General features: G+C 63.3%; 43 protein-coding genes and 1 pseudogene (2 of these 44 cut by a window edge). 22 read left to right on the forward strand and 22 right to left on the reverse strand.

Annotated elements, in window-relative coordinates; genetic code table 11:
- The 3 genes and pseudogenes from GTP23_RS06995 to GTP23_RS23070 all read left to right on the forward strand — a co-directional run.
- Window positions 1-816, forward strand: the 3' portion of a protein-coding gene (locus tag GTP23_RS06995) for a TonB-dependent receptor domain-containing protein (RefSeq protein ID WP_161034416.1). Its footprint begins 1,938 nt before the window's first position; only the last 816 of its 2,754 coding nucleotides appear in the window; its start codon lies beyond the left edge, outside the window; the stop codon is at window positions 814-816.
- Between the two features lie 113 nt (window positions 817-929).
- Window positions 930-1,138: pseudogene (locus GTP23_RS07000) on the forward strand (IS3 family transposase); the annotation flags it as partial.
- 75 nt (window positions 1,139-1,213) lie between these two features.
- A complete protein-coding gene (locus GTP23_RS23070) occupies window positions 1,214-2,371 on the forward strand; it encodes a GGDEF domain-containing protein (protein WP_161034417.1) in 1,158 nt (385 codons plus the stop codon).
- Window positions 2,372-2,463: 92 nt separating this feature from the next.
- On the opposite strand, the gene GTP23_RS07010 is transcribed toward GTP23_RS23070, so the two are convergent.
- Window positions 2,464-2,736 (reverse strand): hypothetical protein, encoded by a 273-nt coding sequence (locus GTP23_RS07010; RefSeq protein ID WP_229255946.1) that lies wholly within the window; start codon window positions 2,734-2,736, stop codon window positions 2,464-2,466.
- Window positions 2,737-2,911: 175 nt separating this feature from the next.
- A complete protein-coding gene (locus GTP23_RS07015) occupies window positions 2,912-3,799 on the reverse strand; it encodes a LysR family transcriptional regulator (RefSeq protein WP_161034418.1) in 888 nt (295 codons plus the stop codon).
- 135 nt (window positions 3,800-3,934) lie between these two features.
- Here GTP23_RS07015 and GTP23_RS07020 point away from each other — a divergent pair, with 135 nt between their 5' ends.
- From GTP23_RS07020 to GTP23_RS07030, 3 genes are all read left to right on the forward strand, one after another.
- Complete coding sequence (locus GTP23_RS07020; protein WP_161034679.1) at window positions 3,935-4,699, forward strand: alpha/beta fold hydrolase; 765 nt, start codon at window positions 3,935-3,937, stop codon at window positions 4,697-4,699.
- Window positions 4,700-4,963: 264 nt separating this feature from the next.
- On the forward strand, window positions 4,964-6,352 hold the full coding sequence (gene bcaP, locus GTP23_RS07025; RefSeq protein WP_161034419.1) for a branched-chain amino acid transporter BcaP: 1,389 nt from the start codon (window positions 4,964-4,966) through the stop codon (window positions 6,350-6,352).
- A 205-nt stretch (window positions 6,353-6,557) separates the two neighbouring features.
- Window positions 6,558-8,777 (forward strand): formylglycine-generating enzyme family protein, encoded by a 2,220-nt coding sequence (locus tag GTP23_RS07030; RefSeq protein ID WP_161034420.1) that lies wholly within the window; start codon window positions 6,558-6,560, stop codon window positions 8,775-8,777.
- 111 nt (window positions 8,778-8,888) lie between these two features.
- On the opposite strand, the gene GTP23_RS07035 is transcribed toward GTP23_RS07030, so the two are convergent.
- The gene (locus tag GTP23_RS07035; protein ID WP_161034421.1) at window positions 8,889-10,430 is read right to left on the reverse strand and encodes a methyltransferase regulatory domain-containing protein; all 1,542 of its coding nucleotides are present in this window, start codon (window positions 10,428-10,430) and stop codon (window positions 8,889-8,891) included.
- 110 nt (window positions 10,431-10,540) lie between these two features.
- Between GTP23_RS07035 and GTP23_RS07040 the strand changes: the two genes are divergently transcribed.
- Window positions 10,541-10,786, forward strand: coding sequence for a hypothetical protein (locus GTP23_RS07040; RefSeq protein ID WP_229255947.1), 246 nt, complete (start codon window positions 10,541-10,543; stop codon window positions 10,784-10,786).
- 43 nt (window positions 10,787-10,829) lie between these two features.
- On the opposite strand, the gene GTP23_RS07045 is transcribed toward GTP23_RS07040, so the two are convergent.
- Window positions 10,830-11,249 carry a hemerythrin domain-containing protein gene (locus GTP23_RS07045; protein ID WP_161034422.1) on the reverse strand — a complete coding sequence of 140 codons (420 nt, stop codon included), beginning with the start codon at window positions 11,247-11,249 and terminating at the stop codon, window positions 10,830-10,832.
- Between the two features lie 343 nt (window positions 11,250-11,592).
- Here GTP23_RS07045 and GTP23_RS07050 point away from each other — a divergent pair, with 343 nt between their 5' ends.
- The 3 genes from GTP23_RS07050 to GTP23_RS07060 all read left to right on the forward strand — a co-directional run bounded on the left by GTP23_RS07050 (window position 11,593) and on the right by GTP23_RS07060 (window position 19,040).
- A complete protein-coding gene (locus GTP23_RS07050; RefSeq protein WP_229255948.1) occupies window positions 11,593-13,197 on the forward strand; it encodes a methyl-accepting chemotaxis protein in 1,605 nt (534 codons plus the stop codon).
- A 159-nt stretch (window positions 13,198-13,356) separates the two neighbouring features.
- Complete coding sequence (locus GTP23_RS07055) at window positions 13,357-17,874, forward strand: PAS domain S-box protein (RefSeq protein WP_161034424.1); 4,518 nt, start codon at window positions 13,357-13,359, stop codon at window positions 17,872-17,874.
- Window positions 17,875-17,888: 14 nt separating this feature from the next.
- A complete protein-coding gene (locus GTP23_RS07060; protein WP_161034425.1) occupies window positions 17,889-19,040 on the forward strand; it encodes a response regulator in 1,152 nt (383 codons plus the stop codon).
- Here GTP23_RS07060 and GTP23_RS07065 read toward each other — a convergent pair.
- The gene (locus GTP23_RS07065; protein ID WP_161034426.1) at window positions 19,037-21,532 is read right to left on the reverse strand and encodes a cation-translocating P-type ATPase; all 2,496 of its coding nucleotides are present in this window, start codon (window positions 21,530-21,532) and stop codon (window positions 19,037-19,039) included. The two genes, GTP23_RS07060 and GTP23_RS07065, sit on opposite strands and share 4 nt — an antisense overlap.
- Before the next feature lie 195 nt (window positions 21,533-21,727).
- Between GTP23_RS07065 and GTP23_RS07070 the strand changes: the two genes are divergently transcribed.
- The 3 genes from GTP23_RS07070 to GTP23_RS07080 all read left to right on the forward strand — a co-directional run bounded on the left by GTP23_RS07070 (window position 21,728) and on the right by GTP23_RS07080 (window position 24,658).
- Window positions 21,728-22,384 carry a cytochrome b/b6 domain-containing protein gene (locus GTP23_RS07070; RefSeq protein WP_161034427.1) on the forward strand — a complete coding sequence of 219 codons (657 nt, stop codon included), beginning with the start codon at window positions 21,728-21,730 and terminating at the stop codon, window positions 22,382-22,384.
- Between the two features lie 225 nt (window positions 22,385-22,609).
- Window positions 22,610-24,238, forward strand: coding sequence for a methyl-accepting chemotaxis protein (locus GTP23_RS07075; protein WP_161034428.1), 1,629 nt, complete (start codon window positions 22,610-22,612; stop codon window positions 24,236-24,238).
- Between the two features lie 144 nt (window positions 24,239-24,382).
- Entirely contained in the window at window positions 24,383-24,658 is a 276-nt protein-coding gene (locus GTP23_RS07080; protein WP_202411943.1) for a DUF6447 family protein, read from the forward strand.
- A 46-nt stretch (window positions 24,659-24,704) separates the two neighbouring features.
- Here GTP23_RS07080 and GTP23_RS07085 read toward each other — a convergent pair whose 3' ends face one another.
- On the reverse strand, window positions 24,705-25,379 hold the full coding sequence (locus GTP23_RS07085) for a DUF2459 domain-containing protein (RefSeq protein WP_161034429.1): 675 nt from the start codon (window positions 25,377-25,379) through the stop codon (window positions 24,705-24,707).
- A gap of 251 nt (window positions 25,380-25,630) precedes the next feature.
- On the opposite strand from GTP23_RS07085, the gene GTP23_RS07090 reads away from it, so the two are divergent.
- Window positions 25,631-26,506 (forward strand): HD domain-containing phosphohydrolase, encoded by an 876-nt coding sequence (locus GTP23_RS07090; RefSeq protein WP_161034430.1) that lies wholly within the window; start codon window positions 25,631-25,633, stop codon window positions 26,504-26,506.
- A 1-nt stretch (window position 26,507) separates the two neighbouring features.
- On the opposite strand, the gene GTP23_RS07095 is transcribed toward GTP23_RS07090, so the two are convergent.
- Window positions 26,508-27,932, reverse strand: coding sequence for an aminotransferase-like domain-containing protein (locus GTP23_RS07095; RefSeq protein WP_202411945.1), 1,425 nt, complete (start codon window positions 27,930-27,932; stop codon window positions 26,508-26,510).
- Window positions 27,933-28,035: 103 nt separating this feature from the next.
- On the opposite strand from GTP23_RS07095, the gene ccoG reads away from it, so the two are divergent.
- Window positions 28,036-29,469 carry a cytochrome c oxidase accessory protein CcoG gene (gene ccoG / locus GTP23_RS07100; RefSeq protein ID WP_161034431.1) on the forward strand — a complete coding sequence of 478 codons (1,434 nt, stop codon included), beginning with the start codon at window positions 28,036-28,038 and terminating at the stop codon, window positions 29,467-29,469.
- Here ccoG and GTP23_RS07105 read toward each other — a convergent pair.
- Window positions 29,453-29,866 (reverse strand): MerR family transcriptional regulator, encoded by a 414-nt coding sequence (locus GTP23_RS07105; RefSeq protein ID WP_161034432.1) that lies wholly within the window; start codon window positions 29,864-29,866, stop codon window positions 29,453-29,455. The genes ccoG and GTP23_RS07105 overlap by 17 nt on opposite strands.
- A 131-nt stretch (window positions 29,867-29,997) precedes the next feature.
- Between GTP23_RS07105 and GTP23_RS07110 the strand changes: the two genes are divergently transcribed.
- Complete coding sequence (locus GTP23_RS07110) at window positions 29,998-31,230, forward strand: NADH:flavin oxidoreductase/NADH oxidase family protein (RefSeq protein WP_161034433.1); 1,233 nt, start codon at window positions 29,998-30,000, stop codon at window positions 31,228-31,230.
- On the opposite strand, the gene GTP23_RS07115 is transcribed toward GTP23_RS07110, so the two are convergent.
- Window positions 31,221-32,141, reverse strand: a complete 921-nt coding sequence (locus GTP23_RS07115) for a LysR family transcriptional regulator (RefSeq protein WP_161034434.1) — start codon at window positions 32,139-32,141, stop codon at window positions 31,221-31,223. The genes GTP23_RS07110 and GTP23_RS07115 overlap by 10 nt on opposite strands.
- A gap of 90 nt (window positions 32,142-32,231) precedes the next feature.
- Between GTP23_RS07115 and GTP23_RS07120 the strand changes: the two genes are divergently transcribed.
- Window positions 32,232-32,984: a sulfite exporter TauE/SafE family protein gene (locus GTP23_RS07120; protein WP_371866842.1), complete on the forward strand. Its 753-nt coding sequence runs from the start codon at window positions 32,232-32,234 to the stop codon at window positions 32,982-32,984.
- Window positions 32,985-33,005: 21 nt separating this feature from the next.
- On the opposite strand, the gene GTP23_RS07125 is transcribed toward GTP23_RS07120, so the two are convergent.
- Window positions 33,006-34,025, reverse strand: coding sequence for a sensor domain-containing diguanylate cyclase (locus GTP23_RS07125; protein WP_161034435.1), 1,020 nt, complete (start codon window positions 34,023-34,025; stop codon window positions 33,006-33,008).
- Window positions 34,026-34,326: 301 nt separating this feature from the next.
- On the opposite strand from GTP23_RS07125, the gene GTP23_RS23015 reads away from it, so the two are divergent.
- Window positions 34,327-36,297 (forward strand): methyl-accepting chemotaxis protein, encoded by a 1,971-nt coding sequence (locus GTP23_RS23015; protein ID WP_161034436.1) that lies wholly within the window; start codon window positions 34,327-34,329, stop codon window positions 36,295-36,297.
- On the opposite strand, the gene GTP23_RS07135 is transcribed toward GTP23_RS23015, so the two are convergent.
- The 4 genes from GTP23_RS07135 to GTP23_RS07150 form a co-directional block, all read right to left on the reverse strand.
- Complete coding sequence (locus GTP23_RS07135; protein ID WP_161034437.1) at window positions 36,288-38,198, reverse strand: putative bifunctional diguanylate cyclase/phosphodiesterase; 1,911 nt, start codon at window positions 38,196-38,198, stop codon at window positions 36,288-36,290. The genes GTP23_RS23015 and GTP23_RS07135 overlap by 10 nt on opposite strands.
- Window positions 38,195-39,811: a methyl-accepting chemotaxis protein gene (locus GTP23_RS07140; protein ID WP_161034438.1), complete on the reverse strand. Its 1,617-nt coding sequence runs from the start codon at window positions 39,809-39,811 to the stop codon at window positions 38,195-38,197. Before GTP23_RS07140 ends, GTP23_RS07135 begins: the two co-directional genes overlap by 4 nt.
- A 173-nt stretch (window positions 39,812-39,984) precedes the next feature.
- Window positions 39,985-40,611, reverse strand: coding sequence for an ANTAR domain-containing response regulator (locus GTP23_RS07145; protein WP_161034439.1), 627 nt, complete (start codon window positions 40,609-40,611; stop codon window positions 39,985-39,987).
- Complete coding sequence (locus tag GTP23_RS07150) at window positions 40,608-43,055, reverse strand: PAS domain S-box protein (protein ID WP_161034440.1); 2,448 nt, start codon at window positions 43,053-43,055, stop codon at window positions 40,608-40,610. The genes GTP23_RS07145 and GTP23_RS07150 overlap by 4 nt, the downstream gene beginning before the upstream one ends.
- A 262-nt stretch (window positions 43,056-43,317) precedes the next feature.
- Here GTP23_RS07150 and GTP23_RS07155 point away from each other — a divergent pair, with 262 nt between their 5' ends.
- Complete coding sequence (locus GTP23_RS07155) at window positions 43,318-44,100, forward strand: DeoR/GlpR family DNA-binding transcription regulator (protein WP_161034441.1); 783 nt, start codon at window positions 43,318-43,320, stop codon at window positions 44,098-44,100.
- Between the two features lie 19 nt (window positions 44,101-44,119).
- The gene (locus GTP23_RS07160; protein ID WP_161034442.1) at window positions 44,120-45,268 is read left to right on the forward strand and encodes an MFS transporter; all 1,149 of its coding nucleotides are present in this window, start codon (window positions 44,120-44,122) and stop codon (window positions 45,266-45,268) included.
- Between the two features lie 27 nt (window positions 45,269-45,295).
- Here GTP23_RS07160 and GTP23_RS07165 read toward each other — a convergent pair whose 3' ends face one another.
- Window positions 45,296-45,694 carry a VOC family protein gene (locus GTP23_RS07165; protein WP_161034443.1) on the reverse strand — a complete coding sequence of 133 codons (399 nt, stop codon included), beginning with the start codon at window positions 45,692-45,694 and terminating at the stop codon, window positions 45,296-45,298.
- Between the two features lie 7 nt (window positions 45,695-45,701).
- Window positions 45,702-46,598: a LysR family transcriptional regulator gene (locus GTP23_RS07170; RefSeq protein WP_161034444.1), complete on the reverse strand. Its 897-nt coding sequence runs from the start codon at window positions 46,596-46,598 to the stop codon at window positions 45,702-45,704.
- A gap of 85 nt (window positions 46,599-46,683) precedes the next feature.
- Between GTP23_RS07170 and GTP23_RS07175 the strand changes: the two genes are divergently transcribed.
- Window positions 46,684-47,712, forward strand: a complete 1,029-nt coding sequence (locus tag GTP23_RS07175) for a sodium-dependent bicarbonate transport family permease (protein ID WP_161034445.1) — start codon at window positions 46,684-46,686, stop codon at window positions 47,710-47,712.
- 51 nt (window positions 47,713-47,763) lie between these two features.
- Here the strand turns inward: GTP23_RS07175 and GTP23_RS07180 are convergent, their stop codons facing one another.
- From GTP23_RS07180 to GTP23_RS07205, 6 genes are all read right to left on the reverse strand, one after another.
- Window positions 47,764-49,197 carry a bifunctional enoyl-CoA hydratase/phosphate acetyltransferase gene (locus tag GTP23_RS07180; protein ID WP_161034446.1) on the reverse strand — a complete coding sequence of 478 codons (1,434 nt, stop codon included), beginning with the start codon at window positions 49,195-49,197 and terminating at the stop codon, window positions 47,764-47,766.
- Window positions 49,198-49,221: 24 nt separating this feature from the next.
- Window positions 49,222-50,049 carry a universal stress protein gene (locus GTP23_RS07185; protein WP_161034447.1) on the reverse strand — a complete coding sequence of 276 codons (828 nt, stop codon included), beginning with the start codon at window positions 50,047-50,049 and terminating at the stop codon, window positions 49,222-49,224.
- A gap of 121 nt (window positions 50,050-50,170) precedes the next feature.
- The gene (locus GTP23_RS07190; protein WP_161034448.1) at window positions 50,171-51,298 is read right to left on the reverse strand and encodes an ABC transporter permease; all 1,128 of its coding nucleotides are present in this window, start codon (window positions 51,296-51,298) and stop codon (window positions 50,171-50,173) included.
- A gap of 1 nt (window position 51,299) precedes the next feature.
- Window positions 51,300-54,167 carry a ribosome-associated ATPase/putative transporter RbbA gene (gene rbbA / locus GTP23_RS07195; protein ID WP_161034449.1) on the reverse strand — a complete coding sequence of 956 codons (2,868 nt, stop codon included), beginning with the start codon at window positions 54,165-54,167 and terminating at the stop codon, window positions 51,300-51,302.
- Window positions 54,164-55,237: an HlyD family secretion protein gene (locus GTP23_RS07200; RefSeq protein ID WP_161034450.1), complete on the reverse strand. Its 1,074-nt coding sequence runs from the start codon at window positions 55,235-55,237 to the stop codon at window positions 54,164-54,166. The genes rbbA and GTP23_RS07200 overlap by 4 nt, the downstream gene beginning before the upstream one ends.
- Window positions 55,234-56,700 (reverse strand): efflux transporter outer membrane subunit, encoded by a 1,467-nt coding sequence (locus GTP23_RS07205; protein ID WP_161034451.1) that lies wholly within the window; start codon window positions 56,698-56,700, stop codon window positions 55,234-55,236. Before GTP23_RS07205 ends, GTP23_RS07200 begins: the two co-directional genes overlap by 4 nt.
- A 284-nt stretch (window positions 56,701-56,984) precedes the next feature.
- Here GTP23_RS07205 and GTP23_RS07210 point away from each other — a divergent pair, with 284 nt between their 5' ends.
- Window positions 56,985-57,671 carry the 5' end (the start) of a PHA/PHB synthase family protein gene (locus GTP23_RS07210; RefSeq protein ID WP_202412077.1) on the forward strand. Its footprint extends 951 nt past the window's final position, so only the first 687 of its 1,638 coding nucleotides appear in the window; the start codon lies at window positions 56,985-56,987; its stop codon lies off the right edge, out of view.

Here is a 57,671-nt window from a genome sequence, read left to right on the forward strand (position 1 = left end):
AGCGGCCAGTTCAACCAGACCGTAGGCGGCAACGCCAACCTGAAACCAGAGAAGTCGGAACAGTCCTCGCTGGGCCTGGTGATCGATCCGGTGCAGGGCGTGTCTATCGCTGTGGACTACTGGAAGATCAACGTCAACAACCTGATCACCACCCTGAGCCCAGAGTTCATCGTGGAAAAGGCAGCAGCTGGCGACAGCAACTACACCGGTCTGGTTCGACGTGATGCGGGCGGCAACATCACCAACATCTACGCCACCAACCTGAACGCCGGTTCGCTGAAAACCGAAGGGATCGACATCGACGCCCGCTGGACCATCGCCAAGACGGCCAACTACGGCACCTTCGCGACCCGTCTGAACGGTACCTACACCACCAAGTTCGACGAGAAACTGCCAGACGGCACGGTGCAGGCAAGCGTTGCCCACACCATCGACGCCAACGGCAGCCCGCTGAACGCAGTGGCCAACGGCGGCGTAATCTTCCGCTGGAAGCATCAGTGGACCATGGACTGGAAATACCAGAAGTGGGGTGTGAACCTGACCCAGAACTTCCAGTCGGGCTACTGGGATGCTGCCCGTGCTGACTCCGCGACCGGCACCGACGCCGTGCACGTGGGCGCGTTCTCGACCTGGGATGCACAGGCTTCGTACAGCGGCTTCAAAAACCTGCAGATCCGTGCAGGCGTGAAAAACCTGTTCAACCGCAAACCACCGGAAGTTATCACCCTGGGCAACTACTTCCAGGGCGGCTACGATCCTAGCTACTATGACGCCCACGGCGCCACCGGCTACATCAGCGCAACTTACAAGTTCTGATCGTATCGCTGGGCTGTAACTGAAAAAGCCCTGCATGTTCTGCACGCGGGGCGAATCAGATGGCTGTTCTCCACCCTATAGGCCGTATGCTTATAGGGTGTTTTTATTTCCGTCTTGAACCGAGTATGAGTCGAGGTGGCAATTGCCGGGATAATGCCCTTGCTGAATCGTTCTTCTGCAGCTCAAAAAAGAGTGTGTCGGCAAGCGCATTTACAGAACCCGTGATTTGGTCCGTGCCGATATCTTCGATTACATCGAAGTCCTTTGCAATCGAACCCGGCGGCCTATCCATCCAGGCCACGTCAGCTATTCATTTTGTTAGGGCTGAACTACTGGTATAGTCATGTGTTTGAATGGCAACATGCCATCCTGGTAGAGGACTAGAAAATTGGGTTTTGTGGATATTCCCACTCTGATGATTGCGCAAACCTGCATGCTGAGCGCTATGGCGGTCATGCTGTGGATTGCACGAACGGACGCTGACCGGAAAAATGGACTGCGTACTTGGATGTTTGGCGTTTCCTGCCAAAGCATCGCCTATCTGTTGCTGGCCCAGGGCGGACGCGACACGACCTTGATTAGCCCCATGCTGGGCAATGGTCTAGGTGCGTTGTCAGTATCGCTGTACTTCGTGGCCATCCGGCAGTTCGTCGGCCGGTCCTACAGCAAACCGTGGTTGGCAATGATGTGCGGGAGCGTTGTCGTCGTAGGTGTTGTTGCTGGGCAAAAGTATCAACTGGCGACGATCTTTAACAGTTTTGTCTATGGCGCACTGGAGCTACTCAATGCCCTGACACTCTGGCGCGCATCGCAGACCGAGAGCAAGCCGGTTCAACGTACGGTTGCGTTTGCCTATTTTCTGATGGGTATAGTGCTGCCTTTGCGCGCCTTTGCCTTAGTTCTTTCGCAGGTGAATACCGACTATCTGAATGCGGCGCCAGTATGGCATCAGGCGATTTTCATCTTCAGTTTTGTGTACATCGTGGTGACCAAGTTGGGGTTCGTACAGATGTGCAAAATCAAGGCTGAAACCATGATAGTTCAACAGTCGCTTACGGACGGCTTGACTGGCCTGGCCAATCGCCGCGCATTTGATAATGCGCTGCAGATCGCCCTGAGCGGCTCGATGCGCGATGCCCGGCCATTTTCTGTTGTGCTCGTCGATCTCGACCATTTCAAAGCGCTAAATGATCGTTTTGGCCACCTTGCCGGGGATGCTGCGCTGGTTGCTTTTGGCCAGAGGCTGCGCGCAGGTTTACGTATGCAGGATTATGCGTTCCGCTATGGCGGCGAGGAATTTTGTGTACTGCTGCCTAACACTGATGCGGCCGAGGCGGAGGTGGTGGCTGGGCGTCTGTGCGCCAAGGTGGCGCTTGAAGAGCAGAATGGATATCCCGCGCAGACTGCCAGCTTTGGCGTTGCCATCTGGCGTAGCGGGGATACTGCGGACACTCTGATCGGACGCGCCGACGACGCGCTGTACAGGGCTAAGTCATGGGGCCGGAATCGGGTGGAACTTGCCAGGCATGCTGATTGCGACGGCGTCCGCGCTTAACACGCTGGCAATCGCTGCATGCAGACTTCGGTGCGGCCGCCGACCATCGCCGCTATGCCCCTAAAGACCCGCTTCGGCGGTTTTTTTTGCACTTACGGCAGTGTCAGATCCAGACCTAGAGTCTTGCTCAGCAGGGCAGTCAGGAGCAGCAGTGCCAGTAGCAATGCCGCAAAGGCCAGGGCCACCGCGAAGCTGATGCGCAGCAGTGTACGCTTATCCGTCGTCTGTTTCTTCTGCCCTTGGTCGTAATGCCATTTAATGGCGAAGAACATGCCTATGGCGAGCACAACACCTTTAAAGGTGAAGAAAACTATGGGTATCCATTCCATCATTTTGAGTATTTTTAGACTATAACCTGGCGCCATCGATCGAGCGCCGCTTGTAGGGAAGTGCTGCCTACGCATAGCCATACTACCCAAAAGCAATATCCATACATTGGGACATAATGTCCTAGCCTAGGATCGCTGCGGTAAGCGGACACTGGTGCGGCAGAGGAACCCCGCCCGCAGACCGCGCCGGTGCGCAAAAGGTGGGGACTCTCTAAGGGGGACCAAACTTCTCGTAGGTAAAATCCAGAAAACTGCGCAGTTTGGGCGTCATGCGCCGGTCAGGCGCATAGACGACGTGCAGCAGCCGGTCTGGCGATTGGTAGGCGGGCAGCAGTTCAACCAGTCGGCCGTCCCGCAAATCATCGCTGATCAGTTCTTTGGGCTGCAGGATGATGCCCTGGCCCGCCAGTGCGGCAGCGCGCAGCGCTTCGCCGCTATCGGTAGTGAAGCGGCCCGAGATCGGTATGGTGACGCGGCCATCCGGTCCGTCAAATAGCCATTCGCGCCGCATCGAGGTGTGGGAAAACACCAGACAATCGTGCTGCAGCAGTTCTTTTGGATGGGCGGGGTGACCATGTTTTGCCAGGTAGGCGGGGGCAGCACACAGCACCAGACGATAGGGCGCCAGCTGTCTGGCCAGCAGGCCACTGTCCGGCAGCGGCCCGGTTCGGAACACCAGATCGTAAGCTTCGTCGATCAAATCCACTGTGCGGTTGGTAAGGCGCAGGTCAACGGTCACATCCGGGTAGCGCCGTAGAAATTCGGTAAGTGCCGGAGTCAATGCGCGGCTGCCAAACGTAATCGGCGCGCTGATGCGCAAATGCCCCCTCGGGCTGGCCCGCGTCTGCGCGATCAAGGCCTCGGCAGCCTCCATTTCCGCAAGGATGTATTTGGCACGTTCGTAAAAAGCTCGTCCACTGTCGGTCAGGCTCTGGCGCCGCGTGGTGCGGTTGAGCAGCTTCACGCTCAGGCTCTGTTCCAGCGCTTTTACCTGCTTTCCCGCGAGCTGGGTGGACAGATCCATGGCCTGGGCAGCGGCCGAGATAGATCCCAGCTCCACTGTTTTGACAAACACTGCCATGGCGGCAAGACGGTCCATTAGATCAAATTTGTTTCAAGTATGGATAATGTTTGGCAATTTATCCCAACTGGTTTCATATGTAAAGTACACCCCATCGCAGCTATCTCGCTGCACTCGCTGGTGTCTCAGGCCAGTTTTAATGAAAGGAATATCATGTCATCCATTACCAAAAACCTGCTGGCAGCCGCTGCTTTGAGTGGCGTTGCAATTTCCGCCGGCGCAGCCCCGCTCGCGCTGAAACCGACCGTAGTGCTAGTCCACGGCGCCTTCGCTGACGGCTCGGCATGGCAGCAAGTCATCCCCTTGCTGGAAGCGCGCGGCGTAAAAGTTATCGCGGTACAGAATCCGCTCACGGCACTTGAAGATGATGTCGCCGCGACGCGCCGTGCGATCGAAGCTGTGGATGGCCCTGTCGTTCTGGTCGGTCATTCGTGGGGCGGTGCAGTGATTACCGAAGCGGGTGTCAGCGACAGTGTCAGAGCGCTGGTGTACGTTGCTGCATTTGCGCCATCGGAGGGCGAGTCGGTGGCGGATCTGACCAGGCATTACCCTGTGCCTTCGGGCTTCAGCCACATCGTGGCGGATAAGTACGGCTTCCTGAAGCTTACGCAGGAAGGCGTCGAAAAGCATCTGGCGCAGGATGTGGCCGTTGAAAAGACGAAGCTGATGACGGCTACCCAGGGGCCGGTGCGTGGCAAGAATTTTGAGCAGAAGCTCGCAGCCGCGGCGTGGAAGGGCAAGCCTAGCTGGTACATCATCAGCGAACAGGACTATATGTTGCAGACCAGCTTGCAACAGGCGATGGCGAAAAAGATAGGCGCGCATACGGTGAGTCTGAATGCCGGGCACACGCCGCAGATTTCGCAGCCAGAAGCTGTCGCCCAGGTCATTTTCGAGGCAGTTTCTGCCCAGCAGTAAGCGGTAGGCGTTGCGGCATTGCAGGCGTGAAATCGCCACCAGGCAGGTCTGCAATGCTGCGCAAGGCCTCTGCAATTCTGCCGGCCGTATCAGGTTCCAGATAAGCGCCTTACGCCACGGTTGGTCCCGCTTTGTAACCGCCCATTCAGCCCAAGGGCGCGCAGTTGTGTCATACTGCGGCGCTTTGACGTTTACGTAACGTCAGAATAGCCATAGGCATAACCGGTCTACGCGGCCTGTTCAAAACAATAGTGGAGGGTGGTAGTGAGTATTTTTAGAACCAAGGATTTCGATGCCATGCATGCCGCCAGCGCGGGTGGTGGTCTGAAAAAAGTGCTGGGTCCTGTCGATCTGATCCTGATGGGCATAGGCGCGATCGTCGGTACCGGTATTTTTGTGCTGACCGGTAGCGGTGCTTCCACCGCCGGTCCGGCGCTGGCCCTGTCGTTTGTCGTCGCCGCATTCGCCTGCGGCTTTGCTGCGCTGTGCTATGCCGAATTTGCTTCCATCCTGCCGGTGGCAGGCGGTATCTATACTTACAGCTACGCCATTCTGGGTGAACTGGTGGCGTGGATGATAGGCTGGGATCTGATCCTCGAATACGGGCTGGTGACTTCGGCCGTTTCGGTCGGCTGGTCCGGCTATTTCCAGTCGCTGCTGGGCGGCTTCGGGCTGCAGATCCCCGTTGCGCTGTCCGCCGCACCGGGCGCGCTGCCGGGCGTGACGACCTTCTTCAATCTGCCGGCCTTCCTGATCATGATGACGCTGACCGTCATGCTGTCGCTCGGCGTGCGCGAATCGACCCGCATCAACAACGTGATGGTGGTGGTGAAAATCGGCGTGGTACTGCTGTTCATACTGGTTGGTGCGCGCCATGTGGCGCCGGCCAACTGGCATCCCTTCATGCCGTACGGCGTAAATGGCGTGATGAGCGCTGCGGCGCTGGTGTTCTTCGCTTTCATCGGCTTCGATGCCGTGACCACGGCGGCAGAAGAAGTCAAGAATCCCAAGCGCGATCTGCCTATCGGCATCATCGGTTCGCTGGCCATCTGCACCGTGCTGTATGTGGTGGTGTCGGCCATCATGACCGGCATCGTGCCGTTCGCCCAGTTCAAGGGCATCGACCATCCGGTCTCGCTGGCGCTGCAGTTCGCCGGTGAAAACTGGTTCGCTGGTTTCGTCGATCTGGGCGCGATCCTGGGCATGAGCACCGTGATACTGGTGATGGCGTTCGGCCAGAGCCGCGTGCTGTACGCTATGTCGCGCGATGGCCTGCTGCCGAAAAAACTGTCGTCGCTGAATGGCGCCGGTACGCCTATCGTGGCCACCTGGCTGGTAGGTATCGTGTTCGGCCTGCTGGGCGCACTGGTGCCGCTGCAGGTGCTGGGCGAGCTGGCCAACATCGGTACGCTGGCTGCTTTCTGTCTGGTGTCGCTGGCCGTCATCATTCTGCGCAAAAAACGCCCCGAACTGCACCGCGCGTTCCGCTGCCCGGGCGTGCCTGTGATTCCGGCGCTGGCCATCCTGTTCTGTGGCGCGCTGATGGCCTTCCTCAGCGCGATCACCTGGATCGCTTTCCTGATCTGGCTGGTGATCGGTCTGGTGGTGTACTTCACCTACGCACGTCACCATTCGCTGCTGAACCAGAAGTAAGCCAGGCTGGCCGGGCACTGCTTGCCGCGAGGCGCAGCTGCCCATCCTGAAAACCCGCTGCGGCGGGTTTTTTCATTTCTGCACGGCGGGCAGGGCACTAAACAGGCATCCGGAAAACGGAATAAATCTGATTTCCTGTGTGTTTCGCTAGAATAGGCAGTATGTGTAATTTCTGCGTGCCCCGATATTTGCGCGCTATGCCGACATGAAAAAAGCCAGTCGCCTGTCTGTAAAAATTCTGCCGCTGCTACCGGCCTTGCTCCTGCCCCTGAGCGGGCATAGTGTGACGGCAGTCGCCGCCGATGCGGTGGCCGTCGAACTGCGCGGCAGCCAGATCCTCGGTCCGGCCCAGCAGGACCTCGGCGAGGCGGACTGGCTGGCGCGGCTGAACAACTGGAAGCGTGATACACAGGGCCAGTATCCGGCGTGGCTACAGGCCATGCAGAGCTGGCGCAATACCCAGCGCGCCAGTATGGGCTATGACGATGCCCAGTACCGCCGCCCGGAACTGCGCTGGACCCAGCGCGACTTCGTGCAGACCCAGGCCATGGTGGAAGACCGCTATCTATACGATCCCGCCACGCAGCGCTATACGGTGCCGCGCTTTCTCGACGATCTGCGCCAGCGCTATGGCGGCATCGATAGCGTGCTGCTGTGGCCCGTGTATCCCAACATCGGCATCGATGACCGCAACCAGTGGGACATGCTGCGCGATCTGCCCGGTGGCGTGAACGGTGTGCGTGCGCTGATCAGGGAGTTCCATGCGCAGGGCGTCAAAGTCTTCTTTCCCACCATGCCGTGGGATACCGGCACGCGCGATGCGGGCAGCAGCATGCATGCCGCCACCACGGCGCTGATGGCCGAGGTGGGGGCGGACGGCATCAATGGCGACACCATGGACGGCTTGCCGCTGGAGTACCGGCAGGCGGCCGATGCCAGCGGCCAGGCGCTATCGCTGGAGCCGGAACTGAATTTCAAAGATGATCGCATGCTGGCCTACAACCAGCAAAGCTGGGGTTACTGGGGCAGTTCGCTGGTGCCCATGGTCAGCAAGTGGAAATGGCTGGAACCGCGCCACATGGTGCATGTGTGCGACCGCTGGGCCACCGACCGCAGCACGCTGCTGCAGGATGCCTTCTTCAACGGCAGCGGCATCCAGAGCTGGGAAAATGTCTGGGGCTGGTGGAACCAGATCACGCCGCGCGATGGCGAGGCGCTGCGCCGCATCGCTACCATCTATCGTGCCTTCCCCGAGCACATGGTCAGCGTAGCGTGGCAGCCGCATGTGCAGACCTTGCACTATGGCGTGTATGCGAGCGCCTTCCCGCTTAGCGACAGCACGCTCTGGACCATCATCAACCGTACCGACTGGCAGATCAGCGAGCCGGTACTGCGCCTGCCACACCAGCCGGGCCAGCGCTATTTCGACCTGTGGCAGGGCAGGGAACTGCAGCCCCGCATCGTCGACGGCGACGCGGAACTGGAGGTGACGCTGGAGGCGCATGGCTACGGTGCCATTCTGCGCCTGCGTGCAGGGGCCAGCATGGCCAGCCTGCCGGCCACGCTGCAGGTGCTGGCGCAGCAGGCGCGCAAGCCGCTGGCCGCCTATGCCGCCACGTGGCAGCCCTTGCCGCAGCAGATGGTGGCGATCGCGCCCACCCGTGCCGCGCGTAGCGCTCCGGCCGGCATGGTGGAGATTCCCGCCGGTCTGTTCAGCTTCAAGGTGCATGGCATCGAGATCGAAGGCGAGAACAAGCCGGGGCTGGATGTGCAATATCCGTGGGAAGCCGTGGCACGCCGCCATCACCTGCACAGCCTGGCCATCAATCGCTTCTACATGGACGTCCACCCCGTTACCAATGCCCAGTTCCAGACCTTTATGCGCGCGAGCGGCTACCGTCCGGCCGATGCGCACAACTTCCTGCGCCACTGGGTCGATGGCGCGCCGCGCGCCGGCGACGCCCAGCGGCCCGTGGTCTGGGTTGCGCTGGAGGATGCGCGCGCCTATCTGCGCTGGGCCGGCAAGCGCCTGCCGCACGAGTGGGAATGGCAGTATGCGGCGCAAGGCAGCGATGGCCGGCTCTACCCCTGGGGCAACCGCTGGGATAGCCGCATGGTACAGGCGCCCGAACAGGGGCGCAGCCTGACGGCGCCGGCGCCGGTGGGCCAGCATGCGCAGGGCGCCAGCCCGTTCGGGGTGCAGGATCTGGTGGGCAGCGTGTGGCAATGGACTAGCGAGTTTGCCGATCAGCACACGCGCGCCGCGGTGCTGCGTGGCGGCAGCTACTACCAGCCGCAGAATTCCTACTGGTACTTCCCGCAAGCCTACCGCCTCGACCAGCATGGCAAATATCTGCTGATGGCACCGTCCAGGGACCGCGCCGGCACCATAGGCTTCCGCGGGGTGCAGGATGCAGGTGATTGAGCGCCTGTACCGTATGTTTAGTCCGCGCCCCAAGGAGAATAAAAATGGCAGCGCATGCGCTGCCATTGGTCCGCCTGTTGAGCAGACTACGAAAGTATTTCAGGTCGACGGTTACAGTATCTGCAGTCGCTGCCAGTATGGCAAGGTAGCTTTCAAGAACTGCTCTGCATGGAGTTCCAGCGCCTTCTGATTCTCCTCTGGAGACTGAAGTGCCTCACCGTTCATTTTTATGCGACGAGGAGAGGTAGACATAATGGCCCAGGCACGCTGTGCAAGTATCCCTGGTGTCGGGTCGGACGGAGCCTCCTGCATTGCCATGTAGAATAGGCGCTCGAAGTAATTGGCCGACAATCCTGCGCCGAGTAATGGCGAGCACAGGGCTGCATAATCTTCGCCATAGCGACTTTGTGCCGCAAGGTTGGCATTCAGACGGCGAGCCGGCGCTACGTCGCGTGCCTGTTCTGGATTAAAGTAGAAGACTGCTTGTCCAGAAGCGCAGAGCAGCGATGCGATCTGGCCCGCTGCCTGAATGGTCAGCCCGCTAATCGCCGGCAAAGTACACAGCTGAGCCAGTGTCAGGTCGCGTTCTGACAGCGCATCGAAAATGACGTTATATAGATCGGAGCGTGCGGTGACTTCGCCGAAGGGCATGACCATTTTCAGATTGACCTTGTCGCGGGGCGTACTGAGCGCCAGCGTTACCTGACCGAGCAATTCGGCCTGACGCAGCTGGTTCATGCGCCGAGCACCGCGCACAAATACGTCCCGGCGGAATGCAGTATTGAGCAGGTAGTCCTTGATTGTTTCCTGTAGAGCCGGATCAGTAGCTTCCAGGATGAGGTTCAGGCGTTTCTCGTTGACGAAAAGTTCAGGGTAGGCAAAGGCCAGATCCGCCGACCCGGCGTAGCTCATTTTGGCCTCCGCCAGATCACGTGCCACATCGGCATGGAATAGCGGTTGCCAGTGTTTGTGCATGTACTCATGCACAAGGTAGTGGGGCGATGCGGTTTTAAGGCTGTCCATGCGCACTTTCAAACCCGGATTCTGGGTCAGATAAGCTGCGTCTGCTGCTTCCATGCGATTGATAAATTCGGTAGCGCCTTTGATCTGTACGTCACTACGGCCCGGATGCTGATCGGCAAACTCTACCAGCATGCGCTGCAGCGGAATTGTCTGGGTCCAGCCAGGCATCGCGTTATAGCTCAAATAGACCAGCCCGCCTGGTTTCAGATAGCGACCGATGAAGCGCACGATATTTGCGCGATTTTCTGCCGTTACCCAGGTGTAGATACCGTGCAGGGTGATGTAGTCAAACTGGGGCAATTCCACCTTGCCGTTGGCTAGTTCTTCGAAACTATTTTCCAGTAGATTCAGATTGCCGATACCGGACTGCTCCGTGAACTGCCGCGCTTCGGCCACTTGCGCGGGGTTGAAGTCGGCAGCATAAAAGCTGGCGTGTGGATTGGATGCCGCCAGTAATTGCGATGTCAGACCGCGGCCGAATCCGAGCTCGCAATAAGTATAGGGCTTGTCGAGCGGCAGGGGTTCTATACCGTTCAGCAAGCAAACCAGATTCATCCAGGCGGGGCTCTGTTCGCGGTAAAAGCCCGTCGTATATTCAATGTCTGAAGCGTATCCAGCGGTCCAATCCATATTTTCTGCTCGCCTAGTTTAATAGTTGGTTATATGTAACTACTCAATCATTCTATGGGGGTTTTCCGGGTAGCGCAATCGTGCCGAGGACATTGTTGTATAGGGAGTTGATGTGGATATCCGTAGGAGTGGAGGGGCTGGTGGGCAGCGTGTGGCAATGGACTAGCGAGTTTGCCGATCAGCACACGCGCGCCGCGGTGCTGCGGGGCGGCAGCTACTACCAGCCGCAGAATTCCTACTGGTACTTCCCGCAAGCCTACCGCCTCGACCAGCACGGCAAATATCTGCTGATGGCACCGTCCAGGGACCGCGCCGGCACCATAGGCTTGCGCGGGGTACAGGACAGCGCCGACTGAGGCTGACAGCCAGCCCGGACGCGCGTTGGCACAGAGCGGGTACTCAGGCCGGTGCGCCTGCTTCGATGGCCGGATAGAACTCGTGGTCTTCACGCTGCATGCGCTCGTACAGGGTGCGCAGGACGGCGTTTGCTTCGCTACGGAATACTTCAGGCTGGGAAGCCAGCAGGCGGGGGGTATTCCATTTGGCGGCAAACGCCAGATAGGCGTTGGCGATGTGATCCATTTCACCCCGATATTGCCGGCTCATGCGTGCCAGCTGGGCATTGCCGCTCTGTTCCAGTGCCGGGTAGAGCACCCGGTCCTCGACTGCCAGATGGAGTTTGATGAAGCCGCTCATGGCGACGATCTGCTGCGCAATCGCGCTGGCCTGTTCGGCGATGCCATGCTGCACCAGCGTGCGCAAGCCGGTGATGGCGCCCAGAATGTCGAGGTGCTGGTGCTTGAATTTATCGAGATTCATTATGTTCCTTTCAATTTTCTTCATTGATGAAGTAAGTGTAATCCAGGCGGGCTAAACAGGCAAATGAAATACTCTTTATTTGAAGAAATTTTTTCTATCACGACCGAAGCTTTACCTGTCGCTTGCCTATTAACGTGAGTTGTCATCCAGCTTGCCCGGGACAGCCAGGCCAAACTGGCGCCAGCGTTCGAAATTCAATGAATTCGACAAATAAATATATTCGGCAATTTATTTGCCAAATTCGTTAAATTCAATTATACTTTCCAAGTGGAAATTTAATCCACCCGATACACTGACTAACCCAAGAGCACATGCTGCTGCAAGGAAGACTGCGATGGAATGGATGCGTAATTTGACTGTCGGGCAACGTATCACGCTGCTCATCACCACCTTCGTGGCAGGCTTTCTGCTGTTTGGCGTCACTGCCCGTTCCACTCTCAAGGAGCTGGAAGTCAATGGCCCCGTGTACAACCGCATCGTGCAGGGCAAGGATCTGCTGGCCGATGTGCTGCCGCCGCCGGAATTCATCGTCGAATCCTATCTGACGGCAACGGAGTTAAGGACGGCCGGCGACGACGAACGTGCTGCGCTGGCGCAGCAATTGCAGCGTCAGCAGAAGGACTTCATCGAACGCAAGCAGTACTGGGTAAGCCAGAAGCTCGATGCTGAGCTGGCTGATCTGGTGCTGCACCAGTCGAGCGAACCGGCCGAGGCCTTCTTCCGCGTGGCGCTGGGCGAATTCGTGCCGGCACTACAGCATGACGATGGTGCTGGCGCCGAGCGCGCCTTCCAGCAGATGAAGAAGGCCTACCAGAGCCACCGCGCCGCAGTGGAAAAAATCGTCCAGCGTGCCAATGCCCGCGCCAGCGCCGACGAGACGGATGCCCTGCAGGTTTCGGTGGCGCGCGAACGCGTGCTGTGGCTGGCTTTCTTGATCACGCTGGCAGTCAGCATCAGTATCGGCGTGGCGGTCAGCCGTGGCATCACCGGTCCGCTCGGCGCGGCGGTGAGAATCACCCGTGAAGTGGCCAATGGCGACCTGACGCGGGTGATCGAAACCCGCTCGCGCGACGAAACCGGCCAGCTGCTGCAAGCCATGGGCGAAATGTCGGATGGCTTGAAACAGACGGTGGCCAAGATCCATCTGGCAGCGGAAACCATAGAGCGGGGCGTGGAGGAAATTGCCTCGGGCAATCAGGATCTGTCGGACCGCACGGAAAATCAGGCCAGCGCACTGGAAGAAACCGCCGCTTCGCTGGAAGAGCTGACGGCCGCCGTGCGCAAGAATGCCGACAGCGCCCGTCAGGCCGATGCGTTTGCCGGCTCGGCGTCGGAGATTGCCGAGCGTGGCGGCGACGAAGTGAGCCGGGTGGTCGATATGATGAAGGCCATCACGCAGTCGTCGGCACGCATCGTCGAAATCATTTCCGTGATCGATAGCATCGCCTTCCAGACCAATATTCTGGCCCTGAATGCTGCCGTGGAAGCCGCCCGCGCCGGCGAGCAGGGGCGCGGCTTTGCGGTGGTGGCGACGGAGGTGCGCAGTCTGGCCCAGCGTTCGGCATCGGCCGCCAAGGAAATCAAGCTGCTGATCGATGACTCGGTGGATAAGATCAAGGCGGGCAGCAATGCCGTCGATGCGGCCGGCGCGACCATGAAAGCCATCGTCGACAGTGTGCATCAGGTCAGTGCCGTGATTGCCGATATCTCCGCCGCCGGCAACGAACAGTCGCAGGGCATCGAACAGGTCAGCCAGGCCATCATGGAGATGGATCAGGTTACCCAGCAAAACGCGGCGCTGGTGGAAGAAGCGGCCGCTGCGGCTGCCAGTCTGCGCGATCAGGCCGTGCTGCTGATCGAGTCGGTCGATGTGTTCAAGACCGGCACGCATGCGGTTGCACCGGCAACGCAGCTGCGCCGGGCACCGGCACAGTTACCGCTGGCCTAGGCCTGTAATCGGCCCGGGCCCGGCGGCGTGTGCCGCCTGCCGCCTGCCGCCTGCCGCCAGCGGCAGGGCCGGCCGCGGGGCAGAGCGAGGGCGAGTTTCCTTGCACAGCCCATGTTTTTTTATTCATAATGCTTGCTACCTTCCTATGCAGGAGTAGCAATGCCGGTATTTTCGGGAAATCCGTTCTCCTTTGCCTCTGCCGCCGATCTGGCTATGCCGCAGATCAGCTTCAGTTACGATTACACCGGCATCATCGCTTCCGTCTCGATTGCCATCTTTGCTTCCTTCTGCGCCTTCGAAATGGCGCGCCGGCGCGAACAGGGGCGCTACTGGGTCTCACTGGGCGCCCTGATGCTGGGGCTGGGCATCTGGGCCATGCATTTCATCGGCATGTCGTCGTTCCGCCTGAATTGCGGCGTGGCTTACGAGCCGTGGCTGACGCTGGCATCGGCGCTGCCCGGTGTGGCCGCCGCCTCGATTGCGCTGCGGGCGATTGCGTCGCGCCGGATCGGCTACCTCAGGCTGCTGCTGGCGGGCGTGGTGATGGGCAGTGGCGTGGGGCTGATGCATTACACCGGCATGGCCGCCTTCCAGTTCCAGGGCCGGCTGCTGTACGAGCCCGGCGAGTTCGTGTTCTCCCTGCTGGCGGCGGTGCTGAGCGCCACCCTGGCCCTGCTGTTAAACCGCCGCATAGCGCATAGCCGCTTGCGGCGCATCCCCTATCTGGCTTCGCTGGCTGCTGCCGTGGTGATGGGGCTGGCCATCTCCAGCATGCACTACATCGCCATGGGCGCGGCCCGCTTCCTGCCGCTGGACGGGGTGCAGATCACCTCTTCGATCAGCCAGACGTCGCTGGGACTGCTGGCCAGTTTTGCCACACTGATGCTGCTGAGTTTCGGCCTGCTGTTCGTCTTCCTGTATTCCAAAACGCTCAGTGCACGCAAACGCTATGAATCCATCCTCAGCACCACCCAGCAGGGCTTTGTGCTGATCGATGATACGGGCCGCATCGTGCAGAACAATGCGGCCATGGTCGGGCTGTTAAAACAGTCGTCAGATCAAATTATCGGCAAGCGGCTCAGCGATGTGCTCGATCAGGTGGTGCAGGATGTCCACGGTGCCTACCAGCTGCAAGCCAATCTGCGCTGTGCTGACGGCAGCCTGCTGCCCTGCATGGCCTATGTGAATACCTTTGTCGACAGCGCCGACGGGCGCCAGATCAGCTTCGCCCTGTTCAGCGACATCAGCAAACGGGTGGCGGCGGAAGCGCTGGCCCATGCACGCGAACAGCAGTTCCGTGCGCTGCTCGATTCCACCCCGGACCCGATGGTGATCAGCGCTGCCGATGGCCGCATCGTGATGGTCAACCTGCAGGCCGTAGCCTTCTTCGGCTACGCCCATGATGCTTTGATCGGCCAGCCGGTCGAGATGTTGATTCCGGCGGCGGGCCACCAGCAGTTCCGCCAGGACTATCTGCAAGGGGGACAGACGCGCCGCATCGGCGGCGAGAGCGTGCTGTATGCCCGCACCAGCGACGGGCGCGAAATTCCCGTCGAAGTGAGCCTGAGCCCTATCGAAACGGAGCAGGGCTTGCTGATCGCCAGTACGCTGCACGATGTGACGGAACGCCTGCGCATCGAGTCGGCACTGCTGGCGGCCAACCGCGAGCAGGAAGCGATACTGGGCACGGCATCGGTCGGCATCGCGCTGGTGCAGCAGCGCGTGATCCGCCAGTGCAACCACGGGCTGGACGAGCTGCTGGGCTACCCCGTGGGCGAGCTGAAAGGCCAGCCTACCCGTTGCTGGTTCCACCGGCAGGAAGACTACGATATGGTGGGCAGTACCGGCTATGCCCAGATCCTCGCCGGCCAGACGTATATGCTGGACCTGCAGTTGCAGCGCAAGGACGGCAGCCTGTTCTGGGCGCGCACCTCCACCCGTGCAATCGACCAGCAGCAGCCGGAAAAAGGCGTGGTGGTAATCGCCTGGGATATCACGGCCGAGCGCCGCGCGCAGGAACAGATCCAGCTGGCCAATGACGAACAGCGCGCCATACTCGATACGGCCACCTCCGGCATCGCCCTGATCCGCGAGCGCACGCTACATCGCGGCAATCGCCGCCTGCACGAGATGTTCGGCTGGCCGCTGTGGGAGATGCTGGGCCAGCAGACTGCCATCTGGTATGCCGACGAAGAAGCCAACCGCATCGGCGGCCTGCCGTACGAAACCATCTGGACCGGCCAGTCGCACACGCGCGAGCAGCAGCTCAAGCGCAAGGACGGCAGCCTGTTCTGGGCCCGCCTGCAGGGCAATGCGGTCGATCCGCATGATCATTCCAAGGGGACCGTATGGATCATCGACGACATCACGGCCGACCGTGAACTGAACGATGCGCTGCGCTCGGCCAAGGAAAAAGCCGAAAGTGCTACCCGTGCCAAGTCGGACTTCCTGTCGAACATGAGCCATGAGATCCGCACGCCGATGAATGCGATTATCGGCATGTCGCGGCTGGCGCTGCAGACCGAGCTCGATAGACGGCAGCGCAACTACATCGAGAAAGTGGTGCAGGCCGGGACTAATCTGCTGGGCATCATCAACGATATTCTGGACTTCTCCAAGATCGAAGCGGGCAAGCTGGCGATGGAGCGCATCGATTTCCAGCTGGAAGATGTGATCGATAATCTGGGTAATCTGCTGTCGATGAAGACCGACGAAAAAGGGCTGGAACTGATCTTCGACGCGTCCGCCTATGTGCCGACAGCGCTGGTGGGCGACCCCTTGCGGCTGGGGCAGGTGCTGATCAATCTGGGGAATAACGCCGTCAAGTTTACTGACAAGGGCGAGATCGTGCTGGGGGTGAGCTGCCTGCGCCAGAGTGCGGATGAAGTCGAGCTGCATTTCTGGGTGCGCGATACCGGCATAGGCATGACGGCCGAACAGACAGGGCGTTTGTTCCAGTCCTTCACCCAGGCCGATTCCTCCACCACGCGCAAATACGGTGGCACCGGACTGGGGCTGGCAATTTCGAAGACGCTGGTGGAGATGATGCATGGCCGCATCTGGCTCGAAAGCGCGCCGGGACAGGGCTCGGTGTTCCACTTCACGGCCCGCTTCGGCCTGCAGGCCAGTGCACAGAGCAGCCGCATGTTCACGGCCGACGAGTTGCGCGGCATCCGCGTGCTGGTGGTCGACGACAATGCGGCAGCACGCGAAATCCTGCACGATATGGCGCAGTCGTTCGGCCTGCATGTGGCCACGGCCGGCGGCGGACGGCAGGCGCTGGAAATGGTGGCAGCGGCGCAGGCTGAAGGCGCACAGTTCGATCTGCTGCTGTCGGACTGGCGCATGCCGGAAATGGATGGTGTGCAGCTGGTGGGAGAACTGCAGCGCAGTACCCGCCTGCAGGCGCCGGCCGTGATCATGGTGACGGCCTATGGACGCGAAGAAGCGCTGGCGGCCGCGCGTGAACAGCAGGTGGAACTGAGTACGGTGCTGACCAAGCCGGCCACGCCGTCTTCGCTGCTGGAAGCCATAGGCGAAGCACTCAAGCGCTTCTCGCTGCGCCGCCGGCCCGTGGCCGAGCTGGGGCAGAGCGTGCAGCAGGCCATGCTCCAGCTGCGAGGCGCGCGCGTGCTGCTGGTGGAAGACAACGACCTGAATCAGGAGCTGGCACTGGAACTGCTCAGCGATGCCGGCCTGCAGGTGGTGCTGGCCAACAACGGGCGCGAGGCGCTCGACATACTGGCTGGCGACAGCGCGTTCGATGGCATCCTGATGGATTGCCAGATGCCGGTTATGGATGGCTACGAAGCCAGTCGCATCATCTGCCAGACTCCGGCCCTGCAGCAGATTCCCGTGATCGCCATGACGGCCAATGCCATGGCGGGCGACCGTGCGCTGGTGCTGGCGGCCGGCATGCGCGACCACATCGCCAAGCCGCTCGATGTGGATGTGATGTTCGAAACCATGGCGCGCTGGATCAAGCCCAGCGGCGCGGCCGGCAGCCAGGTGGCACCGCCGCGCCGGGCCTACCCGAATAGCATCGGCAGCGTACCGGCCAGTCTGCCCGGTATCGATGTGGCAACGGGACTGGCCACCACCATGCAGAGTGAAAAGCTGTACCGCAAGCTGCTCAGCAAATTCGAGAAGAGCCAGAGCCAGTTCGAGCTGCATTTCAGGACCGCTCAGCACAGCAGCGACGGCCATGCTGCCGAGCGTTGCGCCCACACTTTGCGCGGCAATGCCGGCAATATCGGCGCGCGCACATTGCAGCAGCAGGCCGCGCTGCTGGAGCAGCTGTGCCGTGGCGGGGCGGATGCCGGGCCGATCGATGCGGCGCTGCAGGCCGTGCTGGCCGAACTGGCACTGGTGCTGCATAGTCTGCGCAGTATGGATGCCGCTGCCAGCGTGGTAGAACCGCCGCCAGCGCTCCCGCCGGTGATCGTTGTCAGCGAATTGCTGGCTGCAAGCGAGAAGCTGCTGCCCATGCTAGAGGATGGCGACCCCGAAGCGGGCCTGCGCTGGGAAGAACAGCACGAACTGTTCAAAGCCGGTTATCCTGAATACTGGCAGCGCATCGAAACGCTGCTGGGGGATTTCGATTTCGAAGGTGCGCAACAGAGTCTGCGTGCGGCCATGGAGGCACGCCGGACAGAACACGGAGGCGCGCCTCAATGACTGGAGTAGCAAGTATGGAAACCAGTGCGGACATGCCTGTCAAACCCACTATCCTGATCGTCGACGATACGCCGGAAAACCTGTCGCTGATGAGCGAGCTGTTACGGCACGAGTACAAGCTCAAGATCGCCAACAGCGGCGCCCGCGCACTCAAGCTGGCCGCCACGGGCGAGCTGCCCGATCTGATCCTGCTCGATATCATGATGCCGGAAATGGATGGCTACGAAGTCTGCCAGATACTCAAAGCCCATCCGGCCACGCGCGAGATACCGGTGATCTTCCTGACCGCCAAGGCCGATATCGAGGCTGAGGAGAAAGGCCTGCAGATGGGCGCCGTCGACTACATCACCAAGCCGGTCAGCCCGCCTATCCTGATGGCGCGGCTGAAAATCCATCTGGCGCTGAAAGCCCATGCCGACTTCCTGCGCGATAAGAGCGCGTTTCTGGAACAGGAAGTGGCCAGGCGCACGCGCGAGGTGACGGCGATCCAGGACGTGACGATTCTGGCCATGGCCTCGCTGGCGGAAACCCGCGATGCCGATACGGGCAACCATATCCGCCGCACCCAGTACTATGTGCAGGCGCTGGCGCAGCAACTGCGCAGCCATCCGCGCTTTGCCACCCTGCTGACGGACGAGTATATCCGCATGCTGTTCAAGTCGGCGCCGCTGCACGATATCGGCAAAGTGGGCATACCGGACCGCATACTGCTCAAGCCGGGCAAGTTCGATGCGGCCGAATTCGAGATCATGAAAACCCACACCACGCTGGGGCGCGATGCCATCGATCATGCGGAGAAGCAGCTCGGCATGGCTGTCAATTTTCTCTCGATGGCCAAGGATATCGCCTACAGCCATCAGGAGAAGTGGGATGGTTCGGGCTATCCGCAACAGCTGGTGGGTGATGCCATCCCCGTCGCGGCCAGGCTGATGGCGGTGGCCGACGTGTACGATGCGCTGATCTGCCGGCGCGTCTACAAGCAGGGCATGCCGCACGAGCAGGCGGTGGCGCTGATCGTCGAAGGACGGGGCAGCCATTTCGATCCCGATGTGGTGGATGCCTTCGTGGCTTTGCAGGACGAGTTCCGCAGCATTGCTGCCCGCTTCGCCGATAGCGATGAAGATATCGAGCAGAAGCGCGGGCAGGTCGCCGGCAGTATCCGCTAGCGGCGCTTGAGCAGTTCGAACCAGCCCACGCACAGCAGCGCAAGCAGCACGCTGGCCAGCAGCAGGGACGGCGCCGGCAGGGCAAAGGCGAACAGGCTGCGGACGGCCGGTACGCTCATGACCACGGCCAGCAGTGACAGGGTGGCCGCACCTATCCAGTAGAACGGCCGGTTGGCCTGATGGCTGCGCTGCCACACGGGCTGGCGCCAGCTCAGATTGCTGGCTATCAGCCCCAGATTGGCCAGTACCAGCGTCAGGAAGGTGGTGCTGCGCGCGCTGTATTCGGGTACGCCGCCGGCGCGCAGCACGGCATGGCAGAGCAGCAGTACCAGCAGCAGCACGCCGCCCTGCAGCAGGCCGCGGCGCAGCAGGCTGCGGTCGAACAGGTGCTGCTGCGGATTGCGCGGCGGGTTCTGCATGGCGCCCGCTTCGATGGCTTCCGCTTCGAACACCAGCGCGCAGGCCGGATCTATCACCAGCTGCAGGAACAGTATGTGCACAGGCATCAGCAGCAACGGCCAGCCGAACAGCACGGGCAGGAAGGACAGGCCGACGATGGGCACGTGCACGGCGACGATGAAGACGATGGCCTTGCGCAGATTGGCGAACAGGCGGCGGCCGTGCTGCACGGCTTGCAGCAGCGAGGAAAAATCATCCTTGAGCAGCACCAGTGCAGCCGCTTCGCGCGCCACATCGGTGCCGCGTGCGCCCATGGCCACGCCGATGTGGGCTGCCTTCAGGGCCGGTGCATCGTTGACGCCATCGCCCGTCATGGCGACGATCTCGCCGCGCTGGCGGAAAGCCTGTACCAGCCGCAGCTTCTGTTCCGGCGCGATGCGGCAGAATACCCGGCAGTCCTGCAGGCGCAAGGACAGGGCCGTATCATCGAGGCTGGCCAGCTCGCTGCCGCTCAGTACTCCACCATGGATCCCCGCCTGAGTGGCGATGGCCGTGGCGGTCGCCGGGTGGTCGCCCGTGATCATCACCACCTGCATGCCGGCCGCATGGCATTGCGCCACGGCGGGCGGCACTTCGGGGCGGATAGGGTCCTGCAGCGCGACCAGCCCGAGGAAGGCGAATTCGAACACATGCTGGTTGTCGGGCAGGGGCGGGGCGGCAAAGGTGGCACTGGCCACGGCGATCACGCGCAGGCCCCGTTCGGCCATGATGCCCACTTGCGCACTGATGGCGGCGCTGTGCGCTGCATCCAGATGGCATAGATCGATAATCGCTTCCGGCGCACCCTTGGCGGCCACCAGATAGGCACTGTGGTCGGGCGATTGCCACACGCGCGACATGGCCAGCAGCTGGCGCGAGAGCGGGTAGTCGTCGATCAGCTGCCAGTCGCGGTGCAGGTGTTCGGTGTTGGCCAGCCAGCGCGTGCCGGCTGCCGTGATGGCCTGTTCCATCGGGTCGAACGCTTGCCGGTGGCTGGCCAGCACGGCGTATTCGAGCAAGCCGTGCAAGGCTTCCGGCAGTTCGCCGGCGGGCTGGCGGCCATCGAATTCGGCCTGCCCGGTCCACAGGCCCAGCACTTCCATGCGGTTGGCCGTTAGCGTGCCGGTCTTGTCGACACAGAGTACCGTGGTGGCGCCCAGCAGCTCGATGGCGGGGATGCTGCGCGCCAGTATCTGGGCACGCCCGAGCCGCCATGCACCCAGCCCCAGAAACAGGGTGAGGATTACGGGCAGCTCTTCCGGCAGGATGGCCATGGCCAGAGTCAGGCCGGCCAGCACGCCTTGCAGCCATGCGCCATTCAGATAGCCGTACACCAGCGCCAGTGTCACGGCCAGCAGGGCGCCGCCGCTGGCGACAGTTTTTACTACGCCGCGCGTCTCCAGCTGGATAGGCGTGAGTTCGCCGCCCAGCGTGGCCAGCGAGGCGCCTATGCGGCCCAGCGCACTGGCCGGGCCGGTGGCCACCACGAGGCCGCTGGCCGTGCCTTGCGTGATCAGGGTGCCGGAGTACAGGCGTGACTGCTCGGGCGTGCCACCAGCCTGTTTGCTGACGGGGACCGATTCGCCCGTCAGCATGGACTCGTCCACCATCAGATTCGAACTGGCCAGCAGGTCGATATCGGCCGGCACGCGGTCGCCCTCGGCCAGCAGGACGACGTCGCCGGGCACCAGTTCGCGTCCGGCTATGCGGCGCTGCTGGCCGTCGCGCAGCACCAGCGCGCGCGGCGAGGACAGGTCGCGCAGCGCATGCAGCGAGCGCTCCGTGCGGCGCTGCTGGAAAAACGTCATGGCCACCACGATGGCGACGAAGCCCAGCAGCATCAGTGCTTCGTCCGGATCACCGAGCAGCAGATAGATGGCGCCGCAGGCTACCAGCAGCAGAAACATGGGTTCGGCCACCACATCACGCAGCAGCCGCGCATTGCTGCGCGGACGGGACACGGGCAGTTCGTTGGGCCCCAGTGTTTGCAGCCGCTGGCGGGCGGCTGCGCTGCTGAGGCCAGAGGCGGCGCTAGGCGGTACGGGTTGTTGCATACGGTGGGCAGCAGCTCCGGGCAGGTAGATGGTGAATTCCGGCACGAGTGTATTACATCTGCGGCGCCTTGTTCTGCCTGCGCCGTGCTGCTATCAAAAAAAAAGCAGCGAGCAGCATGCAGGCGGCGTTTGCTCAGAATTCCTTAATAACTGTTAGCGACTATCAGCATTAACGGAACTTTCAGGGAGTAGATCATGCAACCATCGGAACGCGACACGACAGCAGGACTGGGCAAGCAGGACGCAGCACCGGTGCTGCGCGTATGGGACTTGCCGCTACGGCTGTTTCACTGGCTGCTGGCGCTGTGCTTCAGCGGCGCCTATCTGACGGCCGAACTGGAAGACTGGCGCGTGCTGCACGTCACGCTCGGCTATACGGTGGCGGGGCTGGTGCTATTTCGTCTGCTGTGGGGCATCTGGGGCACGCAGCACGCGCGCTTTGCCAGCTTCGTCAGGGGGCCGCAAGCAGTAATGGCCTATCTGCGCACGCTGCTGACTGGCCGGCCGGCGCATTACACCGGCCATAATCCGGCCGGCGCCGTGGCCATCGTACTGATGCTGGCACTGGCCCTGTTGCTGACGGTGGCGGGCTGGCTGCTCTACACGGAGCGGGTGGGCGAATGGATGGAGGAGGTGCACGAGAGCCTGGCCAATCTGATGCTGCTGGTGGTGTTCGTGCATATCGGGGCGGTGCTGCTGTCCAGTCGCCTGCACGGGGAAAATCTGGTACGCGCCATGTTGACGGGTATGAAAGCGGGCCGCCCTGACGACGCCAGCCAGCCGCCGCGCACGCTGATAGCGCTGCTGCTGTTGGCGGCCGTGCTGGCTTTCTGGTGGCTGCAACTGGGCTAGTGTCGGTGTGGCCAGATGGCTTGCCTGCACCCGCCGGAAACTATGGCTAATCTGATAAGGGAAAAAAATAGAGGTTAACTTCATTAATGAAAGTTTCTACAACGGAAGTTAATCTGGCTGATATTTCTGTTGCACTACATTCAGTATGATTGCCCTTTGGAAATTTGATCCATCGCAGTCAATGCAGGGCGCGCGCTAGATGGATACGCAAGAATAGGAGTTAGCATGCGCCAGAATTTGCCCGTCACGGGCATAGAATACGAATTACCGCCACAGCGTCCGCTGGTATCCAAGACTGATCTGAGTGGCCGCATCACTTACGCCAACCCCGCTTTCATCGAAGCCAGCGGCTACAGTCAGGAAGAATTACTGGGTGCGCCGCATAATCTGGTGCGCCATCCCGATATGCCGCCAGCCGCGTTTGCCGATCTGTGGCAGACCATACAGCGCGGCATGCCTTGGACCGGGTTGGTCAAGAACCGCCGCAAGAACGGCGATTTCTACTGGGTGGTGGCAAATGTCACGCCGACCATGGAAGGTGGCCGCGTCAACGGCTATCTGTCGGTGCGCACGGTGCCGGAACGCCATCAGATCGCCCGCGCCGAGCAACTGTATCGCCGCCTTGCTAAAGAAGGCGCCGCTGCTGGTGTGCTCCGGCAGGGCCGCCATGTGGCGCCCGGCATGGCTGGCTGGATCACCCGCATGCGGCGTGTGCCGGCGCGCCTGTGGTGCCGTGCCGTACTGGCCGGGCAGGCGCTGCTGCTGGCGACGCTGGGCGTGGCGGGCTGGAGCATGCACAGCGATGGTACGGAAGCGGCCTATGCGCTGGCCGGTGCCGGCGGCGTCGTCCTGACGCTGGCGCTGGCACTGCTGCTCGAGCGCAGCATACTGGCACCGCTGCGGGGCGCGCTGCACAGCGCACGGGCACTGGCGGCCGGCGATCTGAGCGTCTCCATCGAAATTGGTGGCGACGAGGAAGTGGCCCAGCTGCTGCGCGCCTTACGGCAGATGAGTGTGAATCTGGTGGCCATCATCGGCGATGTGCGCACCAGCGTGGAATCGATCAATACGGCCACGCGCGAAATCGCTGCCGGCAATCAGGATCTGTCGCTGCGTACGGAAGCGCAGGCGGCCAGTCTGGAACGTACGGCGGCCAGTATCGAACAGCTGGCGGCCATGGTGCGCCAGACGGCCGACAATGCGCAGCAGACTAACGCGCTGGTGGCAGAAGCTTGCAATGTGGCCAGCGAAGGCGGCGCCGTGGTAACCCAGGTGGGCGCCACGCTGGGCGATATCAGCCAGTCGGCGCAGAAGATTTTCGACATCATCGGCCTGATCGACGGTATCGCTTTCCAGACCAATATACTGGCACTGAATGCGGCGGTGGAAGCGGCCCGTGCGGGCGAACAGGGCCGCAGCTTCGCCGTGGTGGCGACGGAAGTGCGCCAGCTGGCCCAGCGCGCGACGGCAGCGGCCGGCGAGATCAAGCAGCTGATCAGTGCTTCGGTGGAGAAGATCGCGCAGGGCGACCAGCTGGGACGCAAGGCTGGCCAGACCATGACGGGCGTGGTGGCTTCGGTGCAGAGTGTGGCGGAGATCGTCAGCGATATCGCCCGCGATAATCTGCAGCAAAGTAGCGGGGTGGATGAAATCAACCGTACCGTGCTGGAAATCGATGCCGGTACTCAGCAGAACGCGGCCATGGTGGAGCAGGCTGCTGCTGCAGCTGCCCAGCTGGACGAACAGGCGGCCCATCTGGCGCAGGCTGTGGGGCTGTTCAAGTTTGCCCCGCGCCGGCGCCGTCTCGAGGCGGCGCGTCCGGTCGCGCTGCTGGCACGCCACGCGGCCAGTTGATCTGCACCACAAAAGTAAAGCTGGCGCGCCCATCAGCGGCTTGATGGGGCGGCAGGCGGCATGTTTACAACGTTGCAGCGCAGGCGGCGAGCGCATACAATTGCGCCCGTCGGGATTTTATAACCATACGAAACAAGGAAAATGATGAGTCTGCCGCAATACATTACGATCAATGGTACGTCGTACGCTTCCGAGAAACTGAATGACGTAGCAAAAATGCAAGCCGTGAACGTTCAGGTGGTTGAGGCTGAACTGGCCCGTCTGCAACAGCAGATCGCCATCGCCCAGACGGCGCGTAATGCCTATGTGGCAGCACTGATCGAAGCGGTGAAAGGCAAAGACGAAGCCGCTGTTGCCGAAAAGCCGAAGAAGCCGCGCGCACCGCGCAAACCGAAAGCCGCAGCCGCAGCCGCTGCCTGATCAGGCGCGTTGCAGCGAGCAAAGGCAGGGTGAGTCCTGCCTTTTTTTATGGGGCGGCGCCGGCCTGTGCTGTGCGCTCGGTGCGCATCTGCTGCTGTAGCGCCGAAATCTGCTGTGCCTGTTCGAACACGCTGCTGGCCGTCAGGTTGATGCCGCTGATGGGCAGCTCGGCCGCCCGCAAGGCACCCACTATCCACGAATTGCAGTTGTTGAACAGGCTGTAGTGGCCATTGCCCTGATAGAAGCGGTCCGGATGGTCGGGCTGGGCGCCCAGATAGACGGGCTGGCCCTTGCCATCGAGGGCGATACTGCGGTCGATATACGCGACCAGCTGATCCATGCCGCGGCTGGTGATGGCTAGAGGGAGGCTGTCCTGCGCGGCCACGCCGGCCGGCGGGTTGCTGTCGCGCCGTCCTGCCTGCATGGCCGGATAATCCGAGGCGACCAGCGCTTTGACGGCTTTCGACCATGGCGCGTCGTCGCGCACAAAATATTCGCCATCACCCCAGCCCACCAGTATGTAGGGAGCCGGACGCAGGTCGGTGCGCAGGCGCTCACTGCGGCTCAGAATATCGTTGCCGTCAAATAGCAGGGCCGTATGCCAGCCATAGCGCATCAGGTGGATGGTGTGGCCGGCTTCGGCAGCAGGCACGCTGGAGCGGCTGGGCGCCATGGCGCAGCCAGTGAGGATGAGCAGGCAGCCGAGTAACAGCAGCCGCATGTAGGCGGACAATCTCATGGTCGGGGAACAGCGATGGGAGGCCGCATTCTACAACAGCCGGGCTGGTCTGCGGCTCCGCCCGTTAGTGGGGCCGGTTCTCTTACTGGTTCATCCGGTCAGCTGTGCCGGCCCTGGCCTGCTGATCGCAGACATTAGCATCGGGATAAAATGATGGCGAACGCACTGTAAGGTCTGGCGTAGCGTGCGCGACTAATCTGGATCAGCCCCAAAAATCTAAGGAAAATCCTGTTATGAAATGGTCCCGACTTCTGCCTGCTGCATGGCGCCCCGCGCCGCAACCCCGTCAGCAATTGCTGGCCAGCCTGCTGCAACTGGCCTGGGTGGTCGAAGCGCGCGATCCCTACACGGGCGGCCACCTGTGGCGCGTGGCCCAGTTCTCCCGCCTGCTGGCGCAGGCGGCCGGCCTGTCCGAGGCCGAAGTGGCGCGCGTGGCGCTAGGCGGCTTCCTGCACGATCTGGGCAAGATCGCCATCCCCGACGCCATACTGGGCAAGAAGGAAAGGCTGAATGACGAGGAATACGCTGTGATCCGCACCCATCCGGAAAGCGGCCTGCGCCTGCTGGGTACCCACCCGCTGGCCCAGCTGGCGCGCGACGCCGTGCTGCTGCACCACGAAACGCCCGATGGCAATGGCTATCCTTACGGTCTGCGTCGCGACGCGATACCGCTGGTGGCCCGCATCGTCGGCATCTGCGACGCTTTCGATGCCATGACTAGTAGCCGGCCCTACCGCGCCGGCATGCCGATCGCGAAAGCGCTGTCCATCATCCGGCTGGAACTGGGGCGCCAGTTCGATGCCGAGCTGGGCGAACTATTCCTCACGCTGGGTGATGGCGAAGCGCTGGCCCACATCGTCGGTCATACGGATGAAGGCATACCGCTGGAACGCTGCCTGGCCTGCGGCCCGACGGTGGTGCGCCCGCGTGAGGCGCAGACGGGCGATGCGCTGTATTGCCCGGCCTGCCACAGCGAATACACGCTGGGGCCTGCTGGCGCTGGCATTCTGCCCAGCGGACGGCAGGATAGTGTGCGCGCCTTGTCGATCGCGCCCGATGCAGCGCTGATCGAACGGCTGGTAGAGCAGCACCGCGCCGCGCTGGACTGAACTAGACCACCACACTGCGGCTCTGGCCGGGGCGGCGGGCCAGCAGCTCGGACAGCTTGCGCAGCGCAGCGCGCAGGCGCGCTTCGTCGGCGATGGAGCCGAGCGCGATGCGGATGGCTTCCGGCGGCTGCGGCCCCGTACTGAAAGCGCTGGCGGGGCTGACGGCCAGACCTTCCGCCTGCGCCACCTGCGCCAGCGTGCTGGCGCTCCAGTAGGTGGGCAGTTCCAGCCAGATATGGATGGCGCAATCGGCCGGCGTCAGGTTGGCGCTGTCATGGCTGCTGCGGCCCGCCAGCAGCTGGCTGGCCAGACGCTGGCGCTGGCGCGCTTCCTGCCGCACGCCCTGCAGTAGCTGCTGTGCCGTGCCATCGTGGAGCCACTGGGTGGTGAGAGCGCTGGTCAGCGGCGTCGCCATCAGCACCAGTGCGCGCAGCGCCGTCATGAAGCGCTCGCGCAAGGCGGCCGAGTGCAGCAGTACGAAGGCCGTGCGCAGGCCCGGCGCCAGACATTTCGACAGCGTGGCGATGTGTGCCACCTGTGCCGGTGCGCTGGCGGCCAGCGGCGGCGGGGCCGTGTCGGCCAGCAGCGAATAGGGATCGTCTTCGATAATCATCACGCCATGGCGGGCGCATACGCGCAGCAGTTCCAGCCGGCGCGCAGCCGGCATGGTGTGGCCAGTAGGGTTCTGCAGCGTGGGATTCAGATACAGCAGGCTGGCGCCATGCTGGCGGCAGGCCTGCTCGAGCGCGTCGGGACACATGCCGTCGGCATCGCTGGCCACTGCCTGCACGCGGCGGCCCAGCGCCTGCGCGGCATTCAGCAGGCCCGGATAGGTCAGCGCTTCGGCCAGTATGGTGCCGCCGGCGGGGCTCAGCGCCATGATCAGCGCGGCCAGCGCCGACTGGGCACCGGCGCAGACGCTGATGCAGTCATGCTCGATCGGGCCGAACAGGGGGGCCAGCCAGAGCGCACCGGCAGCCCGGTCGGCCGCGCTGCCGCCGCCCAGATGGTAGTTCATCAGCATGCTGCTATCGGTCCGTAGCAGCACTTGCGCCAGACCCTGCCGCAGCAGCTCGTCGAAATCGATGCCGGCCGGTGGCGGCGGGATGATCATGCTCAGGTCCAGCAACTGCCCCAGTTCCGCTTTGGGTGCCGCCACATAGGTGCCGCGCGCGCCGCGCCCTTCCAGCAGGTGGCGCTGGCGTGCCACGTCGTAGGCGCGGGTGACTGTGGTCAGGTCCACCTGCAGCAGGCTGGCCAGCCGGCGCTGGGCCGGCAGGCGGTCGCCCGGGCGCAGCACGCCGCTGGCCAGCGCCTGTTCGATGAACTGGGCGATCTGCAGATAGCGCGGCCCCGCATGCTGGGCGAACTGGCCTACCCAGGCGAGGGCATGTCCTTCATCTTGTATGGATCTGGCTTGCGACATCTTCTTTAATGTATGGATTTTGTTCTGCCATAACATGGCTGCATACCGATACTTTATCCATACAAAAGCACGCTGTCTATTCTTACTCCCTGCGAGAACTACCATGAGCCAGACTTCCCCCGATGTAGCCGTCATCCGCATGTATGCGCCGCGTGAACAGATTTATGCCCGTGAAGCGCGCGGCCGTTTTGCCAGCTGGCGCTGGCTGTGCGTCTGGCTCACGCAAGCCGTGTTCTATGGCCTGCCGTGGCTGCACTGGAATGGCCGTCAGGCCGTGCTGTTCGATCTGGGCGCGCGCAAGTTCTATCTGTGGGGACTGGTGCTGTGGCCGCAGGACCTGATCTATCTGGCGGCACTGCTGATCGTCTGCGCCCTGTCGCTGTTCCTGTTCACGGCCGTGGCAGGGCGGGTGTGGTGCGGCTTTGCCTGCCCGCAGACGGTGTACACGGAAATCTTCATGTGGATAGAGCGCCAGTTCGAAGGCGAGCGCAGTGCCCGCATCCGGCTCGACCGCCAGCCCTGGGGCTATACCAAGCTGGCGCGCAAGGGCGGCAAGCATCTGGCATGGCTGCTGTTCGCGCTGTGGACCGGCTTTACGTTTGTGGCCTACTTCACGCCACTGCCGACGCTGGCGGCCAGCACTCTGTCGTTCGCGCTGGGGCCATGGGAGAGCTTCTGGGTGCTGTTCTACAGCCTCGCCACTTATGGCAATGCGGGCTGGATGCGCGAGCAGGTGTGCCGCTATATGTGCCCGTATGCGCGCTTCCAGAGTTCCATGTTCGATCAGGACACGCTGATCGTCAGCTACGATGCACGGCGCGGCGAACCGCGTGCGCCGCTGGGCAAACAGGCGCAGGCTGGCAAGGCGATGGCCGCAGCAGCGTCAGCGCAGGCGGGGGGCGGCTGCATCGACTGTTCGCTGTGCGTACAGGTGTGCCCGACCGGCATCGATATCCGCAACGGTCTGCAGTACGACTGCATCAGTTGTGCGGCCTGCGTGGATGCCTGCGACAGTGTAATGGACAAGATAGGCGCACCGCGTGGGCTGGTCGCCTTTACCACCAGCCGCGCCGTCCAGCAGCAGCTGGCACCGCAGTCGCTGGCTAGCCGTCTGCTGCGGCCCCGCGTGCTGGTGTATGTGGCACTGCTGGCGCTGATTACGGCGGCACTGGGCTGGACCATGCTGCACCGTAGCCCGCTCAAGCTGGACGTGATCCGCGACCGTGGCGTGATGGCACGCGAAGTGGAGCAGGGCCAGATCGAGAACAGCTTCCGCCTGCAGTTGATGCATGTGGAAGAACAGACGCGCCGCTACCGCATTTCCGTACACGGACTGGAAGGATTGACACTGACCTCGCCAGCCGAAGTGCGGCTGGAACCGGCCAGCACGCGCTTCGTCCCCGTTACCGTGCGGCTGGCCGCAGGGCAGGGCCAGCCGGGTGCCAACCGCATCAGCTTCCGTCTGGTCGCCATCGATGCTGACGGTGCGCCCGTGCAGGTGGAGGAAAAAGCCATGTTCTTCATTCCCCGTTCGTGATGCCCATGCTGGCCAGTACGCGCGCGGCATTGTCCTGACAGTCGATATCGTCGGGGCGGGCATTGATCAGGGTGATCAGCTGCTGCAGATGCTGGCGGTTCTGTTCCAGCCGCAGCTGCAGCGCTGCGATCTCGGCCACTTTCTGCTGCAACGCCGCCATCAGCTCCGCGTGCTGCCAGTGGCGCAGATCCTGCGGCAGCAGCTGGCGGATTTCGTCGAGCGTAAAGCCGGCGCGCTGGGCGCCGCTAAGGACGGACAGCAGCGTGGCCGCTTCGGGCGGATAGTCGCGGTAGCCATTGGCCAGCCGCTGCACGCCCTTGAGCAGCCCCTGTGCTTCGTAAAAACGGATGGCCGATGCGGCCACGCCCGTGCGTCTGGCCAGTTCGCCGATTTTCATTACCTGCTCCCTCGCTGCCTGTCGCTGCACTATAACCTTAAACTCAGCTTGAAGCTCAAGCGTAAAAAATCGCTTGACCTTCAAGTGCGCTTTAAACTTATCGTGGCGGGACTGTAACCACGGGAGTGATGATGCAAGTGTTTAGCCAACTGCAGCTGCCGAACGGCAGCGTGCTGCCCAACCGTCTGGCCAAAGCGGCCATGGAAGAGAATATGGCGGACGCCGATCAGGCGCCGTCCGATGCGCTGATCCGGCTGTACCAGCGCTGGGCCGAAGGCGGCGTGGGGCTGATGATCACCGGGAATGTGATGATAGACCGGCGCGCCATGACGGGGCCGGGCGGGGTGGTGCTGGAGAGTGCCGCCCATGCGGAGCGCTTCCGCCGCTGGGCCAGTGTGGCGCGCGCCCAAGGCGGCCAGATCTGGATGCAGCTCAACCATCCGGGCCGGCAGATGCCGGCCGCGCTGGGCCAGCCCACGCTGGCGCCGTCGGCACTGGCGATGGATCTGGGTAAGTTCAGCGGCGAGTTCGCAACACCGCGCGCGATGACGGTGGCCGATATCGCCGACGTCCGGCAGCGCTTCGTGCAGAGCGCCTTGCTGGCGCAGCAGTTCGGCTTTAACGGCGTGCAGATCCACGCCGCGCACGGCTATCTGCTGAGCCAGTTCCTGTCGCCGCTGGCGAATCAGCGCAGCGACGCGTGGGGCGGCAGCATAGCCGGACGGGCGCGCCTGCTGATCGAGGTAGTGACGGCCGTACGCGAGGCCGTAGGGCCGGCCTTCGGCGTAGCGGTGAAACTCAATTCGGCCGATTTCCAGCGCGGCGGTTTCAGTGCCGACGATGCGCGCGCCGTGGTGGAGATGCTCAATCCGCTCGCGGTCGATCTGCTGGAACTATCGGGTGGCAGCTACGAAGCACCGGCCATGATGGGTTTGTCGCGCGACGAGCGCACGCTGGCGCGCGAAGCGTATTTCCTCGAATTCGCCCAGGCACTCACGCAGGTGGCGCGCATGCCGCTGATGGTCACGGGCGGCATCCGCCGTCTGCCCGTGGTGCAGCAGGTGTTAGACAGCGGTGTGGCACTGGCCGGCATGGCCACGGCACTGGCGGTTACGCCGGACCTGCCCAAACGCTGGCAGAACGATGCGGCCGTGCATCCGCAACTGCGCGCCGTGACGTGGCTGGACAAGACGATGGCGTCGGCCGCCCACATGGCCATGGTCAAGCACCAGCTGCGCCGGCTCAGTCGCGGCAAGGCCAGCGCGCCGCGGGTGTCGCCCGTGTATGCGCTGATTACGCAGCAGCTGGCAGGCAAGCTGCAGAACCGGCGCTACCGCCAGCGCATGCTGCAGCTTCAGGGCTGAGCGCTGCCATAGCTGTGGTGGCGGGCAAACCAGTCGGCGAGGAATTCCACGCACAGGCGCACGCGCGCCGACACGGACAGGCGGGATGGGTAGACAGCCCAGATATCGGCCGGCTGGTAGTATGCGGGCAGCACGGCCACCAGCTGGCCGCTGGCCAGCTCCTCGACGATGTCCCAGCCCGAGCGCAAGATGATGCCGTGGCCGTCGATAGCCCACTGGCGCACGATTTCGCCATTATTGGCCGATAGCTGGCCATGCACTTTGACGGCCTGGATGCCCTGCGGGCCATGCAGTTCCCAGCGGCCGAAATCCTGATCGCGTTCGCGGATGGGAATGCAGCGGTGCTGTTTCAGCTGCTCCAGCGTGGCCGGTGTGCCGTATCTGGCCAGATAGGACGGCGCGGCGCACAGCACGCGACGGTTGCCGGCGATGCGGCGCTTGATTACATTGGCTTCGTGCACATGGCCGATACGGATATCGAGCTGGAAACCTTCTTCCACCAGATCGACGGCGCGGTCGAACAGTTCCAGCTGGATTTCGAGACGGGGAAAACGGCTGGCCATGGCCGACAGGGCGGGCGCCAGCTGGCTGCGGCCGAAACCCGTGCTGCTGCACAGGCGCAGCACGCCGTCGGGCTCGGCCTTTTCACGCGAAATGGCTTGTCCCATCAGGTCCACATCCTCGCAGATGCGCTGTGCCCACTGGTGCACGATTTCGCCCTGGGCGGTGAGGGTGATCTGGCGCGTGCTGCGGTGGAATAGCTGTTCCTGCACGGCGGCTTCGAGCAGGGCGATGCGCTTGCTGACCACGGCCTTGGAGATGCCGAGCTGGCGCGCTGTCTCGGCAAAGCTGCGGTGGCGCGCCACCACGCAGAACAGGCGCAAGTCATCGAGTTGCGGTTTGATGTACACGATTCGTGTCCGTAAGATTCACATTTACAGGGATTGTAATGAATTTCGTGTACGCTATGCTAGTCGCTTCTCTCATCAGGGGTAGTGATCGTGGGTTTGTCAGTTGCAATTGCCGTGGGCGCCATGCTGGGTTTCCTGGGCGGCATGTTCGGCATAGGGGGCGGCATCATCGCCATTCCGTTTCTGGCCCTGGCGCTGGGCATGGAGCAGGCGCTGGCGCAAGGCACTTCGCTGGCCATGATGGTGCCGATACTGCTGCTGGGCTGGTGGCGCTATAGCCGCCACCACCCGCTGGACTGGCGTGTCAGCCTGCCGATCGGGCTGCTGGCCGTGCTGGCCACCGTGCTGGTGGCGCGGCTGGCCACGGGCCTGCATCCGGCTGCCTTGCGCACGGTGTTTGCGGCTTTCCTGCTGCTGCTGGCCCTGCGCACGCTGCTGCAGCAGCGCGCGGCTGCAGCCCCGCCGGCGCACCCGCCCCGTCGCAGTCCGCGCTGGATGCCGCTGGTCGGGTTGCTGGGCGGTGCCTGCATGGGCCTGCTCGGAGTGGGCGGCGGGCTGGTGGCCACGCCCGTGTTCACCGGCATCTTCGGCCAGCGCCAGACGGTGGCCCAAAGCCTGTCGCTGGCGCTGGTCACGCCCTGTTCGATGGTGGCCTTGCTGACCTACGGCAGTGCCGGCCATGTGCAATGGAGCGTGGGCCTGCCCATGGCGGCCGGTGGTCTGCTGACCGTGTCGGCCGGGGTGGCGCTGGCGCACCGGCTGCCGGAGCGCCGCGTCAAGCAGGCGTTTGCGTCGATGATGTTGCTGACGGCCTTGTGGCTGCTGCTCAAGGCCGTGCTGTAAGCCAGCGTGCTGCAGGGCGGCCTAGTCCTGCGCCACCTTGCTGCGGCTTTTCTTGCGCTGGTACATGGCCTGATCGGCCAGTTCCGTCAGCGTCTCGATGTGGTGGCCGTCGTCCGGATAAATGGCGCTGCCGATGCTGACCGAAAGGGGCAGTGCATTGCCTTCAAAATGGTAGCTGCGGCAAGCCTGCTGCACCAGATGCTCCACCTTGGCTTCGATCTGCTGCTGGTCGCCGATATCGGTCAGCAGCACCATGAATTCGTCGCCACCTATGCGCGCCACCAGATCGGCCTGACGCACTTCCTGGCGCAGACGCTGGCCGATTTCGCGGATGGCGGCATCGCCGGCGCGGTGGCCATAAGTATCGTTGATGAACTTCAGGCCATCCATGTCCACCCCCAGTATGCCGACCTTGTGGCGCTGCCGTTCGGCCAGTGCCAGCGTGCTGCGCAGGCGGTCGAAGTAGTGCGCGCGGTTGGGCAGGTTGGTCATGGCATCGTGGGTGGCCTGATGGTAGAGCTGGTCGATATCGTATTTGCTGGCGTGGTACATGGCGGCCGCGATCACGCCCGACATCAGTTGCAGGATGGCGATGGCACGGGCATCGAATCGGCCCGGCTCGGTGGCGATCACTTTCAGCACGCCCACTGCCTGGCTGCCATGGCTCAGCGGCACCACCACCATGGAGCGCAATCCCACGGCCTGACAGGCGCGCTTGTCCACGCGGGCATCCGTCAGGGCATCGTGGCAGACCAGGGACTGGTTTGATGTAACGCACAAGCCGGACAGGCTGCCTTCCAGCGGTATGCGCATGCCCAGCTGGCCGGCTGCCGTGCCGCTGGCGGCGCGGTACACCATGAAGCTGCCTTCGGCAATTTCCACCACGGCGCCGCAGCCCCGGGCCAGCTGCTGGCTGTGCTGGCATACCAGATTGATAACCTGACCGAGATCGAGGCCGCAACGGGCGATTTCAGTCTGAACCTGGATGATTTCCAGCAGAATGGCCGGATCCAGTTGCAGGGGCGGGAAAGTGTGATCCATATCAGGTTTCTACAGCCTGGGGCATGCAGATAAACAATAGGTAAGAGGAAAATTATCTGGTGTATCTGTCTAGATTGTAGCCATTTTGTTCTGCAAATTGTTCTATTTTTATTGGGGATTTGTAACTTTGTTGCACTGCGGGACATGTGGCTTTCTGCGATTTTCTTGATTTGCCTTGCTTGACGGCACTTTTTTAAATATGTATCGTCTGTACATGTTTAAAGCCTGCGTCGTGAGGCGCCCGCTTGTTCCCCCGTCCGTGCCCCCCGCTCCCGTGCACATCCGTTTCACGAGTATGACTATGAACTCTATTGATGCACTTCTGGATCGTCTGCTGTTATGGCAGAAATTTGTCCTGCTGGCCGTGGTGGCGCTGGTAGTAGCCCTGATCCCCGCCTCGCTGTACCTGCAGCAGACCACGGCCACCATTGCTGCCGCCCAGACGGAAATCGAAGGCACGGCGCCGGCGGCAGCGATTTTCAAGGTGATCCAGCTGACCCAGCAGCATCGCGGCCTGGCTGCGCTGGCACTGGGTGGCGGCGCAGAAGCCGGGCAGAAGCGCGCTGCCAAGCAGCAGCAGGTTGATCAGGCGTACGCCCGCATGGGCGAATTGATCAATAGCATGGACAATGCGGCGCTGGCGCAGCGCTGGGAACAGCAGCAGCAACGCTGGCAGACGCTGCGCGAGACTATCGGCGGTGGCCAGGCAACGGTGGCGCAAAGCTATCTGCTGCACACCAGCCTGATTTCCGGCCTGCTGGCAGTCAACGATATGGTGGCGGACCAGTTCGGTCTGCAGCTCGATACCAGCGTCGACAGCCACCAGCTGATCCAGGCCGTGTATTACCAGATGCCGTATCTGGCCGAAGAAACGGGCCGCCTGCGTGCCATGGGCACGGCCTTGCTGAACCAGCACGAAGCCAGCGCCGAACAGCGCGCTGCACTGGCGGGAGCGAATGCCCGCGTGCAGGACCGGCTGGAACAGACCGCGACCGCGCTGCACAAAGCCACTGCCGCCAATCCGGCGCTGGCCAGCGCGCTGGCCGCGCCATGGCAGACGGCCGAGCAGCAGACCCAGGCCATCATGGCACTGGCCAGCGAGCGCATCGTTCAGGCTAGTACGCTCGATTACGCCTCGGCCACTTATCTGGAACGGGCCACCAGCACCATCGATGCCCAGTTCGCCATTAACGGTGCCGCCGCCAGCAGCCTGACGGCCATGCTCGATGCCCGCATCGACGCACTGCGCACGCGGCGCTGGATGATGTTCGGCGCCATGGCCGGGCTGATCGTGGCCGCCGGGCTGTTTGCCCGCCTGATCGCCCGTTCCGTCAGCCAGCCGCTGGTGCGCGCGGTGGAAATCACGCGCCGCATCGCCCAGGGCGATCTGACCTCGCGTTTCGAGCAGGGCGGCCAGAGTGAAACGGCGCAGCTCATGCATGCGCTGCAGGATATGAACCAGGGCTTGCTGAACATCGTCTCCAGCGTACGCAGCAGCGTCGGCAATATCGATTCGGCCTCGTGCGATATTTCCAGCGGCAATATGGATCTGTCCAGCCGCACGGAAACCCAGGCTTCCAATCTGCAGCAGACGGCGGCCTCGATGGAACAGATCACGGCCACGGTACGCCAGAGCGTGGACCATGCGCGCGAAGTCGATCAGCTGATCAGCGCGGCGGCCGGTGTGGCCGGCCGCGGCGGCGCCGTGGTGCAGCAGGTGGTCGGCACCATGGGCGAAATCAATGTGGCGGCGCGCCGCATCGTCGACATCATCGGCGTGATCGACGGCATCGCCTTCCAGACCAATCTGCTGGCGCTGAATGCCGCCGTGGAAGCGGCGCGGGCCGGCGAGCAGGGCCGCGGCTTTGCCGTGGTGGCGGGCGAAGTGCGCAATCTGGCGCAGCGCTCGGCGGCCGCAGCGCGCGATATCAAGCAGCTCATCGATAACAGCGTGCAGCGCATCGAAGCGGGCAATGCGCTGGCCGAACATGCAGGCCAGGCCATGACGGAAGTGGTGGGCAGCGTGCAGCGCGTGACGGCCATCATGGCCCACATGGTGGAAGCGGCGCAGGAACAGAGCACCGGCATCGAGCAGGTCAATCTGGCGATCGCCCAGATCGATGAAATGACCCAGCAGAATGCCGCGCTGGTGGAACAGTCGGCCGCCGCCTCGGAATCGCTCAAGGAGCAGGCCGGTGCACTGAGCGATGCCGTGGCCGTGTTCACGCTGGAGCGGGTGCGCCCGCAGCGTATGGCGCTAAATTATGCCTGAACGGTTTGTGGCGCCTGCAGCAGTTCGCTGAGCGCCTCGGCCGGCATGGCGCGCGCATACCACCAGCCCTGATACAGCTCGCAGCCCTGTTCGCGCAGGTAGGCGAGCTGGGCTGCATTTTCTACTCCCTCCGCCACCATCTTCAGATTGAAGCTGCGCGCCAGACCGATGATGGCCTGGGCGATGGTGCAGTCATTGCTGTCGCCGGGCAGGCCTTGGACGAAGCTGCGGTCTATCTTCAGCTTGCTCACGGGCAGGTCCTTGAGGCGGGTCAGCGAGGAATAACCGGTGCCGAAATCATCGAGCGCCACGCTGCAGCCCAGCGCTACCAGCGCGGCAATCTGGTTGCGCGCCTGATCGGGACGGGCCATCACCACGGTTTCCGTGATTTCGATATCGAGCAGGGCAGCCGGTGCGCCCGAACGCTGCAGCACGGCCGCTACCTGCTGGGCCAGATGGGGCTGGTTGAACTGGTGGGCGGAAAAATTCACGGCCACGCGTAGCGGGGTGCCAGCCTGCTGCCAGCGGCAGATTTGCTGGCACACCTGTTCCAGCACCCAGTCCGACAGCGGCAGGATCAGCCCGGTGGCCTCGGCCACGGCGACAAAGCGCTCGGGCGATACCTGGCCCAGCTGTTCGTCATGCCAGCGCAGCAGCGCTTCGGCGCCTATCAGCAAGCCGCTTTGTACATCGACCTGCGGCTGGTAATGCAGTTGCAGACGGTTCTGTGCCAGCGCTTCCTTCAGGCGGCTGTGGATCAGCATGTCTTCGTGGGCGCGCGCATTCAGTTCATGCGAATAGCAGGCGAAATGGCCGCGGCCATTCTGCTTGGCCTGATACATGGCCATGTCGGCATAGCGCAGCAGGGTATCGACATTGCCGGCATCGTCAGGCAGGAAGGCGATGCCTATGCTGGCGCCCGAATAGATCTGCTGGTGGCGCAGGGTGTAGGGCACTTTCAGCACTTCCAGCAGCTTGCCGGCGACCCGCATGGCATCGTCGGGGCTGCCCAGCTCGCCCAGCAGTACGGCAAATTCGTCACCGCCCAGCCGTGCCAGCACATCGCCGCTGCGCAGCACGGACTGGATGCGGTTGCCCGCTTCGATCAGCACGGTATCGCCCACGGCATGGCCGAAATTGTCGTTGATGGTCTTGAAGTGATCGAGATCGAGGAATAGCAGACTGAGCCGGGTGGCCTGGCGCCCCGAGCGCAGCGCAGCCTGTTGCAGCAGGGCCTTGAACAGGCGCCGGTTGGGCAGGCTGGTCAGATCATCGTGGGTGGCGCGGTGCTGCAGCGAACGTTCGAACGCATGGCGTTCGCTCAGGTCGTGTATATAGGCAATGGCGTGACGCTGGGTACCTTCCTGCCAGTGGCCGAGCGAGATTTCGACGGGGCGCAGGCTGCCGTCGCTGCACAGCAGTTCCAGCGCCGCTTCGCCCATGGCGCGGGTGCGCGGCTGGGCAAAATAGCCGGCCATGGAAACCGTGTGGCGCGCACGCAGCGCCTGCGGCAGCAGCATGGACACGTTCTGGCCCAGCAGCTGGTCGCGCTGGTAGCCGCTGAGTTTGAGCATGGCCGGATTGACCATGCGGATAATGCCGTTCTGGTCGACCCGTACGATGCCGTCCGGCGCCGCATCGAAGGTTACCTGTTCGCGCCGCTGCTGGGTGGCCAGCCGGCGGCGCGGCAGCAGCACCAGCTGGCGTAGCACCACTGCCAGCAGCAGCACCAGCAGCGTCGCCAGCAAGCTGGCTGCCAGCACGCCGTGCTGGCGCTGCAGTGCGACCGCCGCCAGCACGGCGAGCAGCAAGGGTGTCAGTGCCAGCGGGAGCCAGGCCGGCAGCTTGCGCCGCGCTACTGCAGGGCCAGCCGGCTCCGGCTGGCTCGACAGCGGTTTCATGTGCTGGCGTCGGCCAGTTGCAATGGCGCGCTGGCGGCCACTGCCGGTGCCGTACCGCGGCGGCCGCTCTCGAGGCGGAAACGCGCGACCACTTCGCTCAGGGCGCTGGCCAGATTGTCGAGCTGGGCCGACGCATTGGTGGTCTGGTCGACCAGATGGGCATTCTGCTGGGTGACGCTGTCCATTTCCACGATGGCCTGATTGATCTGCTCGATACCGGCGCGCTGTTCATCGCTGGCAACGGCAATATCGCGGATCACGGTGCTGACCTGCTGCACGCTCTGCACGATGGCTTGCATGGCCGTGCCGGCTTCGCTCACCAGTTGCGAGCCATCTTCGACCTGGGCCACCGAGGTGGCGATCAGCTGTTTGATTTCGCTGGCCGCCGCCGCCGAGCGCTGTGCCAGATTGCGCACTTCGCCGGCCACTACGGCAAAGCCGCGGCCCTGTTCGCCCGCACGGGCTGCTTCCACGGCCGCATTCAGGGCCAGCAGATTGGTCTGGAAGGCGATGCCATCGATCACGCCCGTGATATCGGCAATCCGGCGCGAGGAATCGTTGATGCTTTCCATGGTCTGCACCACGCGCTGCACCACGCTGCCGCCACGGTCGGCCAGGGTGCGGCTGTCCGCCACCAGCGTGCTGGCGTGGGCCGTGTGGGCGGCATTCTGCTGCACCGTGGCGGTCAGCTCTTCCATCGAAGTAGCAGTCTGCTGCAGGGCGCTGGCCTGATGTTCGGTACGGGCCGACAGGTCGACCGTGTCGGCGGCGATCTGGCCTGCCGCCTTGCTGATGCTGACCGTGCCCTGGCGTACCTGCTGCACGATGTCGGCCAGATTGCCGTTCATGCGCGCCATGGCGTTGATCAGGTGGGCGGTTTCATCGCGGCCTACACTCGCCTGGATGCGCTGGCTTAAATCGCCGGCCGCCACCAGATCGGCCGCACTGACGGCATCGCTGAGCGGAGTGGTAATGCTGCGCGTGATCATCCAGGCACAGCTGACGGCCAGCAGGATGGCGGCGCTGGCCAGCAGCAGCATCATGCGGGCACTGTCGGCGCTGGCCTGATGGGCTTCCGCGCCGCTGAGTTCCATCAGCTTGCCACCGAGTTGCACCAGCCCTTTGACGCGTTCGAAGTAGGCCTGGCGCTGCTGCGCCATGGCGCCCAGCAGGATGGCCGAGGCACCCTCGCGGTCACCGCTTTCGTACAGGCTGATGAAGCGCTGCTGGCTTTGCAGATAGTGGCCGCGCGCTTCCTGCATATCGGCCAGGATGGCGCGTCCTTTGGGGGTGGTCAGCACATGGTCGAGCTTGTCGATGTAGCTGCTGACGTGCTGGCTGTTGGTCTTGATGGCCTCCAGATCGCGCTGCTGCAGGGCGGGATCCGTCAGCAGCAGCAGGTTGCGCAGGCGGATGGCATTGTCGCTGATGCCTTCGAGAATCTGGTTGGCGTACACGACTTTGGGATAGCGGTCGTCGACGATCAGGCGGATGCTGTCATCGAGGGCGGTCAGACGGACATAGGCGAGCAGCGTAATGCCGATCAGGAAAGCGACGATCAGGCCATAGCCTGCAGCCAGACGGGTACCGACTTTGATGTTATTGAGTTGCATAAGAAGCTCCGGTGAACACGCACTGCCGTTTGTTCTAGGGCAGTAGTTATCGAGCCGCAGGCAATTTGCGCTGCAGCCAGTTAACGAGGCGTGTTCAGGGCCTCAGGCAGGACAGTCAGGGGTAGGGACCATTCCGTTAAAGTAGTTGTACCGTATTGTACCGCGCTGGTCAATTATTTTGATGCTGTACGTAAATTATTTGCACCAAGACTGAGCAGATTCCGGGCACTGACGACCTCGTCTGCCACCTCGGTCAGCTTGCGTCGCTGACGCCGCGCGGCATCGCGCAGCAGGTTGAAGGCAGCGGTCCGGCTGAGCTTGTATTCCATCATGACGATGCCGGTTGCCACATTCACGCTGCGCTCCGTATCGAGCGCCGTCTGCAGCTGGCGCTGGCTGCGGCGCAGTCCGTCCAGCTCGCTGGCACGCGCCAGCGCCGATTCGATCACGGGCAGCAGCTGCTGCACATCCTGCGGCTTGACCAGATAGGCCAGTGCGCCGCTGCGGGTGGCCTGCTCGACCATGGCCGCTTCGCCGTAGGCGCTCAGCATGAGGAAGGGGATGTGGTCTAATTGCGACAGTCTTTCGGCCAGTGCCAGCCCGCCTTGACCCTGCATACGCACGTCGAGGATGGCCAGATCGGGCCGCGCACCGGTGGCTAGCCAGGCGTCGGCCTGTTCTGCCGATTCGGCGCAATCGACCTGATAACCGGCGTGACGCAGGCCGGCCGCCATGGTGCTGAGTACCAGCCGGTCGTCTTCGACCAGCAGCAGGGCAGCTTTGGGAGTGTGTGAGTTCATGATGATTCCGCAGTAGTAGTATGGAGTACGGGCGGCCCCAGGCGCAGGATGGTGAGCACCTGTTGCTGCTCCTGACGCAGGGTCAGGCTGGCACCGGCACGCGGCATCAGCGCGTGTACCAGTTGCAGGCCGCTATAAGGATCGGGGCCGCTGGCCGGCTGTTCCGGCAGCTGGCCGTGGTTGCTGATGGTGATCACCACCTGCTCGGCCTCGTCGCCGCGGCGCACGGTCAGCGCGACCCCGCCGTGGCTGCGCCCGCCGTGCTTGGCCGCATTGAGTATCAGTTCGTTGAGGATCAGGGCGACCGGCACGGCTTCGTCCTCGGCCACGCCGGCCGGCTGCCAGCGCTCGGGAATATCGACCCGGATGGCGGTCTGCCACAGGGCGCCGACTTCGGCTGCAATTTCGCTGCACAGCTCGCACAGGTGCACCGCACCATCGGCCGCACGGCCGCGCAGGCCGTGCACCACCGACATGCCTTTGACCTGCGAAATGGCATGGCTGATGGGCTCTTCCAGCTCCGGATGCTTGTAGGTGAACTGGCGCAGGATGCCGGTAATGCCCTGCAGATTGTTCTTGATGCGGTGGTGCACTTCGCGCACCAGCACATCGCGGTGGGCCGCTTCCTGCTGCATGCGCAGAGTTTCGCGCTGATAGCTTTCCGTCACGTCGATCAGGTGGCAGACGAAGTGGGTGACTTCGCCGCGCAGGCTATACACGGCGCTGGTGGTGCCGCGTGCATAGAAATCCTTGCCGTTGCGCCGGCGCAGCCAGACGTCGTCGCGGCACACTCCGTCCTTGCGGGTGGTGCGCCACATGGCTTCGTAATAGCCCTGCGGCTGGAGCGCCGAGCGCAGAATGTTGATGGGCTGGCCGCAGGCCTCGCTCTGTGCCCAGCCGGTGATGTCGGCAAAAGCCTGATTGACGCGCAGGATGCGCAGCTCGGCATCGAGCACGGCAATGCCGGCCTGCGCCTCGAAGGCGATGGCGGCGATGCGCAGCGCTTCTTCGGTCTGTTTGCGTTCCGTAATATCGATGGAAATGCCGCACATGGCATAGATTTCGCCAGCCTGATCGCGCAGCGGCAGCTTGACGCTCTGGTAGATGGCGGCGCGGCCATTGCGCCGGTCCACCGTAGGTTCTTCCACCCGCAGGGTGGCGCCATGCTGCCAGACTGCCAGCTCATGCTGGCGCAGCGTGGCCACGCTGGCCGAGCTGAAAAATTCCTCGTCGCGCAGGCCGGCCAGCTGGGCCATGCTGCGCTGGAACAGCGTGCGCACGCGCCGGTTGGCATACAGATAGCGGCCATCGCGGTCTTTCAGGTACACATAGCTGTCGGCATGGTCGAGGATGTCGGCCAGCTTGCGTTCGCTCTGCTGCAGCGCCATTTCGCGCTGGTTGATGGCGCTCAGCAGGTTGTTGAAGGCGATGAACAGGCGGCCGATTTCATCATCGCGCTGTACGCTGAGCGCCTGCAGGGGGGCGGCGCTGACACGCATCTGGGTCAGCGTGCTGATGGCATCCATCAGCGGTGCCAGCTGGCGCCGCAAGGTCCACCATGTCAGTGCGCCCAGCATCAGCGCGAACACCACCGTGGCCAGCAGCAGGTGGCGCTGCATGCTGGCGACCGGCGCGAAGGCATCGCTGGTGGGCAGAGCGGCCGCCACATACCAGCCGGCCAGCAGGCTGCGGTGGGCTGAGGCCAGCACTTCCGTGCCGCTGCTGTTGCGGGTCACGCCCGAGCCTTCGTAGCCGCTGACGAAGCGATCGACCAGCTTGCTGTGGCCGAGTGGCGGGACGTTGCCCAGCACGTAGGCGGGATTGGTGGCGGCGATGACCAGTCGCTGTTCCGGCTCCACCACCATATAGCCGCCGCTGCCGCCATAGCCGGCGGCCAGCAGGCGGCTGAGGAAGTTGCTGCTGCGCAGATTGGTAAAGCCCGTCAGCGTGGCGAAACGCTGGCCATCGTCGTTCAGCAGCGGTACCGACATGGGCAGCAGACCGTTGAGGCGGCTAGCGGCATGCACCACGACCCGGGTCTGGTTCAGATAGGCCGGCAGGATGAATGGCGGCGGCGGGGGAGCGCCGGCGCTGGCGCCGGCGCTGACCAGCATTTTTCCCTGCAGGTCATGGATCTGCAGGCCGGCATCGAACATATCGCTTTTGTCCAGGCGTTCCAGCAACTGGCGCAGGCGGTCCGGATGGGCCAGCATGGCCGGCTCTACGCTGCGGCCCAGATGGCTGAGACTGCTGCCCTGTTCGTTGACGGCGGCGTCGAGCGAGGTGGCCACCACCTTCACGGCCGATAACTGCTGCAGGCCCAGCATGTGTTCCATATCCTGCTGTAGTACCTGTATGGAAAAGTAGGACAGCGACCACAGGCCTAGCAGGCTGAGGGCGAGCATGGTGACAGTCAGACGGGTTTTGAGCGTATGCCTTTGCATTGTTTCGTGGGCCACGTTGGTTTGGGAGCGTGGTTTTGATTATTCTTAAATAATAGGTTTTATCTTTTGGAAATAATTTGACCCAACTCAAATATACAGGAAGCAGTTTAAACACAGCCGTGTTCATTGCAATTTAAATGTGACATAGCCGGACGGTGCCAACGCTTGGTTTGCACGTTAATGCACGATTAAATCGAAAATATGCAGAAATAAGGATAATTCCAGCGTTTACTTTCTTGTTTATGCACGTTATTATCGTCCCATGAACGAGATACCTGCTACCCGACGTGACCTCATCCTGCACCGGCTGGAGCAGGGCGAGCCTGTGAACGCTGCCGCGCTGGCGGCCGAATTTGCCGTTTCCGAAGATGCCATCCGGCGCGACCTGCGTGCACTGGCCACGCTAGGACTATGCCGGCGCGTGTATGGCGGGGCGCTGCCGCTGTCGCCCGCTGCCACGCCCATGGCCGAGCGCATCGGCCATATGCCGGAACGCAAGGCGGCGCTGGCCCAGCAGGGCGCAGCACTGGTCCAGCCCGGCGAACTGCTGCTGCTCGATAATGGCAGCAGCAATCTGGCGCTGGTGCCCTTGCTGCCGGCCGAGAGCGGCATCACCGTGGCCACCAACTCGATTGCGATAGCCGCTGCCGTGCTGCAGCGGGCCGATGTGCGGCTGCTGATGCTGGGTGGCAGCGTCGATGCCCACGTAGGCGGCTGCATCGATGCCACGGCCTTGCGCCAGCTGGCCGATCTGAACCCCGACCGCTGCTTCCTCGGCGCCTGTGCCTGCTCGGCCGAACAGGGTATAGGCGCCTTCCATCTGGCCGATGCCCACTTCAAACAGGCCGCGCTGGCGGCGGCACGCCACAGCGTGGTGCTGCTGACCAGCGAAAAATTACAGACGCGCGCGCCCTACCGGGTGTGTGCCAGTGCTGCCATCAGCTGCTATGTGCTGGAAGCTGATGCCCCCGAAGCCTGCGCCCGGGCGCTGGAGCAGGGCGGCAGCATGGTGCGGCGCGCCAGTCCGCTCTTGACTTCCTACTGACACTCGACAAGGAGATGCTGTGCCCCCCGTTTCCAATGCCGCTGCGCGGCTTGCTACCCGTGTGCTGTTTCTCGTGGCCGGTTTCGGCTATTCCTGCTGGGCGCCGCTGATACCGCTGACCAAGGCGCGGCTGGGCATAGACGACCATGCACTAGGCCTGCTGCTGCTGTGCATAGGCGTGGGCTCTATCATGGCGATGGCACTGACGGGGGCGCTGGCCGTACGCTATGGCACGCGGCCTTTGCTGATCGTCAGCGGCTTCGGTTTTGCAGCGGCGCTGGCGGTGTTGCCGCTGGCCGCTTCCGTGCCCGTGCTGGCGCTGAATCTGGTGGTTTTCGGCGCCACGCTGGGGGCGCTCGATGTGGCCATGAATATGCATGCGGTGGAAGTGGAAAAGCGTTCCGGAGCCACGCTGATGTCGGGCTTTCACGCCCTGTTCAGCGTGGGCGGCTTTGCCGGCTCGGCGGTGATGACGCTGCTGCTGTCGCGCCAGCTGGCCACGCTGCCGGCCACCCTGCTGTGCGGCGCAGTGATGGTGCTGGGCATGCTGCTGGCTACGCCGCGCATCCTGCGCGATGGCGCCAGTGCGGGCGGCACCATGTTTGCCTTGCCGCGCGGGCTGGTGCTAGGGATTGCGCTACTGACCTGCATTACCTTTCTGGTCGAAGGCGCGCTGCTGGACTGGGGCGCGCTGCTGTTGACGGAGCAGGGGCTGTTTGCGGTGGAGCAGGCAGGGAGCGGCTATATCGTGTTTTCCATCGCCATGACCATCGCCCGTTTCAGCGGCGACTTTGTGGCGACCCGGCTGGGCGACCAGCGTACGCTGCTGGTGGGCGGGGTGATCGCACTGGCCGGCTTTGCCGTGCTGCTGACGGCTGGTACGGCGCCGCTGGCACTGACGGGTTTCGGTCTGATCGGCCTGGGTTGCGCCAACATCGTGCCGGTGCTGTTCCGCCGCGGCGCCAACCAGCAGGTGATGCCGGCCGGTCTGGCGATTGCCGCCATCTCCACCACGGCCTACGCCGGCATACTGGTGGGGCCGGCCTGCATAGGCTTTATCGCCAAACAGGTGGGCCTGCCGCAGGCCTTCTGGCTGCTGGCGGCCTTGCTGGCCTGCGTGCCGTGTTCGGCGCTGTGGCTGGTCAGGGCGCGGCCGGCGGCGGCATAACCGGCGCACACCTGCCGAACTGCCCGCCTAGGCGTCAACGGCGTCGTGGTGGACGACGCATAGCTTGTTCCCTTCCGGATCACGGAAATAGCTGCCGTAGTAGTTGGCATGGTAGTGCGGGCGCAGGCCCGGCGCGCCTTCGCAGCGGCCGCCATGGGCCAGCGCGGCAGCATGGGCGGCATCGACGGCGGCGCGCGATGGCGCCAGCAGGGCGATCATCTGGCCATTGCCTGCCTGTGCCGGCTGGCCGTCATAGGGCCGGCCGATGATGAACAGGGGGCGGCCACCTTCGGCCGGCTGCCACGCTGCCCACGGTTTGCCCGCGTCCGTGAAGCGCAGGCGTGTGGCCAGTGCTGCCATCACGGCGGCATAGAAGTCAAAACTCCGCTCGAAATCATTGATGCCTATGTAGATGTGGGAAAGCATGGCTGTCCTAGAGGTTGTCCGCGATACTCGATAATACGTGCTGTTTGAAGGCAGCGGCCAGCGGCGAGAGTTTTTTACTGGCCGGATGGACGATGTGCCAGGCCGAAGGCAGCGGAAAACCGGCCACATTGATCACGCTGACGCCATGCTCTTTCTGGTGCCCGTGCAGGGCGTGGCGCGACACCACGCCTATGCCGAGGCCACCGGCGACGGATTCCTTGACGGCTTCGTTGCTGCCCAGTTCCAGCCGTATATTCGGGCGGAATTTCTCGGTGCGGAAAAACTGGTCGGCTGCCATGCGCGTGCCGGAACCCGGTTCGCGCAGGATGAAGCGGCGCCCGGCCAGATCCTGCAGCGTTACCTTGCGCCGCCGGGCCAGCGCATCGTCGCTGGCGACGATCACCACGATGGGGTTGGGCATGAAGCTCTGGTCGCACAGCTCCATGTCGGCCGGCGGCATGGACATGATGTAGAGGTCATCGAGATTGTCGCGCAGGCGCTGTACCACGCCATCGCGGTTGAGGATTTCCAGCGACACGTCGATGGCCGGATGGCGGTTGCAGAAGCTGCCGATCAGGCGCGGCATGAAATATTTGGCCGTGCTCACCACGGCCACCCGCAGCTTGCCGCGCGCGAGACCCTTGATGCCGTCCACCTGCTGCTCGAAGCCGTCCCAGCTCTGGGCGATGGCGCGCGCCGTTTCGGCCAGTTCCTGTCCCACCTGCGTCAGGTGGACTTTTTTGCCGATCACGTCGTACAGGGGCAGGCCGACAGACTCGCTAATCTCGCGCAGCTGCATGGAAGCGGTGGGCTGGGTGACGTGCAGGGCGCGCGCCGCCGCGCTGACGCTGCCCGTTTCAGCCAGCGCCAGAAACAGGCGCAATTGCCGGAAAGTGATATTCATAGAGTTTTATCTATGGATAATGATGTAAGAATCGATTTTACACGATATCAGGCTTTTCCTAGAATGCGGGTCTAGGAGAAAAACCATGCAAAACATCCTCGATCCCGCCATTCTGTTCTTTGTTTTCGGTGTGCTGGCCGGTGCCGTACGTTCCAACCTCGAAATTCCGCCTGCGATCTCGCGCTTTCTTTCGCTCTATCTGCTGATGGCGCTGGGCCTGAAGGGCGGCTTCGCCCTGTCGCATTCCGGCCTGACGGCGAATGTGGGCCTGAGTCTGGGCGCTGCCGTCTCGCTGGCCATCGCCGTGCCGCTGATCGGCTACAACATTTTGCGCCGCTTCGTATCCGGCTTCGATGCGGCGGCGGTGGCGGCCACTTATGGCTCGGTCAGTGCCGTCACCTTTGTCACGGCCGTGCAGTATCTGGAAAACCAGCAGCTGGCATATGGCGGCCACATGGCCGCGGCGATGGCGCTGATGGAGTCACCGGCCATCATCATGGCCATCGTGTTCGCCAACAGCCTGCGCCAGCGGGCCAGTGCCAGCGTGGCAGTGCCGGCGGGCGGGGCAGCCGTGCTGGCAGGACCTGCTGCCAGCGTGGCCGCAGGTGCGGGCAAGCAGGGCGTCTCGGTCGGCAAAATCCTGCATGAATCGTTCACCGATGGCGCGCAGTTGCTGCTGCTGGGCGCCATGGTGGTGGGCATCGTTACTGGCGATGCGGGCAAGGCCGCCATGCAGCCGTTCTCGGGCGACCTGTTCAAAGGCATGTTGGCCTTCTTCCTGCTCGATATGGGCCTGATGGCGGCGCGCAATCTGATGCAGATCCGCGGCAAGTCCCCCGTGCAGGTGGCCTATGCCGTACTGGGCCCGCTGCTGCATGCCATGCTGGCGCTGACGCTGGCCGTACTGCTGCATCTGCCCACGGGTGACGCGGCACTGCTGATGGTGCTGGCTGCGAGCGCTTCCTACATCGCCGTGCCGGCCGTGCTGCGCTATGCCATGCCGGAAGCTACGCCTTCGCTGTACTTCGGCCTGAGTCTGGGCGTGACCTTCCCGCTGAACATCCTGTTCGGCATTCCGCTGTATGTGGGCGTGGCCCGCACCGTGCTGGGCTAGCGCGGCGAGGCTTAGTGACGTTCAGTGACGCTCAGTGACGCAAAGTGACGTTCAGGGACGCTGCTGGCGGTAGCTATGGGCCAGCAGCAGGGCCAGCGCGGCCGAGGCGGTGCGCGCTTCGGCCGGATCGGCGCGGCTGGTCAGGGCGATAGGCACGGTAGCACCGAGTACCACGCCGCAGGCAGCGGCACCGGCCAGATATTCGAGCTGCTTGGCCAGCAGATTGCCCGCTTCCAGATCGGGCGCAATCAGGATGTCGGCATGGCCGGCCACACCGGAGGTAATGCCTTTGGCGCGTGCGGCGGCTGGCGAAATGGCGTTATCGAAGGCCAGCGGGCCATCCAGTTCGCCGCCCGTGATCTGGCCCCGTTCGGCCATCTTGCACAGTGCAGCGGCGTCCAGCGTGGACGGGATTTTCGGCGTCACCGTTTCCACTGCCGACAGAATGGCCACCTTGGGCGACGGCGTGCCTAGCGCATGGGCCAGCGCGATAGCGTTGCGGATGATGTCGGCCTTGTCGTTGAGGTCGGGCTGGATGTGCAGGGCGCCATCGGAAATCAGCAGCACCTTGTCGTACATGGGTACTTCCAGCCGGAACACGTGCGACAGGCGCGACTTGGTGCGCAGTGCCGGTTCGGCCAGCACGGCGCTGATCAGTTCATCCGTGTGCAGGCTGCCCTTCATCAGCATTTCGACTGCGCCGCTGGCGGCCAGCTGCACGGCGCGTGCGGCGGCGGCATGGCTGTAGGGTACATCCAGCAGTTCCACATCCTGCAGCGACAGGCCGGCTTCCGCTGCCACCGCCTGTATCTTCTGCTGCGGGCCGATCAGCACGGGCACGATCAGGCCTTTGTGGCCAGCTTCCAGCGCACCGCGCAGCGAGGCCGCATCGCAGGGATGGACCACAGCGCAGCGCACGGCCGGCAGGCTGGCCACGCTGGCCAGCAGACTGGTGTACTGGTGGCGCGAAGGCATGTACAGCGGCGGCAACTGGGTGCGCGGCCGGCGTACTTTTTCCGTCGGCGCGATCACGGTCGCCAGACCGGATAGCACCACGGCGCCGTTCTGGTTCTTGATTTCGCAATCGAGCGTGACGTGCTTCTTCTCGTCTTCCTTGCTGGCGACGGTGGCGGTGATGCGCAGTTCGTCACCGATGCGCACCGGCTTGAGGAATTTCAGGGTCTGGCCCAGGTAAATGGTGCCGGGGCCGGGCAGCACAGTGCCCAGCAGGCGCGAGATCAGCGCCGCGCCCCACATACCGTGCGCGATCACGCCATGGAACAGGGTGTGATCGGCATATTCGGTATCGACGTGGGCCGGGTTGATATCGCCCGATACGGCCGCGAAGGCGGCAATATCGTTTTCCGTCAGGGTGCGGCATAGCCGCGCGCTCTGACCGACGCTCAGTTCCGCGTAAGTGATGTTCTCGATGATGTCCTGCTGCTCGTGAGTCTCATTGCCTGCATCATTTACGGCGTCGGTCATTGCTATGCCTTTCGGAAGGCCGGATCAGTGGGTCATCAGAACCGGCAGGTTCATATGTTTGAGCACATCGCGCGTGGCGCCGCCCAGTGCAATTTCACGCAGGCGCGAGTGGCCGTAGCCGCCCATCACCAGCAGGTCCGCTTTCAGTTCGGCGGCCAGTTCCAGCAGCGCCGTACCGATAGGCTGTTTGGTGGTTTTCTGCACCACTTCCACCTGCACACCCTGACGGGCCAGATAGGTGGCCATGTCGGCGCCCGGCTGCTGGCCATGGGCTGCATAGTGTTCGGTACCGTTGAACACGGCCAGCGTGGCTTTGCCGGCGCGTTTCAGCAGCGGCAGGGCAGCATTGATGGCGCGGGCAGCCTGCTGGCCACCGTCCCATGCCAGCAGCGGCGCTTTGCCGAACTGCTCGACTTTGGTCTCGGTCGGCACGATCAGTACAGGTTTGCCGCCATGCAGCATGACGTATTGTAGTACGGCCGACGGCGCGCCGCTGGCGTCACCCTGCGGCATCACCAGCAGGTCGGCATAACGGGCCTGCATGACGATGGCATAGTCCGGCGTGTCGTCGATGCGTCGGGTTTCGAAGGAGGAAACGCCATTGCCTTGCGCCTGTTTGGCGAAGCCGGCTAGCAGTGCATCGGCTTTTTCCGTCAGCGCGCTCATATCGGTAGGCAGGGCGACCATGCCGGCTACGGCGGCATTGCACTGGGCGATGGCCTGATCGGCGCCGCTCAGGGCAAAACCGACCAGATGGGCTTCATTGTCGTTGGCAAGCTGGGACGCCAGGCGCACGCCATTGGCTACTGTGTCGGGTAAGTCGGCTTGTACCAAGATGGTCTTGTAAGACATGACATTTCCTTCCGTGAGTGGTATGGACGAAGGCGGGACGCTCCGATCACATGCCACTATGCTAGGTATTTCGCTCAAGAATTTGATTGATTCAGATCAAAAATTCCATGCTTCGTCAGGCCTAGGCCATCAGTGTAATAGTCTTACGGAAACGTGCCAGCGCGGTGCCGAACAGCACGGCGCCGATGGCGCTAATGGCTAGTAGCTGCGGCCAGATCACGTCCAGTCCGGCGCCGCGATACAGCAAAGCTTGCCCCGCAGCAACGAAGTGCGTGGTCGGTGCGGCCAGCATCAGATCCTGCACCAGTTGCGGCATGCTTTCGCGCGGCGTACTGCCGCCGGACAGCAGTTGCAGCGGCAGCAGCACCAGTATCAGCAGCATGCCGAACTGCGGCATGCTGCGTGCCAGCGTGGCGAGGAAGATGCCCATGGCCGTGGTGGAGAACAGGTGCAGCGCGGCCAGCAGGGCGAACAGGGCCACCGAGCCGCGCACGGGCACATGCAGCGCGCCCTGCACGATGAACAGCAGGGCGCCCAGTGCGGCCACCAGCACTACCAGACCCATGGCCCAGATTTTCGACAGCATGATTTCCAGCGGCGTCACGGGCATCACCAGCAGGTGCTCGATGGTGCCGTGTTCGCGTTCGCGGATCAGGGCAGCCCCCGTCAGTACGATGGACAGCATGGTGACGTTGTTGATGATTTCCATCAGCGAGCCAAACCACGCCTGTTCCAGATTCGGATTGAAGCGCATGCGCAGCGCCAGATCGACCGGTGCGCTCGGTGCTTCCTGCTGGTGGCGCAGGAAGTCGCCCACTTCGGCAGCGATGATCTGCTGGATGTAGCCGTTGCCCGTGAAGGCCTGGCTCATGCGGGTGGCGTCGATATTCAGCTGCAGGGCAGGCTGGTGGCCGGCCAGCGTGTCGCGCTGGTAGTTGGGCGGGATATCGAGCACAAAGGTGTAGTCGCCCTGATCGAGGCCCGCATCGGCACGGGCCGGGTCTATCATTTGCGGTGCCTTGAAGTGGGGCGGGTAGAAGGCCGAGGCGATGCGCGCCGACAGGGGCGATGCATCCTGATCGATGATGGCGATGGCGGCATTGTGCAGGCTCTCCGGCATGGCTGTTGCGGCGATGTAGATGGAGAAGCTGAAGGTGTAGACGATCAGCACCAGCATCATGGGGTCGCGCAGCAGGCTCCAGAGTTCCTTGATGCCGAGGCGGTAGATATGTTGCAGACGGGTGTACATGCTAGCGTTCCTGTTTGTGCAGCAGCAGCACGGACAGCACCACGATCACGGGAACGGCGATGGCCAGCGGCCAGAAGGCAGAACCGAGGTGGGCCAGATCGAGCGCCTTGTTGAAGACGCCGCGGCTGATGGTGAGGAAATGGGTGGCCGGATAGATCTTGCCGATCAGCCGGCCCGGCCCTTCCAGGCCCGAGACGGGATTGAGTAGACCGGAGAACTGCACGCAGGGGATGATGGTGCCTATCATGGTGACGAACAGGGCGGCGATCTGGCTGCGCGTGAAGCTGGAAGCCAGCAGGCCCAGACCGGTGGCGCAGATCACGTACAGCAGCGCGCCCAGCGTAATCGTCAGCAGGCTGCCTTTGAGCGGCACGCCGAACGCCGTCACGGCCAGTAGCGTCATCAGGGCGAAGTTGAACATGCCCAGTGCGATATACGGCAGCTGTTTCCCCAGCAGGAATTCGGCGCGCGTTACGGGCGTGACGTACAGGTTGAGAATGGAGCCCAGCTCTTTTTCGCGCACCACCGAGAGGGCACTGAGCATGGCCGGGATCATCATCAGCAGCATGGGGATCACGGCCGGTATCATGGCCGGCAGGCTCTTGACGTCGGGGTTGTAGCGGTAGCGCGTTTCGATGCTGCCGGCGCTGCTGGGGTGCATGCCGAGGCGGTGTACGGCCATGTCGGCCAGCCAGCTCTGATGTAGCGACAGCAGATAGCCGCGCGTGGTTTCGGCACGCAGCGGCATGGCGCCGTCTATCCATGCGCCCAGCTGCACGGGCGCACCGCGCTGCAGGTCGCGGCCGAAGCCGGCCGGGATTTCGATCGCCATGGCCAGTTCGCCATTGCGCATGCGTTTGTCCAGATCGTTGTAGTCCCTGATGGGCGGGCGCTCGATGAAGTAGCGCGAGCCGGCCAGATTGAGTGTGTAGTTCTGGCTCAGGCCACTCTGGTCGTGATCGAGCACGGCGTAGGACAGGTGCTCGACGTCGAGATTGATGCCGTAGCCGATGATGAACATCAGGATAGCGGTACCCAGCAAAGCCAGCGTGGCGCGTACGGGATCGCGCCGCAGTTCCAGCGTTTCGCGCAGCGTGTAGCTGTAGGCGCGGGCCAGACTGGCGCGCCAGCCGCGCGTGGCAGTGGCATGGGCGCTGTTGCTGGCGCTGTTGCTGGCGCTAGTGCTAGTGGTGCTGGCGGGTGCCGTGGCGACAGCTGCCGGTTCAGGTGCGGACGCAGGCGCAGGCTGTGCGGCCGATGCAGGGGCGGTCGCGCTGGCCGCGCCAATTGCCGGCGCCGCTGCCGCAGCCTGCGTGGCCTTGGCGTTGGTGGCATCCTGCAGATAGGCGATGAAAGCCTGTTCCAGTGTGGCGCTGCCGCGCATGCGCACCAGCTCCTGTGGCTCGGCACTGACCAGCACGCGCCCGGCATGCATCAGCGAGATGCGGTCGCAGCGCTCGGCCTCGTTCATGAAGTGGGTAGAAATGAAGATGGTCACGCGGTCGCGCCGTGCCAGCTCTATCATCAGCTCCCAGAACATATCGCGCGCCACCGGATCGACGCCGGAAGTAGGTTCGTCGAGGATCAGCAGTTCCGGCCGGTGCACCATGGCCACGGCCAGCGACAGGCGCTGGCGCACGCCCAGTGGCAGCTGTTCGGGCATGGCATCGAGCACGCCATTCAGGCCGAAGCGGCTGGCCATATCGGCTACGCGCGCGGCGATTTCCTGTTCCGGCACGCTGAACAGGCGCGCATGCAGTTCCAGATTCTGCAGCACCGTCAGCTCGGTGTAGAGCGAGAAGGCCTGCGACATATAGCCGACGCGGCGCCGTGTGGCCATGTCGCGCGTATCGACCTCGTGGCCGAACAGGCGCGCCGTGCCGGCCGTGGCAGGCAGCAGCCCGGTCAGCATCTTCATGGTGGTGGACTTGCCGCAGCCGTTGGAGCCGAGGAAGCCGAAAATTTCGCCACGGCGGATGCGGAAATCCACTCCGTCCACGGCAGTAAAATCGCCGAAGCGCATGGTCAGTCCCTGCGCTTCGATGGCGATATCATCCTGCGCGCCCGGTTCAAACGGCGGCACTACCAGCTGGTGGTGGCCACGGCGTTTTTCTTCCGGCAGCAGGGCAATGAAAGCTTCTTCCAGTATATTGCTGCCGCCTTGCTGGCGCAGTTCGGCCGGCGTGCCCGTTGCCAGTATGCGGCCGCCATCCATGGCTACCAGCCAGTCGAAGCGGTCGGCTTCTTCCATGTAGGCGGTAGCTACCAGCACGCTCATGGCGGGGCGCTCGACGCGGATACGGGCGATCAGGTCCCAGAACTGGGCGCGCGACAGCGGGTCCACGCCGGTGGTGGGTTCGTCGAGGATCAGCAGGTCGGGATCGTGGATCAGCGCGCAGCACAGGCCCAGCTTCTGCTTCATCCCGCCCGACAGCTTGCCGGCCGGACGGGCCAGAAACGGCCGCAAGCCCGTGCTATCGGTCAGCTGGTCGATACGGCGGCGCCGTTCGGCCGCATTGTGGCCGAACAGGCGGCCGAAGAACTGCAGATTCTCTTCCACCGACAGGGTGGGGTAGAGATTGCGCCCCAGCCCCTGCGGCATGTAGGCGATGCGGGGACAGACGGCATCGCGGTGGCGCCGCTGCGCCATGTCGCCATCGAGCACCTGCACCAGCCCTTGCTGCACGGCGCGCGCACCGGCCAGCAGCGATAGCAGGCTGGATTTGCCCACGCCGTCAGGGCCGATCAGGCCTACCATGCAGTTGGCCGGAATGGCCAGATCGATCTGGTCTAGCCCGACGGCTGCCCCGTAATGCAGGCTGACGCCCTCAACCCGTGCAACCGGCGGCTGTTGCGCCGGCCCGTTCACTTGCTCACCCGTACTTGCAGCTCGCTAGGCCAGCCGGCTTGCGGGTCGAGTTTGACCCAGGCTACGCCGGGCAGGCCGGTTTTCACCTGCGTCAGATGCTGCTGCAGCAGGCTGCGGTCGATCTGGGCTTTGACGCGGAACATCAGCTTCTGGCGTTCGCTGGCCGTCTCCACGGTTTTCGGCGTGAACTGGGCCGTGCTGGCGACGAAGGACACCTTGGCGGGAATCACCATGCCCGGTGCGGCATCGAGCCGCACATGCACTTCGGCGCCCAGTGCCAGTTTGCCGGCCACCTGCTCCGGTACGAAGAAGGTCATGTAGACATCGCTGAGGTCGACCAGATTGAGCACCTTGCCGCCAGCGCCCAGCACTTCGCCGGCCTGGGCGATGCGGTACTGCACGCGCCCAGCGCGCGGCGCTTTCAGTGCGCTGTCGTTGATATCCACGCCTATGCGCTCGATGGTGGCCTGCGCTGCGGTGGCGGCCGAAGTGGCACCTGTCACCTGGGTGCGTGCTGCTTCGATGGCGCTGCGCGCCGCTGCGGCCTGCGCCTGCGCGGCGCGGATGGCGGCCGTGCTGCTGCGCACGCGGCTGCGGTCATCATCGAGTTCCTGTTCGGACGAAGCGCCTTCCGTTACCAGCGTCTGCGAGCGGCGCAGGCGGCGTTCGGCCGCATCGAGTTCGCTTTCGCGCAGCGTCACCACGGCTAGCGCGGCCTGATAATCACTTTCGCGCACGGCCACCATGGACTGGGCACTGGCCACGCCCGCTTCGGCATGGCGCAGATTGGCCGTGGCTTCGGCGCGCTGGGCTTCCAGCGTCAGCACCTGCATATGGCCCAGCGTCTGGCCGGCGCTGACGAAATCACCTTCGTTGACGAGGATGTCCTGCAGCCGGCCCGGCAGCTTGGCGGCGACGTCGATTTCGGTTGCTTCGATGCGGCCGTTGCCGCTGGCGAAAGCCTCGCCGGGGCCGCTGCTATGCAGATGGGTCCAGCCGTAATAGCCCCCCAGCAGGGCGGCACCGGCCACGCCGGCAGTAATCAGTTTGGTGCGGAGAGTGAGCGTCATGAGCGTGGCGTAGATAAGAGTTCGGGTTGTTGTGCAGCTTGCGGAGCACCGCCCAGGGCGGCATACACGGCGATGCCGGCCGAGAGCAGGGCGCGGCGGGTCTGTACCAGCTGCTGTTCGGCGCTGAGCAGATCGCGCTGGGCATCGAGCACGTCCAGATAAGGCGCGGCGCCATTATCGAAGCGTAGCTGGGTCAGGCGCGCGCGTTCGCGCTGCACGGCCAGCGCGTGGCTGGCGATGGCGGCCTGCTGGCCCAGCCAGTGGCGCGCCGACAGGGCGTTGGCCACATCGCGGAAAGCTGCCTGCACGGCCTTGTCGTAGCTGGCCACGGCGCTGTCGCGGCGGGCCTGCATCAGGGCCAGATTGGCGTCGCGCCGGCCAGCGTCGAACAGGGGCAGGGTGATGCTGGGGCTGAAGTTCCAGCTGCCGCTGCCCGGTTTGAACAGGCCATCGAGTGCGGCACTGGCGGTGCCGCCCGAAGCCGTCAGGCTGATGGACGGGAAGTAGGCTGCGCGGGCTGCGCCGATATTCGCATTGGCGGCCTGCAGCTGCAGCTCGGCAGCACGCAGGTCGGGACGGCGTTCCAGCAGGGCGGCCGGCAGGCCGGCTGCCAGCTCGGGCAGTTCGCCCAGCGTGCTGTCGGCAGTGGTGACGGCCTGCCACTGGATGGGCTGGCCCGCCAGCAGTTGCAGGGCCTGCAGCGCGGCGTCGTGCTGCTGCTCCAGCTGGGCCGCTAGTGCCTGCGCTTGCGTGAGCAGGGTTTCGACCTGGGTCAGATTCAGCCGCGAAGCGGATCCGGCCGCCACGCGGCGGCTGTAGATGCGGAAGCTTTCCTGCCGACTAGCCAGTGTGCGCTGGGCTAGCAGCAGGCGCTGGTCAGCTTCGCGCAGCGCATAATAGGCATCGGCCACCTGGGCGATCAGGCCCAGTGTGACAGCCTGACGGGCTGCATCCGTCGCCAGATAGTCGGCCCGCGCTGCATCGCGCAGGCTGGCCAGCCGGCCCCAGAAATCCAGCTCCCATGCGGCCACGCCCACACCGGTCTGGAACTGGCTGGTGATCATGGGGTGACGCGTCAGGCTCAGATCGGCCGGCACGTGGGTACGGTTGCTGCCGCCCTGCGCGGCGATCACGGGGGCGAGCGCGGCCTGCTGGTAGCCCAGCGCCGCGCGGGCCTGTTCTACCCGCAGGGTGGCCGTGCGCAGGTCGCGGTTGTGTTCCAGTGCCTGGCTGATATAGCTTTGCAGGGCCGGATCGGTAAAGTAGTGCTGCCAGTCCGCCGGCATGGCGCTGGCGGCGCTAGTATCGCTGGCAGCCGTGGCATTGCCGGCGGCCGGATAGCTGGCCGCAACGGCCAGCGGCGGGCGGCTGTACTGGGGCGCCATGGAGGCGCATCCGGTCAACAGACCGAGCAGGGCGAGTGCGATGCACCGTCTGCTTGAATTTAAGGTAATGTTGGTCATGCGCCACAGTTTATTGACCGTTGTCAAAAAAATGTTTGATGTGGATCAAGGATTAACACTCTTGGCTCGCAAAGTGGTCTTATCGGGTAATTTGATGCAGATCAATTACTAAATTGCGCACGGTCGTTCATAATTTATCTGTTCAATGTTAAGGAGGGCATGTGAATCCAACCCCTAGCACCACCGCAGACAAGTCTGCCCGCACCACGCCGGGCCGGGCCGGCAAGAGCGACGCACCGGCTGCCACGGCCAGCCAGACGCTGGATTTGTTCGTGCAGAGCCAGATGGCCAAGCTGACGGGCGGTGTCTCGCCCATAGGCATGGGGCTGGCATTCATGGACTGGGCCTGCCATCTGGCCACTTCGCCGGGCAAGCAGATGGAGCTGCTGATGCAGACCTATGCCGTACCCGTGACGGCCGATGGCAAGCTGGCCGACGGGCGCTTCTCGGGGCCGGACTGGCAGCACTGGCCTTACCAGCAATATGCACAGAATTTCCTCCAGTGCCAGCAATTCTGGGAGCAGGCCACCACCGGCATACGCGGCGTGGCGCCCCATCACAGCCAGGTGGTCAATTTCACGGCGCGCCAGCTGCTCGACATGATGGCACCATCGAATTTCCTTGCTACCAATCCCGAAGTGCAGCGCGCGGCCGTGGAGAGTGGCGGGCGCAGTCTGGCCGACGGTGCGCTGAACTGGCGCAAGGATGTCTGCCGCAAGCTGGCGCCGCCCGGCATGGCCGTGCCGGAACCGGCTGACGCCAGCTACCGCCCCGGGGTGGAAGTGGCGCTGACGCCGGGTGTGGTGGTGTTCCGCAACGAGCTGATGGAACTGATCCAGTACCAGCCGCAGACGCCTACCGTGTACCGCGAGCCCGTGCTGATCATGCCGTCGTGGATCATGAAGTACTACATCCTCGATCTGTCGCCGGAAAACTCCATGGTGCGCTATCTGGTGGAGCAGGGTCATACG

Source organism: Duganella fentianensis (genome assembly GCF_009857835.1).
GTDB classification, from domain to species: Bacteria; Pseudomonadota; Gammaproteobacteria; order Burkholderiales; family Burkholderiaceae_D; genus Rugamonas; species Rugamonas fentianensis.

What these genes read in the sequence shown, in the direction of transcription:
- GTP23_RS07010 (WP_229255946.1), bottom strand. Translation starts at nt 2,736, where the DNA reads ATGGCGCCAGGTTATAGTCTAAAAATACTCAAAATGATGGAATGGATA.
- GTP23_RS07015 (WP_161034418.1), bottom strand. Translation starts at nt 3,799, where the DNA reads ATGGACCGTCTTGCCGCCATGGCAGTGTTTGTCAAAACAGTGGAGCTG.
- GTP23_RS07020 (WP_161034679.1), top strand. Translation starts at nt 3,935, where the DNA reads ATGTCATCCATTACCAAAAACCTGCTGGCAGCCGCTGCTTTGAGTGGC.
- GTP23_RS07030 (WP_161034420.1), top strand. Translation starts at nt 6,558, where the DNA reads ATGAAAAAAGCCAGTCGCCTGTCTGTAAAAATTCTGCCGCTGCTACCG.
- GTP23_RS07035 (WP_161034421.1), bottom strand. Translation starts at nt 10,430, where the DNA reads ATGGATTGGACCGCTGGATACGCTTCAGACATTGAATATACGACGGGC.
- GTP23_RS07040 (WP_229255947.1), top strand. Translation starts at nt 10,541, where the DNA reads ATGTGGATATCCGTAGGAGTGGAGGGGCTGGTGGGCAGCGTGTGGCAA.
- GTP23_RS07045 (WP_161034422.1), bottom strand. Translation starts at nt 11,249, where the DNA reads ATGAATCTCGATAAATTCAAGCACCAGCACCTCGACATTCTGGGCGCC.
- GTP23_RS07050 (WP_229255948.1), top strand. Translation starts at nt 11,593, where the DNA reads ATGCGTAATTTGACTGTCGGGCAACGTATCACGCTGCTCATCACCACC.
- GTP23_RS07055 (WP_161034424.1), top strand. Translation starts at nt 13,357, where the DNA reads ATGCCGGTATTTTCGGGAAATCCGTTCTCCTTTGCCTCTGCCGCCGAT.
- GTP23_RS07060 (WP_161034425.1), top strand. Translation starts at nt 17,889, where the DNA reads ATGGAAACCAGTGCGGACATGCCTGTCAAACCCACTATCCTGATCGTC.
- GTP23_RS07065 (WP_161034426.1), bottom strand. Translation starts at nt 21,532, where the DNA reads ATGCAACAACCCGTACCGCCTAGCGCCGCCTCTGGCCTCAGCAGCGCA.
- GTP23_RS07070 (WP_161034427.1), top strand. Translation starts at nt 21,728, where the DNA reads ATGCAACCATCGGAACGCGACACGACAGCAGGACTGGGCAAGCAGGAC.
- GTP23_RS07075 (WP_161034428.1), top strand. Translation starts at nt 22,610, where the DNA reads ATGCGCCAGAATTTGCCCGTCACGGGCATAGAATACGAATTACCGCCA.
- GTP23_RS07080 (WP_202411943.1), top strand. Translation starts at nt 24,383, where the DNA reads ATGAGTCTGCCGCAATACATTACGATCAATGGTACGTCGTACGCTTCC.
- GTP23_RS07085 (WP_161034429.1), bottom strand. Translation starts at nt 25,379, where the DNA reads ATGCGGCTGCTGTTACTCGGCTGCCTGCTCATCCTCACTGGCTGCGCC.
- GTP23_RS07090 (WP_161034430.1), top strand. Translation starts at nt 25,631, where the DNA reads ATGAAATGGTCCCGACTTCTGCCTGCTGCATGGCGCCCCGCGCCGCAA.
- GTP23_RS07095 (WP_202411945.1), bottom strand. Translation starts at nt 27,932, where the DNA reads ATGTCGCAAGCCAGATCCATACAAGATGAAGGACATGCCCTCGCCTGG.
- ccoG (WP_161034431.1), top strand. Translation starts at nt 28,036, where the DNA reads ATGAGCCAGACTTCCCCCGATGTAGCCGTCATCCGCATGTATGCGCCG.
- GTP23_RS07105 (WP_161034432.1), bottom strand. Translation starts at nt 29,866, where the DNA reads ATGAAAATCGGCGAACTGGCCAGACGCACGGGCGTGGCCGCATCGGCC.
- GTP23_RS07110 (WP_161034433.1), top strand. Translation starts at nt 29,998, where the DNA reads ATGCAAGTGTTTAGCCAACTGCAGCTGCCGAACGGCAGCGTGCTGCCC.
- GTP23_RS07125 (WP_161034435.1), bottom strand. Translation starts at nt 34,025, where the DNA reads ATGGATCACACTTTCCCGCCCCTGCAACTGGATCCGGCCATTCTGCTG.
- GTP23_RS23015 (WP_161034436.1), top strand. Translation starts at nt 34,327, where the DNA reads ATGAACTCTATTGATGCACTTCTGGATCGTCTGCTGTTATGGCAGAAA.
- GTP23_RS07135 (WP_161034437.1), bottom strand. Translation starts at nt 38,198, where the DNA reads ATGAAACCGCTGTCGAGCCAGCCGGAGCCGGCTGGCCCTGCAGTAGCG.
- GTP23_RS07140 (WP_161034438.1), bottom strand. Translation starts at nt 39,811, where the DNA reads ATGCAACTCAATAACATCAAAGTCGGTACCCGTCTGGCTGCAGGCTAT.
- GTP23_RS07145 (WP_161034439.1), bottom strand. Translation starts at nt 40,611, where the DNA reads ATGAACTCACACACTCCCAAAGCTGCCCTGCTGCTGGTCGAAGACGAC.
- GTP23_RS07150 (WP_161034440.1), bottom strand. Translation starts at nt 43,055, where the DNA reads ATGCAAAGGCATACGCTCAAAACCCGTCTGACTGTCACCATGCTCGCC.
- GTP23_RS07155 (WP_161034441.1), top strand. Translation starts at nt 43,318, where the DNA reads ATGAACGAGATACCTGCTACCCGACGTGACCTCATCCTGCACCGGCTG.
- GTP23_RS07165 (WP_161034443.1), bottom strand. Translation starts at nt 45,694, where the DNA reads ATGCTTTCCCACATCTACATAGGCATCAATGATTTCGAGCGGAGTTTT.
- GTP23_RS07170 (WP_161034444.1), bottom strand. Translation starts at nt 46,598, where the DNA reads ATGAATATCACTTTCCGGCAATTGCGCCTGTTTCTGGCGCTGGCTGAA.
- GTP23_RS07175 (WP_161034445.1), top strand. Translation starts at nt 46,684, where the DNA reads ATGCAAAACATCCTCGATCCCGCCATTCTGTTCTTTGTTTTCGGTGTG.
- GTP23_RS07180 (WP_161034446.1), bottom strand. Translation starts at nt 49,197, where the DNA reads ATGACCGACGCCGTAAATGATGCAGGCAATGAGACTCACGAGCAGCAG.
- GTP23_RS07185 (WP_161034447.1), bottom strand. Translation starts at nt 50,049, where the DNA reads ATGTCTTACAAGACCATCTTGGTACAAGCCGACTTACCCGACACAGTA.
- GTP23_RS07190 (WP_161034448.1), bottom strand. Translation starts at nt 51,298, where the DNA reads ATGTACACCCGTCTGCAACATATCTACCGCCTCGGCATCAAGGAACTC.
- GTP23_RS07200 (WP_161034450.1), bottom strand. Translation starts at nt 55,237, where the DNA reads ATGACGCTCACTCTCCGCACCAAACTGATTACTGCCGGCGTGGCCGGT.
- GTP23_RS07205 (WP_161034451.1), bottom strand. Translation starts at nt 56,700, where the DNA reads ATGACCAACATTACCTTAAATTCAAGCAGACGGTGCATCGCACTCGCC.